Source organism: Stenotrophomonas sp. SMYL8, from assembly GCF_036320065.1.
Lineage (GTDB): Bacteria > Pseudomonadota > Gammaproteobacteria > Xanthomonadales > Xanthomonadaceae > Stenotrophomonas > Stenotrophomonas maltophilia_A.
The window spans coordinates 109,325-162,310 of the sequence record NZ_JAWIRR010000006.1; the positions used below are offsets into that span (position 1 = coordinate 109,325).

Consider the following 52,986-nt stretch of genomic DNA (forward strand, 5'->3'; position numbering starts at 1 on the left):
GGCGGCGCGCGCGGCGGGCCCGCCGCGGCCCCCGCGCGGCCCCGGCGCGGGGCCCCCCCCCCCCCCGGCACTACCCTTGGCGCTCAGGGCGTATCCGCCACCAGCGCCAGCCAGCGCTCGATCGCGCGGCGGTCGCGTGCGGCCAGCAGCTTCGGTGCGCGCGCGCGCAGCGCGGCCAGGTCGGCCTCGCGGATCGCGCGGCGCACCTCCAGCAGTGTGCCGGGGTGCAGGCTGAATTCGCTCAGGCCCAGCGCCAGCAGCAGCGGAGTCATCCGTGCATCACCGGCCATCTCACCGCAGACCGCCACCGGAATGCGATGCCGCGCACCGGTCTCGATCACCATCTGCAGCAACCGCAGCACGGCCGGATGCAGCGGCGAATACAGCTCGCCCAGTGCCTCGTTGTTGCGATCGGCGGCCAGCAGGTACTGCACCAGGTCGTTGGTGCCGATCGACAGGAAGTCGACCAGGTCGATGAAGCTCTCCAGCGCCAACGCCGCAGCGGGCACCTCGATCATCGCCCCAAGCGGCACATGGTCGGACACCATGTGGCCTTCGCTGCGCAGCTGTTCGGTCAGCTTGAGCATGCGCCGGCGCACCGCCAGCAGTTCCTCGCGGGTGCTGACCATCGGCACCAGCACGCGCAGCTTGCCGTAGGCCGAGGCGCGCAGGATCGCGCGCAGCTGGGTGTCGGCCACCTTGGGCCGTGCCAGCGACAGGCGTACGCCGCGCAGTCCCAGGGCCGGGTTTTCTTCGTTGCTCAGGGTCAGGCCGGTGCGGTCGGCCTTGTCCGCGCCCAGATCGAGCGTGCGGATGGTGACCGGTCGCCCGCTCATGCCCAACGCGGCATCGCGGTAGGTCTGGAACTGTTCTTCTTCGTCCGGCAGCTCGTTGCGCTGCAGGAACAGGAATTCGGTGCGGTACAGGCCCAGCCCCTGCGCGCCCAGCGCATGCGCCTGGGTGACGTCCTCCAGCGATTCGGCATTGGCCAGCAGGGCGATGTCGACCTGGTCGCGGGTACGGCTGGGTTTGCTGCGCAGGCGGCCGAGCTCGCGCTGCTCGCGCGCATGTTCTTTCAGGCGCGCGCGGTAGTCGCGCAGGTTGTCGGCCTGCGGGTTGGCGGTGATGCTGCCGTCGGCGCCATCGATGATCAGCACGTCGCCATCGGCGATGCGGCTGAGCAGCTGCGGCACGTTGACGATCAGTGGCAGGTGCAGGCTGCGTGCCAGGATCGCGCTGTGCGACAGCGCGCTGCCGGCGGCGGTGACGATGCCGACCACGCCCTGCGCCTGCAACTGGGCAAGCTCGGAGGGCGCGATGTTGTCGCAGACCAGGATTTCACCGGCGAGGCCTTTCACCGCTGGCGGCCGCTCGGGTTGCAGGAATGCATGGATGCGGCCGATCACATGGTCCAGGTCGTCCATGCGGCTCTTCAGATAGGCGTCGTCCATGCCATCGAAGACCTTGGCCAGGCGGTCACGCTGCAGGCGCAACGCATAGCCGGCGCTGTAGGGGCCGCTGCGGATCAGTTCGTCCAGCCCGAACAACAGCTCGGGATCGTCCAGCAGCAAGGCATGCAGGTCGAGGAACTCGCCCACTTCCTGGTTCAGGGCGCCATGCAGGCGCTGCCGCAGTTCGTGCATTTCCGTGCGCGCGGCATCCACCGCGCGGTGCAGGCGGGCCAGCTCGGCCTCGACCTGATGGGCGGCGACGCGCTGCTCGGCCACTTCCAGCGCATGTGGCAGGCGCACCCGCGCCCGGCCCATGGCTGCGCCACGGGCAGCACCGTGCCCGGCCAGCAGCTGTACCGGCCGCTGGCCGGAAGGGACCTGGCCGGCGCGCGCGCGTGGCACGCTCAGCTGTCCTCGTCGAAGCGGCGTTCGAACAGGCCGACCACCGCCTCCATCGCGGCGGCTTCGTCCTCGCCGTTGATCCGCACCGTGACCGGAGTGCCCTGGCCAGCGGCCAGCAGCATTACGCCCATGATGCTCTTGGCGTTGATCTCACGGCCCTTGGCGGCCATGGTCACGTTGCAGCGGAACGGCGCCAGGGTCTGCACCAGCTTGGCGGTGGCCCGGGCGTGCAGGCCCAGGCGGTTGCTGACGGTGAGTTCTCGTTCAAGCATCGTCGACTATCGCTCCATTACGGGTACCCGCCGCGGCTGTGGCGGGCAGTTGATCCAGTCCCTGTTCCGGATAATTCATCACCCGCAGCAACATCGGCAGGCTCAGCGCCGACACCCGGCGAACCGGGGTCCCCAGCCGGGCCAGCTGCCCGGCAAGGTTGGCGGGGCTGGCGCCGTACAGGTCGGTCAGGATCAGCACGCCTTCCCCCCCATCGACCCGCCGCAGGGCGGCCGAGGCGAGCGGGAGCAGGGCGTCCAGGTCTGCGTCGAACGGTACTTCGAAAGCTTCGGTTTTCAGCGGCAATTGCCGCAGGAGCCGGGTCGCCACGTCTAGCAGGGCGGTCCCGACCCCGGGATGTGTTACGAGGAGAATGCCACAGGTCATTACTGCACGTTAACAGGTCAAGGTGAATTGGCGATAGCAGCAGATGAGGGGCACTGTGTCCCGTATTCAGTGTTGCTCGGGCCGGAGCCCATTTCCGTTGGAAAAGGATCCGACCCCATCCGTTTTTCGGTGCCTGACCGGGATTCATCCACGCATGGCGTGGATCTATTGTGTCGACCAAGGTCGACACCTACCAACAGCACACCGCCCCGCCATCCCACGTAATCCCGCTCTTGCCGTTGACGTGGCCTCTGCGGGTGCCGGGCGCAGCCCGGCCGACCCCCTCAATCCTGTTCGCGGTGGTAGGTCGCCACGTCTTCCCAGCCCATCTCGCGGGCATGCCGGGCCAGGCGCTCGGCCAGGAACACCGAACGGTGCTTGCCGCCGGTGCAGCCGAAGGCCACGGTCACATAGCTGCGGGTGCCATCCCCCAGCTTCGGCAGCCAGGTATCGAGGAAATCCATCAGCTGGGTCAGGTAGCGCTGCACGTCCGGCTGCGCTTCCAGGTAGTCGCGCACGCCCGGTTCGCGGCCACTCAGCGCACGCAGATCCGGGTCCCAGTGTGGATTGGGCAGCACCCGCGCATCGAACACGAAGTCAGCCTCGGCCGGCACGCCGCGCTTGTAGGCGAACGATTCGAACAGCAGCGACAGGCCGGTGGCATGGTCCATCGTGAACTCGGTGATGATCCGCCGCCGCAGCTGATGCACGTTGAGATTGCTGGTATCGATCACCGCATCGGCCTCGCGGCGCAGCGGTGCGGTCAATTCACGCTCACGCGCGATCGCTTCGGGCAGCGACAGGCCCAGCTGGCTCAGTGGATGGCGGCGGCGGGTGTCGGCGTAGCGTTTGAGCACAGCCTCGTCGCTGGCCTCGAAGAACAGCACCTTCACTTCCACGCCGGCATCGGTGGCCAGCTGCCGCCAGTCGCCCAGCTGGCTCAGGTCGGCCTGGCCGCGCACGTCGATGCCCACTGCCAGGCGGCGTGGTGCGCTGCCGTCGTGGTTGGCCAGCAGGCTGCGCACGAAGTCGGGCAGCAGATTGATCGGCAGGTTGTCCGAGCAGTAGTAGTCCTGGTCCTCGAAGGTCTTCAGGGCGACGGATTTACCCGAGCCGGACAGGCCGCTGACGATGATCAGGGTCGGGGCGGAGGGGGTGACGGTGCTCATGGACAGGCTCTTCGAAGGACAGGGGAATCAGGGTGTTCGCCGTTCCAGCAGGTTGCTGTGGCGGGCGATGAACATGGCCGCCGGGTCGATGCCCTTGGTGCGCAGGATGTGCAGGCGGGTCGCGGCCTCGGTCAGCACGGCCAGGTTGCGGCCGGGCATCACCGGCAGGGTGATCAGCGGTACATCCAGGTCCAGCACATGGCGGGTGCCCGAGTCGCCGGTCAGGCGCTCGTAGCCATGCGGGGTGGGTTCGGTCATCGGCTTGGTCAGGTGGACGATCAGCCGAAGGTACTTGTTCTTCTTTACAGCCGTATCGCCGAACATCTCGCGCACGTTCAGCACGCCCAGGCCGCGCACTTCCAGCAGGTCCTGCAGCAGTTCGGGGCAGGTGCCATCGAGCACGTCGGGCGCGATCTGGGTGAATTCGGGCGCATCATCGGCGACCAGGCGGTGGCCGCGGCTGAGCAGTTCCAGCGCCAGCTCGCTCTTGCCCGATCCGGCCTCTCCGGTGATCAGCACGCCGATGGAGTAGATCTCCATGAACACGCCATGCAGGATCACCCGCGGCGCCAGCGTGCGGGCCAAGTGGTAGGACAGGTGGTTGAGCAGTTCGTGGCCGCGCTTGGGCGACAGCCACAGCGGCGTGCCGGATTCATCAGCGGCGGCACGCAGGTCTTCCGGGCAAGCCTGGTTGCGGGTCAGCACCAGCGCCAGCGGGTGCGACTGCATGATCTTTTCGATGGTCTCCCAACGCTGGCGCGGTTCCAGCGCATCCAGCCAGGACAGTTCCTCGGTACCCAGGATCTGCACCTTGTTGGGGTAGATCGCATTGAGGTAGCCGGCCAGCGACGGACGCCGCGAGACCGTGTTGCCGGCCTCCAGCTCGCGCTTCTCGCCGGACTTGCCGGCAGCCCAGCGCAGCCCCAGCCGCTCGCGCTGCTGTTCGAACAGTTCACGGGCGGTGATGCTGGTATTCATGCGGCACTCGCAGGTGGGGTCATGTCCAGCGCCTCGCGCAGCGCCCGGGCATCGCCCGCTTCGCGCAGGGCCTGGCGGATGTCGGGCGCCGAAAACAGCTCGGCCAGCTCGGACAGCAGCATCAGGTGCTGGTGGGTGTAGTGGGCGGGGACGGCCATGGCGAACACCAGGTCCACCAGCTCGTCGCCACCGAAGTCGACCGGGGTGGCCAACCGCAGCAGGGCGCCGCGGGGGCGGTCCAGGGTTGGCGCGCGGCCGTGGGGAATGGCGATGCCGTGACCGATTGCGGTGCTGCCCAGCGCTTCGCGCTGGCACAGGTTCAGATAGATCTGTTCGGCGTTGGCCTGGCGGCAGGCCAGCAACCCGGCGGCGGCCTGCAGGACGCTGTCGCGGTCGGTGGCCGTGCAGAGCTGGGTCTGCACGGCCGCCAGGAGGTCAGTCAGGGGCATGTCTGCGGGGAACGGTGGCGATCAGCCACCATTGTCGCCCACCGGCAGCGGTGCGTGCTGCTGTTTTTTCTCCTTGTGCTTGATCACCAGACGGTCAAGCTTGTCCGCAAGCAGGTCGATCGCGGCATACATGGTCTGGGCATTGGCCTCGGCGTGCAGGGTCTGGCCGGGAATGTTGAGGCTGGCGTCGACGTGGTGTTCGGTCTTCTGCAGCTTGAGGGTCACCCGCGCTTCGCAGTGCTGGTCGAAGTGTTTGCCGATCCGGGCCAGCTTCTCCTCTACATAGGACTGCAGGGCCGGGGTGACTTCGACATCTTTGCCAAACGTTTCGATGCGCATCGGGTTTCTCCTGTGTTCGGATGTGCCAATGAACCTCTCCGCCGGGCGCGGCGGCGCGTCAAGCGATTCTGACCCTTTCGTGCGAGGCGGAAATGTTCATGGCTTCACGATACTTCGCCACGGTGCGTCGCGCTACTGGAATTCCCGACGATTTGAGCAGGTCAGCCAGCTTGGCGTCAGAAAGCGGCTTGCGCGGGTTCTCGTCGTCGATCAGGCGCCGGATCATCGCCTGGATGGCCGTGCTGGACGCCTCGCCACCGCCCTCGGTATCGATGCCCGAGGCGAAGAAGGCGCGCAGCGGCAGGGTGCCGCGCGGGGTACGCACGTGCTTGCGGGCGATCGCGCGCGAGACCGTGGATTCGTGCAGGCCGAGCTCGGTGGCGATCTCGCGCAGGGTCAGTGGACGCAGCGCCTGCTCGCCGAATTCGAGGAAGCCGGCCTGCTGCAGGATCAGGCTGCGTACCACCCGCAGCAGGGTTTCGCCACGCTGCTGCAGCCCTTTCAGCAGCCAGCGCGCTTCCTGCAGCTGGGCACGCAGGTAGCCGGCATCGGCGTCGCCACAACGTCGGATCAGCTGTTCGTAGCCGCGGTGGATCACCACCTTCGGCCCGGCATGCGCGGCCAGCGCTGCGCGCCATACGCCGTTCTGCCGCCACACCACCACATCCGGCACCACGTAGGTGTCCTGCGCCAGCGGTGCGATCTGCGTGCCCGGGCGCGGGTCCAGCGAGCGCAGCAGGGTGACTGCCGTCTCGACCTCGTCCAGGGGCTGTTTCAGTTCATGGGCCAGCCCGGCGACGCCGCTGCGCGGCAGCCGTTCCAGCGGGCCTGCGGCAATCTGTCGCGCCAGCACCAGGCCGGGCGTGTCACCGGCCAGCACATCCAGCTGCAGCAGCAGGCATTCGCCCAGCGTGCGTGCAGCCACACCGACCGGATCGAAACGCTGGATGCGATGCAGCACGGCGAGGATCTCGTCCTCGTCGGCGTGGATCGCCGGCAACAGGGTTTCGGCGATGGTGGCCAGCGGCTCGCGCAGGTAACCGTCGTCGTCCAGCGCATCGATCAGTGCGGCACCGATACTGCGATCACGCGAGGACAGGTGCGACAGATGCAGCTGCCACAGCAGATGGTCGGCCAGTGTTTCGGTTTCGGCTACGCGCTCGGCGGCGCTGCCGGTGTCGTCGTCATCGTCGAAGCTGCCGCCGCTGCCGGCCGCGCTCCAGTCCAGTTCGGCCGGTGCCCAGTCGTCACCGGCATCGGTACGTTCTGCCGGGGCGTCACCGTCGTTGCCATCGCTGCCTTCGTTGCTGGCGCTGCTGCTGTCACTGCTGTCGGCCCAGTCCAGCAGCGGATTGCTTTCCACCGCCTGGGCGATCTCCAGCTCCAGCTCGGTGGTGGACATCTGCAGCAGCTTGATCGCCTGCTGCAACTGGGGCGTGAGCACCAGTTGCTGTCCCAACGATGTCTGCAGCCGAGTCTTCATGCCTGTGCCGAAAGGAAGGAGAGGAACCCGGCGACTGCTTCACAGCTTGAAGGAATCCCCGAGGTAGACGCGACGTACATCGGCGTTGTCCAGGATCGCTTCCGGCGAGCCCTGGGCCAGCACGCTGCCCTCGGCGAGAATATACGCGCGGTCGCAGATACCCAAGGTCTCGCGCACGTTGTGGTCGGTGATCAGCACGCCGATGCCACGCTGCTTGAGATGGGTGACGATGCGCTGGATCTCGCCGACGGAAATCGGGTCGACGCCGGCGAACGGTTCGTCGAGCAGGATCAGGCGCGGCTGCGCGGCCAAGGCACGGGCGATCTCGCAGCGGCGACGTTCGCCACCGGACAGGCTGGCGCCGAGCTGGTCGGCGACGTGGCCCAGCTGCAGTTCGTCGAGCAGGCTGTTCAATTCACGCTCGCGGCCAGCCGAATCCAGGTCTTCGCGCAGCTCCAGTACCAGGCGGAGGTTGTCGGCCACGGTCAGCTTGCGGAACACCGACGGCTCCTGCGGCAGGTAACCCACGCCCTGCTTGGCCCGGGTATACATCGGGTCGCCGGTGATGTCCTTGCCGTCGAGCACGATGCTGCCAGCATCGGCGGCAACCAGGCCGACGATCATGTAGAAGCAGGTGGTCTTGCCGGCGCCGTTGGGGCCGAGCAGGCCGACCACTTCACCGGCGTCGAGGGTCAGCCCGAAGTCCTTGACGACTTCGCGTTGCTTGTACTTCTTGCGCAGGCCCTTGGCGACGAGCATTACTTCCTGCTCCCGGCCGGCTGTGCCGGCGTGGTGGCCTTGGGCTGTGCCGCAGGTGCGGCCGGGGTCTTGTTCTTCGGCGGGATGACGGTGCGCACGCGGCTTCCGTCGCCACCGGAGTTCATTTCGCCGGTGCGGGTGTTGTAGACCATGCGCTGGCCGGCATTGGTGCCGCGCGCGCTGGTGACCTTGTAGTTGCCGGTCAGGGTGATGATCTCGGTCTTGATGTCGTAGTCGATGCGATCGGCCAGCGCGTCCATCCAGGTGCCATCATCGAGCTGCTGCTTCATCTTGGCCTGCTTGCCGGTGAACACCGCACGTACGGGCTCGCCGTCCTTGAGGTAGATCTCGGCCTCGGACGAGCGCAGGTCCAGCGTGCCCTGGGTGATGATCACGCCCTGCGACAGCACGGTCTTGCCGTCGCCGGTGAGCGTGCCCGACTGGGCGCCGGAATCGATGTGCATGTCTTCGTTGCGGTCGGTGGACTTGGCGAAGGCGGCGCTGGGGACAAGAAGACCAAGCGCGAGTACGGCGGCAAAGGGAATCTTCATCGGGGTCCGTTCTACCGGTGGGGGCCTCCCGGGTGGACCGGGGGCGGGCGGGTGGGGCTGCCGGCCTTGCGCCTGTCCGGAGACGTCGCAGGCTGGCGGCGGAATCAGCGTTTGGGCGTGTAGCGGCCCTTGGACTGGCTGAGGAAATGATACGTGTTGTTCTTCGAATCCACTTCGAAGCCGACACCGGACTGTTCCATGCCCGGGCGGGTCATGGTCACCAGGGCGTCGGTGCGGGCGCGGTTTTCCTTCGGGAAAACGTCCAGATGGTCGGTGCGGAAGGTGGTCGGCACCGTGCCCGGGCCGACCGGGCTGTCGCCGGCGACATTGCCGCGCAGCTTCATCTCGTCGCCCTTGGCGCTGAGCCAGCCGGTCTCGGCACGCAGGGTCCAGTGCCTGCCATCCTTGTCCGGCATCTCGAACAACGGCGTGGCGATGTTGATGGTCTGGTCACCGCGCTGGCGTTCCAGCAGCGGCGCACGCAGCGTGGTCGATTCCTTGCCGTGCTCATCCAGGGCGACGATCTGGAAGTCGTGCAGGATGTAATCCACGCCCACTTCCTGGCCGCCACTGGCTGGCCCCTTGTCGCGGTTGCGCAGCGCCGCCCAGCTGCTCAGCAGGGCCGCCAGCAGCAGGCCAATGCCGAGCAGGGTGCGCCAGTTCACGGTCGGCAGGTTCATGCGCCGAACCTCGCCAGCACCGCATCCACATGCCCCTGCGCGGCCAGCAGGATGTCGCACAGCTCGCGCGCGGCGCCACGCCCGCCATCGGCACGGGTCTGCCAGTGCACGCGCTCGGCGATCCACGGATGGGCGTTGGCCGGCGCCACGGCCAGGCCGACCGCGCCCAGCGGCGCCAGGTCCGGCAGGTCATCGCCCATGAAGGCCACCTGTTCCAGGCCGATGCCATGCTGCGCGCACAGCGCCTGCACGCTGGCCAGCTTGTCGCCTACGGCGATCTGGGTGTCGATGCCGAGGTCGGCGCCGCGCTTGAGCGCGGACTGGCTGTTGCGCGCGGTGATCAGCACGGGATGGATGCCGTGCTGCTGCAGCAGTTTCAGGCCCAGGCCATCCTGCACGAAGTACGCCTTGCTCTCGTTGCCGTCCTTGTCGTAGTACAGCCGACCGTCGGTGAGGGTGCCGTCCACGTCGAAGCAGGCCAGGCGGATACGGGCCGCGGCGGCATGCAGGTGGGCAGGGAAGGCGGGCAAGGGGGACCAGGGCATCAGGGCGGCAGGCTCGGTGGGTTCGGATGGGGCAGTACAGACTGAATGGGGTCTACGGACTGTCGGTTAAACCACCCGGGCCCGCAACAGGTCATGAATGTTCAGGGCGCCGACCGCACGCCCCTGGCCATCGACCACGATCAGGCCGGTGATCTTGTGGGTCTCCATCAGCCGGGCCGCCTCCACCGCCAGCTGGTCGGCGCCGATGGTGCGTGGGTTGCGCGTCATCACATCGGCGATCTTGGCGGTGCGCACGTCCAGCGCACTGTCCAGCGCGCGGCGCAGGTCGCCGTCGGTGAACAGGCCGATCAGCACGCCGCCGGCATCGACCACGGCGGTCATGCCCAGCCGTTTGCGGCTCATCTCCATCAGCGCTTCACTGAGGCTGGCGTCCGCGCCCACGCTGGGCAGGTCGTCGCCGGTGTGCATCACGTCGGTGATGTGCAGCAGCAGGCGGCGGCCGAGGCTGCCGGCCGGGTGCGAGCGGGCGAAGTCATCGGCGGTGAAGCCGCGCGCATCGAGCAGGGCCACCGCCAGCGCATCGCCCATCGCCAGCGAGGCGGTGGTGCTGGAGGTCGGCGCCAGCGCCAGCGGACAGGCCTCGGCCGGCACGCTCACGTCCAGGTGGATGTCGGCGGCGGTGGCCAGGCTGGACTGTGGGCGCCCGGTCATGGAAATCAGCACGTTGCCCTGGCGCTTGAGCACCGGCAGCAGCATCAGCACCTCGTCTGACTCGCCCGAATAGGACAGGGCCAGCACCACGTCGTCCTCGGTGATCATGCCCAGATCGCCGTGGCCGGCTTCACCCGGGTGCACGTAGAACGCCGGCGTACCGGTGGACGCCAGGGTGGCGGCGATCTTGCGGGCGATATGCCCGGACTTGCCCATGCCGGTGGCGACCACCCGGCCGCGGCTGGCCAGGATCGCCTGGCAGGCCTGCTGGAACGCCTCGCCAAGGCGGTCGGCCACGGCGTCCAGCGCCTGCCGCTCGATCTCGAAGACGCGGCGGCCGCTGGCGACCAGGCCGGCAGGGTCGACGGAACGGGGGGGCAACAGGGATTCGGCCATGCGGACGCCACGCAGCGGAAGTAGAATGGAGGCACATTTTATTAGGAAAGCCCGTTGGACGCCGACACCATCCGCAATCTGATCGAAACCGGCCTGCCCGGCGCCCGCGCCGACGTGCAGGGCGACGATGGCGTGCATTTCGAAGCGACCGTGGTCTGCGAGGCCTTCGCCGGCAAGATGCCGCTGGCCCGCCACCGCATGGTGTATGCCACGCTGGGCGACCTGATGGGCGGCGCGATCCACGCGCTGGCGCTGAAAACCGTGACCCCGGCCGAAGCCGGCTGAACCGCAGAAGATCCCGAATACATGGCCAAGATCGTTGTGACCGGCGGCGCTGCGCTGCACGGTGAAGTGAGCATCTCCGGCGCCAAGAACGCCGTCCTCCCCATTCTCTGCGCGACCCTGCTGGCCGATGCGCCGGTGGAGATCACCAACGTGCCGCACCTGCACGACGTGGTCACCACGGTGAAGCTGCTGGGCGAGCTGGGCGCCAAGGTCACCATCGACCAGGGCACGCTGTCGCGCGGCAGTGCGATCGTGGTCGACCCGCGTTCGGTCAACCAGCACGTGGCACCGTACGAGCTGGTCAAGACCATGCGCGCCTCGATCCTGGTGCTGGGCCCGCTGCTGGCCCGCTTCGGTGCGGCCGAAGTATCGCTGCCGGGCGGCTGCGCGATCGGTTCGCGTCCGGTCGACCAGCACATCAAGGGCCTGCAGGCGCTGGGTGCCGAGATCGTGGTCGAGAACGGCTTCATCAAGGCCACCGCCAAGCGGCTGAAGGGGGGGCACTTCACCTTCGACATGGTTAGCGTCACCGGCACCGAGAACGTGCTGATGGGCGCGGTGCTGGCCGAAGGCACCACCATCCTCGACAACTGCGCGATGGAACCGGAAGTGACCGATCTGGCGCACTGCCTGATCGCGCTGGGCGCGAAGATCGAAGGCCTGGGCACTGCCCGCCTGGTGATCGAAGGCGTCGAGCGCCTGTCCGGCGGCCGCCATGAAGTGCTGCCCGACCGCATCGAGACCGGCACCTTCCTGGTGGCCGCAGCGATGACCGGTGGCAAGGTCACGGTCAACCGTGCGCGCCCGAACACCATGGACGCGGTGCTGTCCAAGCTGGTCGAAGCCGGTGCGAAGATCGAGACCACCGACGACAGCATCACCCTGGACATGCAGGGCAAGCGGCCGAAGGCGGTCAACCTGACCACCGCGCCGTACCCGGCATTCCCGACCGACATGCAGGCGCAGTTCATGGCGCTCAACTGCGTGGCCGACGGCGTGGGCGTGATCAACGAAACGATCTTCGAGAACCGTTTCATGCACGTCAACGAACTGCTGCGCCTGGGCGCGGACATCCAGGTTGAAGGCCACACCGCCATCGTGCGTGGCAGTGAACACCTGAGCGGTGCGCCGGTAATGGCCACCGACCTGCGTGCCTCGGCCTCGCTGATCCTGGCCGGCCTGATGGCCAGCGGCGAGACCACCATCGACCGCATCTACCACCTTGATCGTGGCTACGAGAACATCGAAGAGAAGCTGTCTTCGCTCGGCGCCACCATCCGGCGCGTGCCATGATCCTGCGCGGCAAGTTCAGCCCGCGTCGCAAGGCGCTGCTGGCGCTGGTGCTGATCGTGCTGGCGTGGCTGGGCTATGCCTGGTACGCCAACATCGCCATCACCCAGGGCATCGAGCAGAAGGACATGGACTGGAACGGCGATGGCACGGTCTCGCGTGATGAAATCATCGAGTCGTTCTATGCGGTCGCAGTGAACGACAGCCAGGACGGCAACCGTCATTGCCGCACCTTCGTCTGGCGCAGCACCGGTGAGCAGATCCGCGTGGACTGCCGGACCGAGTTCAAGCCGGCCGAGGAACAGAAACCGGCTGAAGCGAAGAAATAGGAAAACGCCCGCGAAAGCGGGCGTTTTCTTTTCGGTAGTGCCGGCCGCTGGCCGGCAACCCCATCAACCTCGTGGAGCATCGCGAGAATGCCGGGCAGCGGCCGGCACTACCGGTTCGCGCGTCAGTTCATCGCCTTGATGGTCAGGTCCAGCGCATCGCGGCCGCTCTCACGCTGCAGCATGCGCGCCGGCACCGGGAATTCCGGCACGATCCAGGCGATCAGCTCCTTGTTGCCGTCGGCGCGCGAGACCTTGGTGGCCTCGTAGCTCTTGCCGCCCACGGTGATCGATTCCTTGCCGATCACACGGTACGTCATGTTCTTGATGCGGCCTTCGTCGACCATGCGATAGGTCAGCGGCTTGCCCGCCGCCAGGTCACGGGCGATCGCCAGGTTGATCAGCAGCGCGTCCATGTCACCGGCTTTCAGCGCAATCGGGCCAGCGCGATCCGGCTTGATGTCACCGGTCCAGGTGGCCTGGTTGCTGGTCCAGTTGTAGTTGGCCTGCACGTTGCGCTTCTTCACCAGCAGCGCCGAACGGTCCTGGCTGCTGAGCGGGCGCAGCTGGCCACGCACTTCCTCGAACACCGTGCTCTGGCTGAGGTCGGCCAGCTGGTTCTTCACCTGCAGGCTGTAGCGCCACTTGTTGCTGCCTTCGCTGGCCAGGGTCATGGTGCCGTTGGCCTGCATGCCCATGTAGCTGGCCAGGTAATCGGCCTTGAACGGTTCCAGCGCCATGGCCGGCAGGCTGGCCACGGTCAGGGCAGCGGCTGCGATCCAGGTGAGGGGGCGGGTCAGGGTATTCATGCTCAGACTCCTTGGTATTCGATCAGGCGCAGATCGACGCGGTCTTCGCCGTCTTCGCGTTGCAGGATGCGCACCGGGGTGGGGACACCGTTGGCGATCCAGAGAATGGTTTCGTTTCTGCCACCGTTGGTCCGGTAGACCCGCAGTGCGTTGTAGGACAGGTCGCCGACCTCGACGTTCTCGGTCTGCGGCGCGGCCTGGTAGTCGTGTTCGCGGACCTTGCCCATGTCCACGTAGCGGTAATGCATGGAGGCGCCTGGACGCGCATCGCGCATGATCGCCAGGTTGATCAGCAGCGCGCTCTGGTCGCCTGCCTGCAGCGGGATCGGTTGCGCGCGTTCCTTCTTGACGTCACCGGTCCATTGCGCGGTGCCGGCCTGCCAGTTGTAGGTGCCGACCGCCTTCTTGCCCAGGAACAGGCCCTTGCGCACCGTGCTCTGGCTGAGCGGCGCATACACGCCGCTGCGCTCCTCGAACACTGTGCTCTGTTCGATGTTCAGGCCCAGCACGCTGGCAAAGCCGCGGCGGCCGACCACCTGCATGTCCACCCGCCACTGGCTGCCGCCGGTGTGGGTGACCTGCATGCTGGCATCGCCCGCTTCCTTGCCCTTGTAGAAGGCCTGGTAGGTGGCGCTGAACGGTTGCAGCGGCGGTGGCTCCCAGGCCAGTGCCGGTGGCATCGGTACGGCCGGCGCATCGGCTGGCGGCTGCGCTGCGGGCACCGGTGCCGGCGGGGGGGCGGGCGCCTGTGCCTGGCCCCAGCCCACGCCGGGGAACACGGCAAGCGACAACAGCAATGGAGTGGACAGCAGGGTCGTGGTCTTCATGGAGGACAGGGACCGCAGGAGGGGGCAGGATGCCAGCCCCGCAGTCAGCGGGGCGTGTGCATGGGGACTACCGGTTCAGGTTCCCGGCGGAATCTAGGGCCAACGGGCTAAACAGGGGGTGACCGTCCAGTTGCGGCTGGCCCTCCCGTTCAGCCAGGCGGCCGGCGCACACCAGCTGCAGGGTGGCGATCAGCAGCGGATGCTCCACCGCCAGCACGCGCGCGGCCAGGCTGTCGGCGTCATCGCCGGGCAGCACCGGCACCCGCACCTGCGCCAGCACGGCGCCCGCATCCAGCTCGGGCACGACCAGATGCACGCTGGCACCGTGCTCGGCGTCGCCCGCCTGCAGCGCCCGTGCGTGGGTGTCCAGGCCCTTGTGCAGCGGCAGCAGCGATGGATGGATGTTGACCAGCCGGCCATTGAAGCGCTGTACGAAGGCCGCGCCGAGGATGCGCATGTAGCCGGCGCAGACGATCCAGTCCGGTTGTACTGCGGCCAGCGCATCGCCGAGCGCCTGCTCGTAGCTGGCGCGGTCGCTGAAGGACTTCGGTGCATGCGCCCAGCGCAGGTTCGGTGCGACGCGCTGCAGGGCCTCTGCGGCGGGGCGGTCGGAAAACACGCCGACCACCTCGGCGGGCAGTCGGCCGTCGGCAATGGCATCGAGGATGGCCTGCAGGTTGCTGCCGCGGCCGGAGGCGAGCACGGCAATGCGGGTGGTCGCGGTCACTGCTGGGCGCTCCGGCGGATCAGCGGCCAGATCAGCAGGCTGCCGAGGGTGGCCATCAGCATGTCGGCGTGCGCGTCCCACATGTCGCCCTGCTGCCCGTTGTAGGCCTCGGCAGCATCCGGTGACAGCGCCAGTGCGATGGCCCACTCGAACCATTCGTAGACCAGGCTGGCACACATCACTGTCATCACCGCCAGGGTGAAGGCCTGGCCCAGGCGCAGCGCCGGCCACGCATGACGGGCAAGCTGCAGCAGCGCAGGAGTGAAGCAGACGCCGAACAGGAAGTGGATGAGGCGATCGAAATGGTTGCGCTGCCAGCCGAAGGCCGCATTCGGCGACCAGCCGCTCAGCGTCTGCGCCCAGGCGTCGTAGGGCACGTTGGAATACAGCCAGCGCGCGGCCACGCAGTGCAGGGCGATGAAGCCGCAGATCGCGATGAAGGCACCATTGCCCAGCCAGCCGCCGCGACGGTCGACCCACAGCAGCGCGGCCAGCCCGATCACGGTCAGGGTGCTGTGCAGGGCCTGTTCGGTAGGCCACAGCGGGTGGACCCAGCTGATTGCGAACACCGCCAGCACGGCGGCAAAGGCCAGCTTCTTGGGGCCCGAGAAACGGTGGGTGGTGGGCGAAGCAGACGTCGGGAGGGCAGGCGCGGACATGGGAAATCGATCAGGAAAGGACGGGGCGTCTGCCGGCAGGTTCAGACACTGAGGTGGTCGCCACGGTCGAACAGCGCGGCCATGTCAGGTTTGGACAGGAACACCCAGGCATAGGCGGCCAAGGCCATGCCCAGCGGGCCGGCCAGTACGCCCAGCCACGCCGCGCGCCGGCACCAGGCCAGCCCGGTGCGATGTGACAGCTGGCGCGCGGTATACAACTGCACGAACCCCAGCACGGCCGCCAGCACGGCGATGGACGCATAGACCGTGGTCAGCATCCAGGCATCGTCCAGTCCGCGCGAGTGGGCCACCCATCCGCTGAGGCCAAGGAACGCCACTGTGGCGAACCAATGGAAGCCGGCCAACGCGTAGAACAGCACTTTCAGCGTCTGCAGATGGCTGGTCAGCTGCAGCTGCGCCAGGGTCTGATGCGGCAGCGGCGGCGGATTGCCGGAGGCGGTCATGCGGGCGTGGCGGGAAGGTCGAAGGCGGCCTTCACCTGCGGGCGCAGCAGGGTGATCAGGCCGAACACCCCCAGCACCGTGCCGACGGGGGTGAACAGGCAGGCCAGGCCGGCCGCGATCAGGCACAGCAGGTAGCGGCGTCTCTGGGCCAGGCAGCGGCCGGCATAGGTGACGAACGCGCCCAGGGTGACGCCACCGAATACGGCGACGCAACCGATGAGGGTGAACATCCAGCCGAACAGGCGCTGTTCGGCCGGCGACGACGGCTGGCCGCCGGAATTCATCGGCAGGTTGCCGGTGAGCGCGGTGATGCCCAGCACGATGTGGATGATGAAGATCAGCGAGAACAGCACGATCAGGCCACCGACCACGTAGTGCGCGATGGCCAGCATGCGCAGGTGGTCGGCATCCTGCGCGTTGAACACCGGTACCGTCGCCAGCGGTGGCGGCACGGGGGCGGGCGACAAGGGGGGCGTTGCGTCCATGCGGGCTCCTGGGTTGTCGGGATCAGGCGATGTGGACGCGCTCGGCGCCTTCGGCGGTGACCACCTGGCCGATGGTCCAGTGCTCCAGGCCCTGCGCCTTGACCGCATCGGATACCGCGGCCACCTGGTCCGGCGCCACGATCAGCACGAAGCCGATACCGCAGTTGAAGGTGCGCCACATCTCGCTGTCGGCGACCGCGCCTTCCTTCTGCAGCCACTGGAACACCGGCGGCAGGGTCCAGGACGAGGCCTGGATGTCCAGGCCGAGGCCGTCGGGCACCACGCGGATGATGTTCTCGGTCAGGCCGCCACCGGTGATGTGGGCCATGCCGTGGATGGCCGCGCCGTGCGACTTCAGCAGCGACAGGATCGGCTTCACGTACAGGCGGGTCGGCGCCATCAGCGCATCGACCAGCTTCACGCCGCCTTCCAGCTCCAGCTCGGCCGGGCGGCCGGCTCGGTCGTAGATGCGGCGCACCAGCGAGTAGCCATTGGAATGCGGGCCGGACGAGGCAATGCCGATCAGCACGTCGCCGGCAGCCACGCTGGCGCCGTCCTTCAGCTCGCTCTTCTCGACCGCAGCGACCGTGAAGCCGGCCAGGTCGTACTCGCCCGGGGCATACATGTCGGGCATTTCAGCGGTTTCGCCGCCGATCAGCGCACAGCCGGCCTCGGTGCAGCCGTTGGCGATGCCGCCCACGACCGCCGCGGCGGTGTCGATGTCCAGCTTGCCGGTGGCGAAGTAGTCCAGGAAGAACAGCGGTTCGGCACCCTGCACCAGCACGTCGTTCACGCACATGGCGACCAGGTCGATGCCGATCGTATCGTGGCGGTTCAGCTGGTGGGCCAGCTTCAGCTTGGTGCCCACGCCGTCGGTGCCCGACACCAGCACCGGCTCGCGGTACTTGTTGGACAGGTCGAACAGGGCGCCGAAGCCGCCCAGGCCGCCCATCACTTCCGGGCGGAAGCTGCGCTTGACCAGGGGCTTGATCCGCTCGACCAGTTCGTTGCCGGCGTCGATGTCGACACCCGCGTCACGGTAGGTGAGGGGGGAGGGGGCGGAAGACGGGGTGTTGGTCACGGGCGTCGGCGCTGGCAGGGGTTGAACGGGCGATTTTAACAGGCCGCATTGGCGCAAAGGCCGTATTCGGGCAACAATTCCCCCGGATACGTCGAGCCAATGGATGTCCTGATGCGCCGCAGCCTGATTCTGACCCTGCTCCTTGCGCTGAGCCTGCCGGTGGCCACGATGGCCCAGAGCGGCCTGCGCACCGAGGGTGATGTTGCCACCGCCACTGGCGCGTACGAGGCCGAAGTGCCCGTCAACAGCCAGGCCGAAGCCGACCGCAACGGTGCGCTGGCCCGCGCCTTGAGCGTTGTACTGGGCAAGTTGTCCGGCGATCGCAGCGTGATGTCGCGCCCTGGCGTGGCGCAGGCGCTGCGCAATGCCAAGGATTACGTGGCCAGCTACGACTACAAGCAGGACCAGAGCGTGAGCGCCAGTGGCGCCCCCAGCTTCCGCACCCTGCTGGTGGCCCGCTTCCGCGAGGACGATGTCGATTCGCTGGTGTCGGCGCTGGGCCTGCCGCTGTGGCCGCAGCCGCGGCCGAAGCCGGTGCTGTGGCTGGCCGTCGATGACGGCAGCGGTCCGCGCCTGGTGAGCGTGCAGCAGGCCAACGCCGCCCGCCCGTTGCTGAACCGCGCCATCGAGCGCGGCTACAAGCTGGGCCTGCCCAGCGGTGGTGCCGCCGAACAGGCGCTGGCCGGTGCCATCTGGCGCCAGGACAGTGCCGCCGTGGCCCGTGCCTCTTCGCGCTACTCGCCGCCGATGCAGCTGATCGGCAAGCTGTACCGCGCCAATGGCGGCTGGCAGGCGGACTGGGTGTTCGTCGACAACGGCCGTGAGCTGAACAAGTGGACCAGCAAGGACGCCAACGCCATGCGCGCGATGGCCGCCGGTGCCGACGGCGCCGCCGATGCGCTGGTCAAGCGCTATGCCAAGGCCGGCGCGGCCGTCGGCCAGGCCGGCACCTATCGGGTGGTGGTCACCGGCATCAACAGTGCCGACGACTACCTGCGCCTGGCTGCCGGCCTGCGTGAGGTGCCGGTGGTGCGCAACGTCACCCCGCTGCACGCTTCGGCCGGCCAGCTGGAGCTGAGCCTGGAGATGACCACCGGCCTGGCCGGCTTCAACCGCATGCTGGGCGACAACGGCGTGCTGGTGCCGAGCGCACCGCTGCCGGCCCTGCCGACGCCGATCGACGACACCACCGGTGCCCCGGTCGCTGCGCCGGTCAGCAACGAGTACCGCCTGCGATGAACCTGACCCCGGAAGCGGAAATCGCGCAGTTCCTGCGCCGCCTGAAGTACATCCTGTTCGCCGGCCTGATCGGCTGGGTGGTGTGGTTGCTGGCGCCGATCCTGACCCCGTTCGTGCTGGCGCTGGCGCTGGCCTGGCTGGGCGATCCGCTGGTGGACCGCATCGAGGCCACCGGCCGTTCGCGCATGACCGGCGTGGTGCTGGTATTCGCGGCGATGGTGCTGGTGATCGTGGCGCTGCTGCTGGTGCTGGTGCCGATGATCGAGCGCCAGATCACCACCCTGATTGCGGTCGCGCCGCAGGCACAGGCGTGGCTGATGGAAAAGGGCATTCCCTGGTTCGAGCAGAAGACCGGCCTGGAAGTGATGCAGTGGCTGGACCCGGACCGCCTGATCGAATGGGTGCGCAGCCACTGGCAGCAGGCCGGCGGCTTCGCCACCACGTTCATGGGCTACGTCTCGCGTTCGGGCTTTGCGATGGTGACCTGGGTGGTCAACATCCTGCTGCTGCCGATCCTGGCGTTCTACTTCCTGCGTGACTGGGACAAGCTGGTCGAGCGCGTGGCGTCGGTGATTCCGCGCAACCAGATCGGCACCATCAGCGCATTGGCGCGTGAGTCCAACGAGGTGCTGGGCGCCTTCATCCGCGGTCAGTTCCTGGTGATGCTGGCGCTGGGCGTGATCTATGCCGGCGGCCTGTCGCTGGTCGGCCTCAAGCTGGGTCTGCTGATCGGCCTGATTGCCGGCCTGATCAGCTTCATTCCCTATCTGGGCGCGACCACCGGCATCCTGATGGCGGTGGTCGCCGCACTGGTGCAGGCACAGGGCTTCGACCTGAAGCTGCTGATCCTGGTCGGCGTGGTGTTCACCGTGGGCCAGCTGCTGGAAAGCTACGTGCTGACCCCGCGGATTGTCGGCGACAAGATCGGCCTGCACCCGGTGGCAGTGATCTTCGCGGTGATGGCCGGCGGCCAGTTGTTCGGCTTCCTCGGCATGCTGCTGGCGCTGCCGGTGGCAGCGGTGACCAACGTGCTGCTGCGCTACGCGCACCAGCGTTATCGCCAGAGCGAGCTGTACGTGGGTGAGAAGCCGGCGATCGTGCTTGATGGCGTGGTCGATGCCCCCCATATCATCATTCCGAACGACAAGGGCCCCGACCTGAAGTGATGGGTGTGCCGCAACTGCCGCTGGCCCTGCATTACCCGCGGGACCAGCGCCTGGAGACCTTCATCGGCGCGCCGGACGGCGCGCTGGCGCAGCTGCGCGCGATCGCGGTGGGTGCCAGCCACGATTGGGTCTATCTGGAAGGTGCGGCGGGCACGGGCAAGACCCACCAGGCACTGGCGATGTGCTCCAGCGCCGAGCAGGCCGGGCGACTGCCGACCTACGTACCGCTGGCCAGCGCCGCCGGCCGCGTACGCGCGGCGCTGGATGGGCTGGAGGCGCGCGAGCTGGTGGCGCTGGACGGCCTGGACCAGGTGGCCGGCAACCGCGAGGACGAGATCGCGCTGTTCGATTTCCACAACCGCGCGCGCGCTGCGGGCGTGACCGTGCTGTACACGGCGCAGAAGGCGCCGGAAGAACTGGGCCTGGTACTGCCCGATCTGCGTTCGCGGCTGGGCCAGTGCGTGCGTGTGCTGCTGCAGCCGCTGGATGAGGAAGGACGGGCAGCGGTGCTGCGTGAGCGCGCGCTGCGGCGTGGGCTGGCGATCGACGAGGCCTCGATCGAGTGGCTGCTGTCGCACACCGGTCGCGAGCTGGGTGGGTTGATCACCCTGCTGGACTGGCTGGATCGTGAGTCGCTGGCGGCGAAGCGGCGGATCACCGTGCCGTTCCTGCGCCAGGTGCTGGAAGAAGGCCGGCCCCGTTACTGAGGTTGGGGTGTTTCTTTGCAGGGCTGCTGCCCTGCACCCGCTGCAAGCCAGAGCAACGTCAAAATCAAGTGCTGGCTTCCTGGGGGAGGCGGGGTGGCTCAGGTTGCGGGGGACGGCGCAAGTACGTCCATGTAGCCTCGGTCGCGCCATCCATGGCGCTCACGCCCCCGCAACCTGAGCCACCCCGCCTTCGACAGTTGGCCGGTGGCCTTGGGATTGACCTTGGATCAGATGTGCTCCGTGCTTGGTAGGTGTCGACCTTGGTCGACACAGACGAGCGAGCGCAGCGAAGCGGTCCGCTTCTGCTTTTCTTTTTCTTTTCCGTGGCTGGACGCACACGGAAACTGTCAGAGGCCGGGCGGGGTGGGTTCGCGGGGGTGTCCGCGGCATGGATGCCGCGGCCAAGCCCCCATGGATGGGTTCACGGCGTCCCCCGCGAACCCACCCCCCCCCCCCCCCCCCCCCCCCCCCCCCCCCGGCCAAGCACGGCTTTTGATTTGAGCGACCCGCCACGAGGGGCTCAGCCGTTCGCCGCCAACTCCGCATCCAGCGCGCGCAGGCGATCCACCGTCCCGACGTCGGTCCAGCGCCCACGGTGATGCTGTCCGGTCATCAACCCCTGCGCCATGAAGTGCTTCTGCAGCGGGACCACCGAGAACTTCGGCGGCAGCCGCTCGCTGCCCGGTGCATCACCGATCACCGTGCGCCAGTCGGCCACGATGGAAGGGCGATACACGCCGATACCGGCATAGGTCAGGCACGGGCCTTCGCGGTCGTGATGCAACACGCCCTGCGCGTCTAGCCGGTAGTCACCGTGCGGGTGCTGCGCCGGATTGTCGACCAGAACCAGATGCGCCTGGCCCTGCGGCTCGCGCGGCAGCGTGGCGAAATCGAAATCGGTCCAGATGTCGCCGTTCACCACCAGGAACGGGGCGTCGCCCAGCACCGGCAGTGCATTGAGGATGCCGCCGCCGGTTTCCAGCGGGGTCTGCCCTTCGTACATGAAATGCAGGCGCAGGCCCCATTGGCTGCCATCGCCCAGCGTCGCTGGAAACTGTTCGGCCAGCCATGCGGTGTTGACCACCACCTCGCGCACGCCGAGTGCGGCCAGGCGTTCCAGGTGCCAGACGATCAGCGGTTTGCCGGCCACTTCCAGCAGCGGCTTGGGCGTGTGCAGGGTCAGCGGGCGCATGCGCTCGCCGAGGCCGGCAGCAAAGACCAGCGCCTTCATCGGGCCACGCGCATCGGTGCGGCCAGGTCGGCCAGCGCCGGCTTGATGCGGTGTTCCAGCAGCTGCTGCAGCGGTGCCAGCTCGCGGTAGCGCGGCAGCACTTCATCCAGATAGGTGATGAAGCGCGGCGCGTCGTCGAGGTAATGGCCCTTGTTGTCGCGATAGCGCAGGCGGCAGAACAGGCCGAGGATCTTCACGTGGCGCTGGATGCCCATCCAGTCGGCATCGCGCAGGAAGGTGGCGCGGTCGGGCACCGGCAGGCCGGCGTTGCGGGCGCGCTCGTGATACTGCGCCAGCCACTCGTCCACACGCTGCAGCGGCCAGCTCAGGAACGCGTCCTTGAACAAGCTCATCGCATCGTAGGCGATCGGGCCGCGCACCAGGTCCTGGAAATCCAGCACTGCCGGACCATTCTCGACCGGCATCAGATTGCGCGGCATGTAGTCGCGATGGGTCATCAGCTGGGCCTGGCCCAGCGCGTTGTCCATCAAGCGGCGGTGCACCAGCTGCAGCCCTTCAATCTCGCCGCAGTCCAGTTCCAGGTTCAGGTGGCGCTGCAGGAACCATTCGTCGAACAGGCCGGCATCGCGCTGCAGCAGTGCTTCGCCGAACTGGCCGAAGTCGGCCGGCACCGGGATCGCCTGCAGGCGCAGCAGCTGTTCGATCGAACTGCCGAACCATTCATCGGCGTTGCGCTCGTCGAGGATCTTCGCCAGGGTCGGGCCGCCGAGATCTTCCAGCAGCAGGAAGCCGGCATCCAGATCCTGTGCCAGCAGCGCGGGCACACGCAGGCCGTTGTCATCCAGCAGGCCGCGCATGCGCAGCCACGGGCGCGGATCTTCCAGCCCCGGCGGGGCATCCATCACGATGTGGCTGCCGCGCGTGCCGGTGGTGCGCCAGTAGCTGCGCATGCCGGCATCGACCGAGGCGCGTTCGACTACCGCACTGGAATCATCGAGCTGGGTACGGGCCCACTGCAGGCGCTGCGCGCTGCGCTGGGGATCGGAGGCGGGTTCGGTCATGCAGGCATATCCGGGCGCGCCGGGCGCGCCTACGTCGGGAACAGGAAGGGAAGAGGGTGCGGGATCAGCGGCGACCGCTGAACAGACGCAGGACGGCAAGCACGGCCACCGCGCCCAGCACAGCACCGAGGAAGCCGGCCGGCTCACCGGGGGCGTACCAGCCCATGTACTGGCCGAACCACCCGGCCAGCAGCGCGCCGATGATGCCCAGCACGATGGTCAGCAGGCAGCCCATGCGGTTGTTGCCGGGCATGAAGAATCGCCCGAGCAGGCCGACGAAGAAGCCGACCAGGATGATGTAGAGCCAGCTGCTGCTGCCGAACAGACCATTCATGCGCGCGATTTCCACCAAGGGTGGACGCAGCCTAGCAAGGCCAGGCTGCGTCCGTCACGGTGTGCCGGATTCAGCAGCAGCCGTGGTCGCCGTGGCGGGTGCCACTGTCGGCAGCCACCGGCGAACCGCTGGTCTCGCCGCGCAGGCTGGCGGCGTAGTGCTCGCTGATCACCTTGGACACGCAGGCGGTGACCTTCTTGCCCATCGGAATGTGCAGGAACTCGTTCGGGCCGTGTGCATTGGAGTGCGGACCGAGCACGCCGGTGATCATGAACTGGGCGCCCGGGAACTTCTCACCCAGCATGCCCATGAACGGGATCGAGCCGCCTTCACCCATGTACATGGCCGGCTTGCCGAAGAAGGCCTGGCTGGCGTCGTCGATGGCCTGGGTCAGCCACGGCGCCATGGCCGGGGCGTTCCAGCCAGTGGAGGCCTTTTCCAGGTCCAGGGTGACGTGGGCGCCGTTCGGCGGATCGCGCAGCAGCGCTTCCTTCAGCAGTTCGCCGCAGGTCTTGCCGTCGGCGGTCGGCGGCAGGCGCAGCGACAGCTTCACCGAGGTCTGCGGGCGCAGCACGTTGCCCGCCGATTCCAGCGCCGGCATGCCACCCACGCCGGTGACCGACAGCGCCGGGCGCCAGGTGCGGTTGAGCACCAGTTCGGTCAGGTCCTCGTTCATCGGGCGCAGGCCGTCGACCATCGGGAACTTCTCGAAGATCTCGGTATCGACCACTTCGGCGGCACGCTTGGCCTGTTCCTGGCGCTCGGCCGGGATCTCAACGTTCATGCCGTCGATCAGGATGCGACCGGTGTCCTGGTCCTCGATGCGCGACAGCAGTTGGCGCAGCAGGCGGAAGCTGGACGGCACCACGCCGGACGCATCACCGGAGTGCACGCCTTCGTTGAGCACCTTCACGGTGAAGTTGCCGCCGGTCAGGCCGCGCAGCGAGGTGGTGCACCACAGCTGGTCGTAGTTGGCGCAGCCCGAATCCAGGCAGACCACCAGCGACGGCTTGCCGATGCGGTCGGCCAGGTGGTCGACGTAGGCCGGCAGGTCATAGCTACCCGACTCTTCACAGGCTTCGATCAGCACCACGCAGCGGGCGTGCGGCAGGCCCTGGGCCTGCAGCGCCAGTACTGCGGCCAGCGAGCCGAAGATGGCGTAGCCGTCGTCCGCACCGCCGCGGCCGTACAGCTTGTCGCCGCGCAGGACCGGGGTCCACGGGCCGAGGTCGTCATCCCAGCCGGTCATTTCCGGCTGCTTGTCGAGGTGGCCGTAGAGCAGGATGGTGTCGTCGCCGGTCTCGGCGCCGGTGGCGGGAATTTCCAGGAAGATCAGCGGGGTACGGCCTTCCAGGCGCACCACTTCAACCTTCAGGCCGGGCAGTTCCTGGGCCTTGGCCCAGTTCTCCATCAGGGTGACCGCCTGTTCCATGTAGCCGTTCTGCACCCAATTGGCGTCGAACATCGGCGACTTGTTGGGAATGCGGATGTAGTCGACCAACTGCGGGACGATTTCGCTGTCCCACTTGTCATTGACGAATTGGCCGAGCTTGGCGCTGTCCATCTGAAACTCCGGTTGCATGGGCTGATCCGCGCATTCTACGCCTGTGCCGAGGGTAGGGTTTTTCCTACATCACGTCGGGTATTTGGCTGGCTTACGGAAATCCGGGAAACCGATAGGCTGTGCACATGTGGTGACGGACACTGTTCCTGCCGACGGGATCGCCGGTCGGGGCGGCCAGAATCACAGGGAGATACACGTCGTGCCTTGGTTTGTCGTGTTGAGGGCACTGGTGCTGGTAGTGGGGATCGCTGGGGCGCATGCCGCCGAACCGATCGACATCAACCGCGCCGATGCCCAGGCGCTGCAGCAGGGATTGACGATGGTCGGAGCCACCAAGGCCGAGGCGATCGTCGAGCACCGGCGCAGACACGGCCCGTTTCATCGCGTCGAGGACCTGACGCAGGTGAAGGGGATAGGGAAAGCGATCGTCGAACGGAATCGACAGCGGATCACCGTAGGCAACAGGTTGTTGCCGGCGGATCCGGTACCCGGATCGGTACCGGTGCGAACCGTACCCAGGCGCTGACAGCAGGAATCGTCGGAACCGGCAGGAGGCTGGTTCACCGGACACGGACAGGAAGGCCGTGACCACCGACCGCCGCAGGACGCGGCACCAATCACCAGGATGGTGGCATCACAGACCTGTGGAAGGGGCTGAGATACAAACAGGACAGACGCGGCCGCGTGCAGGATGCAACGCTACCCCCACAGCGCAGGATGCGAGGGGGCGGCAGCAGGCCGACAAGGACGTAACGATTGCCCGGTACGACACATGGCTGTGTCGCCGGGCAGTTTCATTTCCGGCGCCTGGTTTTGCCGCGGCCACCACGGGTCGATGGTGTACGGTGGCCGCACCGCATGGAAAGGACCCCCGCTGGATGCTTCTGCACCGCCCCACTACCCTGATGCTCGCCCTTGCACTGGCCCTGCCGCTGCTGGCCCATGCCGCTGCGCCGACGCCGGCCGCCAAGCCTGCCGCTGCCGCAGCCAGCACCGCCGAAGTGCGCGGACCGACCGACCTCAAGCCGGGCGAATACCTGTGGCATCCGGAAATTTCACCGACCGGCCCGATCGTGCTGGTGGTCAGCCTCGATGAGCAGCGCGCGTACGTGTACCGCAACGGCATTGCCATCGGCCTGACCACGATCAGCTCGGGCAAGGCCGGGCATGAGACGCCGACCGGCGTGTTCACCATCCTGCAGAAGGACAAGGACCACAAGTCCAACCTCTACAACAGCGCGCCGATGCCCTACATGCAGCGGCTGACCTGGGACGGCATCGCCCTGCATGGCGGCAGCCTGCCCGGTCATCCGGCCTCGCATGGCTGCGTGCGCCTGCCGCAGGCCTTCGCGCAGAAGCTGTTCAGTGAAACCCAGCGTGGCGACACCGTGGTCGTGGCCGATGCCAAGAGCTCGCCGATGACCCTGGCCTATCCGTCGGTGCTGGCACCGGTCAACGCGCGCGGCCAGGCCCTTCCGGAAACCGAGGGTGGGGCCCCGGCGCAGGCCTGGTGGGATGACGCCGCGGCGCCGGCCGGGCAGGTCGGCATCCTGGTCAGTCTGCACGACCAGCGCCTGTACGTGCTGCGCGATGGCGTGATGATCGGCGAGTCGCCGCTGAAGGCCGACGCCCTGCCGGCGTTCCAGGGCACCACCCTGTTCGTGATGGGGCAGGGCTACAGCGATACGCCCAGCCCGCTGGACGCGAACCAGCGCCTGCACCAGTGGACGGCCTATCCGCTGCTGGGCCAGGACCGTGCCCAGGCCACCCCGGACCTGCTGGCCACGCCCTCGCTGCCGATGGCGTTGCCTCCCGATTTCGCCCGTCAGCTGTACCAGGTGCTGGTACCGGGCACGACCCTGCTGGTGACCTCGCTGCCGGCGGTCCGCCCAAGCCCGGCTGAATCCGGAATGCAGCCGGTCTTGGAATCCGAGCCGCCAGGGTCCACCCTCAAGGGCAACTGAGTCCCCTCGTTGTGCCCATGACTGCATCCCGCCTGTGCCGGCTGGCCGCGTTCGGCCTGCTGGCGACCTCGGCCAGCGCTCCGGCGCTGGCACAGACGCCCGCCCTTGCCACCAGCGCCGATGATCTGGCTGCCTTGCTGTCGCGTAGTGCGCCCAAGGCCGACCGCCACGTATTGCAGCTGGCGGCGCACGCCATGCGCTGCGCGCTGCAGCGGCCGGAGCTGGGCATCAATGGTGATCGCCTCAGCGTGATCGATTATTCGCGGCCGTCCACCGAGCCGCGCCTGTGGGTGTTCGACCTGGCCCACCAGCGCCTGCTGTTCGAGGAATGGGTGGCGCATGGCCGCAACAGCGGTGAGAACCGCACCGAACACTTCTCCAACCGCGATGGCAGCTTCATGTCCAGTCTTGGCGCGTTCACCGCGCAGGAGACCTACATGGGCGGCAATGGGTACTCGCTGCGCCTGGCCGGGCTGGAACCGGGCTTCAACGACCGCGCGCGCGAACGCGCCATCGTCATCCACGGCGCGCCCTATGTGAATCCGGCAACTGCGCAGCTGCAGGGGCGGCTCGGTCGCAGCCTGGGCTGCCCTGCGGTGCGCCTGTCGGTGGCCAAGCCGCTGATCGACGCATTGCGTGGCGGCACGATGGTGTTCGCCTACTACCCCGACCAGGACTGGCTGAAGCACTCGCAGCTGCTGGGCGGTGAGTGTGGTGGCCAGGGCACGCTCGCCACGCGGTGATGCATGACGGCGCGCGGCATGATGCAATGCGCCGATGAACATCGACTCCCTGTTGCACACTCCGAGCCAGGTGATCTCCCGCCTGGACTATCGCCGCGAACGCTGGCGCAACGGCCTGGGCTGGACCCGCGAGATCCTGCGACTGCCGGCGCAGGGTGATGACTGGGCGCTACGCCTGTCGGTGGCCGAGATCGAGCAGGATGCCGCGTTCTCCGCCTTCCCCGGCGTGGAGCGCGAGCTGGTGCTGCTGCAGGGCAATGGCGTGCGCCTGCGTTTCGAGGATGGCCGTGTGGCCGAGGTCCTGCCGCCGCACGGACGCGTGCGTTTTGCCGGTGAGGAAGCGCTGCACGGCGAACTGGTCGATGGCACCACCCACGACTTCAACCTGATGTGGAAGCGCGAGCTGCTGCAGGCCGAACTGCTGCACCGGCCGCTGGTGGGCACGATGTTCTTCTTCTGCGAACCGGGCGTGGCCTGGGCGCTGTATCTGCTGGCCGGTCAGGCGGAGTTCGGTGCAGATAGCGGCCTGCCGGCGTTGCAGGCGGGAGACACTGCGTGGTTGGCGGCCGGTGAACGGCAGCGTCATGCGGTGCAGGGCGGTGGCGAATTGCTGGCGATACGGGTCAGTGCAGCGGCGGGATGATTCCTGGGCGCCGGTGGGCGCTATCCACGCATGGCGTGGATCTACTGCAAATGCGGTTGCCACCATGTCTGGACACACCGTTCAGTAGATCCACGCCATGCGTGGATGCGGCCGCCGATACCGCGTCATGGTGCGAACCAAGGTTCGCACCCACCAGGAATCGGTTCGCACCCACCAGAAGGCGATTCGCATCCGCCGAAGTGGAGCAGTACATCCACGCCATGCGTGGATGCGGCGGCCTCAATACACATCGCGCCGGTAACGACCGGCCAGCAACAGCGCTTCCTTGCCCGCGGTACCCAGCACCTGCTCGATCACTGCATCGACCGCCGGGGCCATGCCCTGCAGGCTGCCGCAGACCAGGATCGTGGCGCCTTCATCCACCCATTGGCGCAGCGTTGCCGCTTCGGCCAGCAGCCGGTCCTGCACATAGCGGTGCGCACCGCCATCGCGGCTGAACACTGCATCCAACCGCACCAGCGTGCCGTCGGCCAGCATCGCCTGCAGTTCTTCACCGAAGTGGAAGTCATGCGCGGCGGTGCGCTCACCGAACAGCAGCCAGGTGCGGCATGCGCCACTGCGTACGCGTTCGTGCAGATGCGCGCGCAGGCCGGCGATGCCGGTGCCGTTGCCGATCAGCAGCAGCGGCACGTCGGCGGCCAAGCCGTGGAAATTGTCGTTGCGGCGCAGACGCAGCTGTATCGGTTCGCCGATGGCAGCGTGGTCGCACAGCCAGCCGCTGCCGATGCCGGGTGTACCGTCAGCGCGCAGCTGGCGGCGCAGCAGCAGCTCAACCGCACCGTCGGCCATGACCGAGGCGATGGAATACTCGCGATGCGGCAGCGGTTGCAGGGTCGCCAGCAAGGCAGGCAGATCACCCGGGGGAACCAATGAGGGCAGGTGCGAGCGCGCGACACGGGCCAGCAACGTCTGCCCATCATCCAGCACGGTGTCCGCGTCGAAGCGTTGTGCATCCAGCCAGGCACGCACGGTGTGCGATGCGTGCTGCGGGCCGATCTCGGCGATGTCACCGGCCTGCCACTGCGCAACTGCATCGGCCGGGGGCTGCAGGCGCAACCAGTACACCGGACCACCGGGGCTGCCCGGGTTCAAATGCTCGCGTTGCAGCAGCGTCCACGGCTGGTACTCGGCCGGACTCCAGTCGGGCAGTTCGCTGGCGTTACCGCCGAGTTGTCCCAGCAACTGTTGCCAATGACGCAGTGCTGCCGGATCGGCGTTGTCGACCTCGATCGCATCGAACAGCGGATGCGCGCCGTGTTGGCGCAGCCAAGTGTCCAGCTGGTGGCCGAATCCGCAGAAGTGGCCATAGCTGCGGTCGCCCAGCGCGAGCACCCCGTAGTGCAGGTGCTGTAGCGGGGGCGGGGTGGCCATCACCCCGCGCAGGAACGGCAGGGCGTGGTCGGGTGGATCGCCTTCGCCGGTGGTGCTGGTAATGAACAGCGCGCGTTGGCTGGAAGCCAGCAGTGCTGCATCCACCTCATGCAGCCCGCGCACGCGCACTGGCACGCTGGCACCGCGCAGGGCCTCGGCGCTGCGTTCGGCCAGTTCGCGGGCGAAGCCGGTCTGGCTGGACCAGACCAGCAGGATGGGCGCGGTGTCTCCGGTTGCGGCGTCGTCGCGCGGGCGCCCACGCCACCACAGTGCCGCGCAGGCCAGCGCATACAGCACCGTGGCGAGCACCGCGATCTGCGACTGCCGCGCCGGTGGTGCGCCCCGCCACCACGCTTCGCCGAGATGCAGGCGAAGCAGTGCCCAGCCGATCGCTGCCAGCAGGAGCAGAACCAGTGCGTTGCCGAGCCAGGCGCGCGATGGATGTGCGCTCATGCGTCCTGCTCGTCGAGCAGGCGCTGGAAGGCGCTGCTGAGAAATTCCTGTGGGCCGTCTGCCGCACGCTGCAGGTAGCGCGCAGCCAGTCCTTCGCGCTCGGCCAGTGCCATGCCCTGTTCGCGACCGAGTACGGTCAGTGCGGTGGCCCAGGCATCGGCGTGCATGGCGTCGTCGGCCACCACGGTTACTGCCGCGGCAACCTGCCGCACCGGTCTGCCGGAGCGCGGGTCCAGGCTGTGACTGTAGGCCTCGCCATCGGCCTGATACTGGTGCCAGCGATCGCCGGAGGTGGCCACCGCCTTGCCGTCCAGCGCCAGTACCCGTGGCGGGGTATCGGTGTGCGCGTCTTCTTCCGGTGCGGATTCCACCAGTACGCGCCACGGCTGGCCGTCCGGTTTGCGGCCGTAGCCGGCCAGTTCGCCGCCGACTTCGATCAGCGCGGCAGTGATGCCTTGTCCACGCAACCAGGCGGCCACGTGATCGACGCCGAAGCCCTTGGCGATCGCAGAGAGATCCAGTTCCAATCCACCCGGTTGCAGCAGCGCATCGTCCTGCAACTGCAGGCGCTGCCAACCGCAGCGATCACGCGTGGCCTGCAGGGTAGCGTCGTCGGGCTGGCGGCGTTCACCGGCATGTGCCCCGAAGCCCCACAGTGCAACCAGCGGACCGATGGTGGGATCGAAGGCGCCGCCACTGGCGGAAGCGATGGCCTGTGCGCAGACCAGAACGTGACGGGTTTCGGCCGGCAGCACGCACCATTGGCCGGCGTCGGCGCGGTTGTAGCGGCTCAGATCCGAACCACGCTCCCAGGTGCTCATCTGCGCGACCACCTCGTCCAGCCGCGCCTGGATGCCAGCATGCAGCGGGTGCAGGTCGCGCTGGCGCGACGCGACCAGCGACACGCTCCAGGTGGTGCCCATGGTGGTGCCACCGAGGCGGGCGATGTCGAGCAGGGGATCGGTCATGGTGGTGTGCTGCAGGCGCGATGCCGGGGCGTGCCCGGCATCGCGGTCCACGTCATTACTGCGGCAGCACTTCCAGCGTGGCGACGTAGCTCAGGCGGCGCTTGGCGGCCTGCTTCACCGAGGTCTTGTTGTCTTCGGTGCCGGTCTCCAGCCAGTACATGCCGGCTTCCGGCCAGGTCACCTTGATCTCACCCTTGGCATCGCTGGTGACCTTCAGCTCGTCCTGCGCGTTGCGGTAGCGGGTGGCGCCACGCACGATCTCGAACTCCAGGCCGGCGGTCGGCTTGCCGTCGATCAGCACGCGGAAGGTGGCTTCCTCGCCGGCGAACAGATCGTTCGGGTGGCCGACGGCGACCAGCTCGATGCCACGGTTGGTCGGCTTCAGCGCGGTGTCGTTCGGGGCGCCGTTGGTGACGAAGGTCTCCACGCGGCCGACCGACTGGCTCACTTCCAGCTTCTTCGCATCCTTGGGCAGTTCGCCGAAGGTAGCCACGCTGCCGCGCCAGCGCTTGCGCTCGCCGTTCTGCTCGTAGGTGGCGAACAGGCCGTCATTGACCGACGCGATGCGGTAGGTGCCCGGCTGCTTCAGCTCGACATCGAACACGCTGCGGTACTTGCCGGTGGACGCGTTCTGCGGCTGCACGGTGCTGCCGTCCGGCGCGGTGATCACCAGCGACTCCAGGCGCAGCGGCACGTGGTTGAAATAGAACAGGTCGTTGGAGACCGCACCGTCGACGGTGATCCACGGCGCGTTGCCGGCGATCACGGTCTGCGAGGGCAGCAGCCAGGCCTTGTGGGCCAGGGCGGAGAAGGGAAGGGCAGCGGCCAGAGCGGCGGCGAGGACGAGCGTGCGCTTCATGCGGAAGACTCCAGGTGGATGCAGGGTGGTGCGGCGAGGGGAGGGGAATTACGACTTAATCCCCTCCGTCCCCTTTTCAGGGTTTGACGGCGAGGGTGACCTGGCCCAGTTCGGTGGCGCCCTGCGCCTTGCCGTTCTGTGCGGCGGTGGCCGGCCAGGTGAAGGGGATCTTCAGCAGCTCGCGGCCGCCGACTTCGCGCACCGCTTCCACCACCAGGGTGTAGTTGCCCGGGGCCAGCTGCTTCAGCGCCGGCTGCTTGTCGTTGAACGACAGCGCGTGCTTGCCGGCCGGGCGGGTCGGGCCGGTCACGCCGTCCACCGGCACCTGCAGGGTGCGGCCGCTCTTGCGCCACCACTGGCGCAGGTCCGGCAGCCACTTGGTGCCGTGGCCTTCGCTGTTGCTGGTCTGCTGGTACCAGACCGACAGGTTGGCCGCGACCTTCTGGTCGGCGCCTTCCAGCCACACCGCCACGTACGGGCGGTGGTACTCGGCCACGTTGAGCTTGGGCACTTCGACGTTGATGTCGAGGGTGGTGGCATAGGCCGGCGAGGTGGCCAGCAGGCCGCTGAGGGCGATGGTCAGGGTGACGCGCATGGGGCGGCTCCGGAAACGAAGGAAAGTCAGTGGATCAGCAGCAGGGCGATCAGCAGCGGGATCATCAGGCCGAGGCCGACCAGCGGCCAGGTCATGCGCCGCTGACGTGCATGCAGGTGAAGCAGGAACAGGCCGGTGATGCAGAACACCAGGCAGGCCACGGCGAACAGGTCCAGGAACCAGCCCCACGCTGGGCCCGCGTTGCGGCCCTTGTGCAGGTCGTTGAGGTAGGACACCGCGCCGCGCGAGGTTGATTCGTACTCCACCGCGCCGGTCGCGCGATCGATGCTCAGCCAGGCGTCGCCACCCGGGCGTGGCAGTGACAGGTAGATCTCTTCAGCCGACCACTCGGCCGGGCGCCCGCCGATGGCGATGCCCAGCTGCGTGTCCAGCCATTGCCGGGCCGGGCGCGGAATCGGCGCGTTGCCGTTCTCGCGCGTGCCCAGCTGGCCCAGCAGCGCGGCCGGCAGTTCCAGATGCTGGTTCTGCACCTCGGGCTTGGCCTCGATCTTCGCGGCATGGTTGAGGGTCAGGCCGGTCACCGCGAACAGCAGCATGCCGATCAGGCAGACCGCCGAGCTGATCCAGTGCCACTGGTGCAGCGTCCGCAGCCAGAAGCCACGGTTCTGTTGCTGCTGCACGGTGGAAGAGGCAGGACGGCTCACGGCACGGTTCGAGGCGGACGGGGACTGCCCATTACATCATTGATGAGAATAGCTCGCAATTGCGTGTCGTTCTGTATCCCTGGGGGGAATTGCCGGCCAGCGGCCGGCACTACCGACTGGCCGGCAATCCCGCGGATCAGTAGATCCACGCCATGCGTGGATGGAGCGGTGCCGACCAAGGTCGGCACCCGCCAGGGCAGGGCGCAGAGATCAGAACTTCGCGTTCAACGAAATCCAGTAGCTGCGGCGCTGGTCCTTGGTCGCGTAGTCGTCCACGCAGCTGAACTCGCTGGGATTGAGCAGCAGGCACGACTGCGAAACGAAGTCCTTGTCGAACAGGTTGTTGACCCGCGCGTTGACCGTCAGCCACGGCGTGGCCTTCCAGCTGCCACCGAGATGGAAGATCGTGTAGTCCTCGTAATAGCGCACGTGGCGGGCGCCGGCACTGTCGATGAGGGTGTCGCGATAGCGGTCGTAGCGGCCTTCGCCGATCAGCGACAGGCTGATCGCTTCGTTGATCTGCCAGTTGAGGCTGGCGTTGGCCATGTGCTTTGCCGGCGTGGTGCCAGAGATCGGGCGCCCCTTGTCGGGGCCGCTGGTCTGTTCGCTCTTGGTCCAGGTGTAGTTGCCGCGCAGCTGCAGGGTGTCGAGCAGGTCGACGTGGCCGGCCAGTTCCGCACCGCGGGTCTCGGCCTTGTCGATGTTCACGCTCTGGGTGAAGGTGCTGTAGCCCAGTGCTGCCCAGCCTGGGCCGATGTCCACGCAGTAACCGCTGCCGGCGCGGGCCACTTCGCAGTTCGGGAACGTGCCGCCGCTGGCGATCTTGTCTTCGAACTTGTTGAAGAAGCCGGTGACATTGAAGCCCCAGCGCTGGCCTTCGTAGTACGCGGCCAGCTCGTAGTTGGTGCTGGTTTCAGGCTTCAGGTTCGGCGAACCCACCAGCGGCAGCACGCCCTGGCCACCGAAGCCGGTGATGCCCGGGAACAGCTGATCCGGTCGCGGGGTCTTGTAGCCGGTGCTGACGCCACCCTTGAAGGTCCAGGCGTCAGTTGCGTTCCACACCAGGTAGCCGCGCGGGCTGACATGGCTGCCGAACACGTTGTGATCGTCGTAGCGCAGCCCGAAGGTGGCGGTGAGGGTGTCGGTCAGCGACCAGTTGTCCTCGGCGAACAGCGCCCACATGCGGTGCTTCTGCTTGGTGTTGCTGCGGTAGCCGGCGCCATCCATGCCGAACACGCCGTCGATCATGTCGGTGTCGTTGTACTGGCCGCCGACGGTCAGCTTGTGCGCGCCGAAGTCGAGGTCGAGCATGGTGTCGAGCACGTAGCCTTCCAGCTCCATGGTGCGCAGCGGACGCGGCAGGAATGCCTGCAGGCGTGCCATTTCACTTGGGTTGAGGGCGGCCAGTGCATTGCCGCGGCCGGCCGCGCAGTTGTTGGCGCCGCCGGTGCGGCGGCAGACGTCGTTCCACAGTGTCTGCAGGTTGGCGCGTTCGTCCAGGGTCAGCGGCAGCGAGCGGCCCAGGTTGCTGCTCTTGCTGTGGGTCAGCGAGGTCTGCCAGGTACCGAAGCTGTAACGTCCCTGGTGGGTCAGCGACAACTGGTCGCGCTCGTAGCGCTGGTAGGCGGTGTAGCCCACGCGCGGCTGCACCACGCGGCGGGTGACGGTGCCGCTGCCGTTCGGGTTGGGGATGACCGCGTTACCGACGCGCCACAGGCTGGCCAGGCTGTCGAGGGTGCCGGTCTGGCCCTCGCTGTTGTCGTACTTCTGTCGCGACACGTCGTAGTCCAGCCACAGTTCGTGGTCATCGTTGACGTGGAAGTTCAGCCGCACACCGGTGTTCCAGTTGGTGTTGGCCACCGACTTGCCGCCGCCACCGAAGCCGATGCTGCGCTCCCACAGGCTGCCGTCCGGCAGGGTCAGTGCATCCCACTCCGGATTGGAGGCCTTGGCGTCGTAGTAGCTGCCGCGTACTGCCAGGCCGAGACGGTCCTTGACCAGCGGGCCGCTGAGGTAGACGTCGGTGGTGCGTGCATCGCCGAACTGATCGTCCTGCTGCACGGTGAAGCCCTGGGTGAGCGCGCCGTGCCAGCTGTCCTGGTTGCGACGGGTGATGATGTTGATCACGCCGCCCATTGCATCCGAGCCGTACAACGTGGACATCGGGCCGCGCACCACTTCAATGCGCTCGATGGCATCCAGCGGCGGCAGGTAGGCGAACTGGCCACCGCCGAAGTTGTTCGGATACAGCTGGCCGACATTGCTCTGGCGGCGGCCGTCGATCAGCACCAGGGTGTACTCGGAGGGCAGGCCGCGCATCGAGATGGTGGCACGGCCGTTCTTGTCGCTGGCTTCCAGACCGACGTCGATGCCTTCAACGTCGCGCAGCGCGTCGACCAGATTGGTGTACGGGCGCTTGCTGAGTTCTTCGCGGCTGACCACGCTGATGCTGGCGGGTGCATCGACCACCTTCTGCTCAAAGCCGGAGGCGGTGACCACCACCTTGTCCAGCGTCTGTGGCGCGCCGGAAGCGTCACCGTGGGCGAAGGCAGGGGCGGTCATGGCTGCCAGCACGGCGCTGGTCAGCAGGGTACGGGACAGGGACGAACGGACACGATGGCGCTGGGCCATGGCAGTAACCTCGAAGGATGCAGGGTGGTGCAATGCCAGGCGCGAACGGCGCGGCATGCACGGGGAGGCCCGGTCAGGGGCGGCAGGGATGAAGCAGGCAGCGGCGTGCGGGCACGACCGCGCAGGCGGTCACGCGGGGCCGTGAATCAGGCGAGCGGCGGCGCCTGGCCGCGTTGCTGGCGGCGCCCGGGCGCGTCGGCCCAGGGCGTGTCCGGAGCGGCCAGCGGCCAGTCCGGGCGCACGCCGGGCATGGCCGGCGTGGCGGGTACGAGTTCAAGCTCGGTGCGCAGCCATTGGCTGGCCAGCAGCAGCGGCGGGCGCGCCTTCTCGGCCGATTTCACCGGGGCGGCAGCACAGCGGCGCAGTTTGGCCGGTGCTTCTTCCTGCGGGGACGCTTCGCCACCGCGCTCTTCCAGCGGCATCTGCACGGCCATTCCGGCCTGGCCGTGTGGCAGCAGCGGCAGGGTGCCCAGCAGCAAAGCCAGCATCGCCACCCACGCCAGCAGACTGGCCAGCGCAGGACGCTGGCCGCGCATGGCGGTGCCCATCTTGCGATGGATGAGTGGGCGAGGGCGAAGCGGGCGCAGCAAGCAGGGGTCCCCAGGGGTCTGCCGGCAGCGGCCGGCATCAACGGGGCGTGATTGTAATGAGAGCTGTTAGCTGTTGCAAATGAGAATGATTGCCAAATTGTCGAGGGTCGGCCGGATGGGGCTCAGACTTCGCTCCAGCGTCGCAGCAGGTTGTGGTACACGCCGGTCAGCTGCAGCACCGCCTCGGCGTCACCGCCGGTCTGCCGCAGTCGCTCGATCGAGCCATCCATTTCCCACAGCAGGCGGCGCTGCACATCGTCGCGGATCATGCTCTGTACCCAGAAGAACGAGGCCACGCGCGCACCGCGGGTGACCGGGTTGACCTTGTGCAGGCTGCTGGACGGATACACGATCAGGTCGCCCGCCGGCAGCTTTACCTCGTGCTCTCCGTAGGTGTCGCTGATGATCAGCTCGCCGCCCTCGTACTCCTCGGGCGCGGACAGGAACAGGGTGCAGGAAATGTCCGAACGCAGCTGTTCGCCGTTGGCCAGGTTCATCACTGCGCCATCGACATGGAAGCCATAGGTGCCGCCGCCGCTGTAGCGGTTGAAGCGCGGCGGCAGGTATTTCAGTGGCAGCGCGGCGCTGAAGAACAGCGGGTGCCGGGCCAGCGCGACGAGGATGATCTCGCCCAGTTCGCGGCGCAGCGACGAGGCCTCGGGCAGCTGCTGGTTGTGCTTGGCCTGCGCGCCCAGATGGCCGACCGTCTCGCGGCCATCGGTCCAGTCGGCGGCATCCAGTCGGCGGCGAAATTCGGCCACCTGGTCGGCGCTGAGAATGTCGGGGATGTGCAGCAGCATGCGGGGCTCCTCAGAGGGACGGCGGTGCGACCAGGGCGCGCACCTGCGGATGCGGCGACGCGGCCAGTTCCGGCACGATGTGCGCCATGAACGCCGGGCTGCCGTGTGCCAGAGCGAGCCGCAGCCAATGCACGGCCTGCTCGACCTGGCCAGCCTGCAGCAGGACGGAGGCGTAGTTGGCCTGGCCGCGGAAATCACCGGCTTCAGCCGCGCGCCGGTACCAGGCGAGCGCCGCCTGCGGATCGGGCGCGGTGTCCAGCCCGTCTTCGAGGTGGCGGGCCAGCAGGTTCATCGATTTGGCGTGGCCCTGGTGCGCGGCGCGGGTGTACAGGGCCAGTGCCTGCGTGCGGTCCTGGGTCACGCCGCGGCCGGTGGCCAGCAGGTTGGCCAGGTTGTACAGGCCCCAGTCCAGGCCGGTGTCGGCTGCGCGCCGGTACCACACCGCGGCGAGTGTCGGGTCGGGGGCGGTGCCCTGGCCCAGTTCATGGCAGCGGCCAAGCATGTTCATCGCCATCGGCGCGCCGTTGTTGGCGGCGGTTTCATACCAGAGCAGTGCCGCCGAGGCGTCCTGTGCGGTGCCTTTGCCTTCCATGTGCATCTGCGCGAGCAGCAGTTGTGCCTCGACCTGTCCGGCCTGCGCAGCGTCGCGCACGCGTGCGAACGCGGCCTGCGGATCGTGCTGCAGCAGCTCGGCCAGGGCGTCGCTGTCGATGGGAGTGCGGGTAACCATGGGGTGAGTATCGCCGGAAACAAAAACGGCGGCAGGAGACCCTGCCGCCGTGGTGGAGCGAAGTTACATCAGAACTTCACGTTCAGTGCCAGGGTGGCCGAGCGACCTGGCGCGATGCTCGCGTAGTGCGAGGCATAGGCCTTGGTGAAGTAGGTCTTGTCGGTCAGGTTCTGCACGTTGAGCTGCAGGCTGATGTTGTCCTGGATCGCGTAGCTGGCCATCGCGTCGAAGCGGGTGTAGCTGGCAATCCACTTGGTGTTGGCGACGTCACCGTACTGTTTGTCCGAGTAGAACGCACCGGCGCCGATGGTCAGGCCGATCGGGAAGCGGTAGGTGGTCCACAGGTTGGCGCTGTGCTTGGCGGTGTTCGGGAACACGTTGCCGTTGTTCGGCGACGGCACGTAGACGTTGGACGGGCAGGTGCGGCCGGACACGGCGCAGACGAAGCCGTTGTCCTTCAGTTCCGAATCCAGGTAGGTGTAGCCGCCGTACAGGCTCCAGGCATCGGTCAACTGGCCATTGAAGCCCAGCTCGAAGCCATTGATCTCCTTCTTGCCGGCGTTCTGGCTGGTGCCGTTGTCGATGGTCACACGCGCGTTGTTCATCACGGTGTGGAAGATCGCGGCGGTCAGGTTCAGGCGCTTGTCGAACAGGTCCCACTTGGTGCCCAGTTCGAGGTTCTTGGTGTCCTGCGGCTTGAGGTCGGCCACGGCAGCACTCAGGCCGTCCGAACCGTCACCGCCGTCCATGCCCGGCGGGGTCGAGGAGGTGCCCCACGACAGGTAGATGCTGCCGTTCTCCAGCGGCTTGAAGACGACACCAGCCTGGTAGTTCAGGAAGTCATTGTCATTGCGCACGCGGGTCGGTGCCTTGCCAGCCACCGGGGTGGTCAGAGTGGTGCTGTAGTCGTCGTAGCGCAGGCCGACATTGAAGCTCCACTGTGCGTTGAGCTCGATGGTATCGAACAGGTAGGCCGACTTGGTCTTGGTGCGCTGCTCGACGTCCAGCGCCTTGTCGCTGCGGTACACCGAGTGGGTAGCCGCCCACGGATCGTTCGGGTTCGGGTTGGCGAAGCTGGTGCAGTTGTAGCCGGTGGCCGCGCCGGTGGTCGGGCACTTGCTGTTGCCGGTCAGCGGGTTGCTGGTGCCCGGGGTCATCAGATAGCTGCCACGGGTCATCTTCTCGTCGCTGTACTCGACGCCGGCGCTGTAGCTGTGCTTGAGCGCACCGGTCTGGAAGGCGCCGGTCAGGCCCAGCTGGTCGGCGAAGCTCTTGACGTCGACGGCGCGGCTGTTGGTACGGCGCCACAAGGTGCCGTAGTTGTTCGGGTTGCCCTGGCTGTCGTCCGGTTGGGTCCACAGGTAGTCGTTGCTGGTGTTGCCCAGGCGCGCAATGTTGCGCAGTTTGTGGCCGCCGAAATCGTAGCTGGCGTCCAGGGTGCTGATGTCGGCGCGGGTGCGCTGGAAATCACGATCGACCAGACCGTAGTAGTTGTTGCGATCCGGTACCATCGGGCGGCCGTCGACCCACTTCGAGGCCGGCGCACCGTTCGGGTTGCCGTACGGGAAACCACCCGCATCCGGCAGGTCATCGCTCTGCATGTGGTAGTGGCTGGCGATCAGCTGCGCCGGGCCGTTCAGGCCGAACGCGATCGACGGTGCGATGCCCCAGCGGCTGACATTGGCAGCGTCACGGCCGGCGATGTCCGACTCGTGCTTCATCAGGTTCAGGCGGGCGGCGGTACCATCGCCCAGCACGTAGTTGGCGTCCACGGTGCCGCGCGCGTAGCTGTCGGTACCGATGCCCATGCTGGCGCTGGTCTCGTTCTTCAGCTTCGGCGTCTTGCTCACCAGGTTCAGGCTGCCACCACCGGAATCACGGCCACCGTAGGCCGAACTCGGGCCCTTGACCACTTCCACCTGCTCCAGGTCGAAGATTTCGCGGGTCTGCGAGCCGACGTCGCGCAGGCCATCGACGAAGATGTTGCTCTGCGAATCAAAGCCACGGATGAAGGGGCGGTCGCCGGTCGGATTGCCGCCTTCGCCGGCACCGAAGGTGATGCCCGGGACCATGCGCAGCGCATCCTGCAGGTTGGTTGCACCCGTTTCGGCGATCAGTTTCTCCGACACGATCGACACCGACTTCGGGGTGTCCAGCAGCTCGGCGGTGAACTTCGGCGAAGACGGATTGAACCAGCTGCCGCGCACCTGCACCTTGTCCAGGTCGGTGGCCTTGCGGGAGGCCGCGTCGGCACTGTCGGCGGCGTGTGCGGCCAGCGGTGCGAAGCCGGCGGCCAGGGTGGCGGTAGCGAGCAGGGAAACGCGCGGGGCGTGCTTGCGGGACGTGATGTGGGTCATGGTCTGGGTGGCGGTGGCTTGGATCAGGAAAGGGCGAGGGCCGAAGCGTAGACAGCGCGACGGCACGTAGAAAGCTGTTTCTGTAGCGCTGAGCCGATGGCCGGCTACGCGGTGAACGACCTCAGGCGCACGGCAACGGCCGCAGGGCGCCTCAGCTGGCGTGCGGTGCGGGCGGCGCGTGGCCGGGGTTCAACCGCAATGCGGGATCGTACAGCTGCCAGCGCAGGGCGTCGGAATGCCACAGCGGAACATGCGCGACCAGAGCGGCGCGCGGGGGAGCCAGTCCGGTACAGGGCGTGGTGCCCTCGTCATCCAGCGGCGGCTCCGGTGCTGGCGCCGCATGGTGCGGGCACTCGTCCGCCGGCGGGGCCGGCATCGGCATGACCTGCTGCAGATCTTCAGCGTGTGCCTGCCAGCCGTGGGCAGCAGGTCCGTTGCCGCGTCCTTCGTGCAGTGCCGACCAGCCCAGCAACAGCGCCAGCAGCGCGGCCACGAGCAGCGGCCACCCTTGACGGGCGAGCTGGCGCAGCGTGGCAGTAGGCGCGGGCGAAGCCATGGCGCGGAGGGCGATTCGTTACGAAGATGTTACGTAGAATAACATCAACGATAATGATTCGCATATGCGGGGCGTGGCCGGCCCTCGAGGCGGCCCGGAGACGCCCTGGGAAGGCTCTCATGGCCTTCCGGTAGATCCACCCCATGGGTGGATGCTCTCGCGGGGGCGCCCCTTGGGAGATCTCTCCGGGCCGCGCACCGCCTCAATCCCGGTCGTCGCGGGTCCACACGGCGTCGTGCTCGCGCTTTACCGGGAACTTGGGCACCGGGCTGTAGGCCGGTGCGCACAGGGCACGGCCATCGCGCACATCGAAGCGCGCCCCGTGCAGCACGCACTCCACGCTGCCTTCGCTGGTGTTGAACTCACCCGAGGACAGCTCGAACTCTTCATGCGTGCACTGGTCTTCCAGCGCGTACAGCTCACCGTCGAGGTTGAACACCACGATCGGCGTACCGGTCACTTCGTCGAACACGCTCTTCATTTCACCCGGCAGCAGCTCGGTGCCGGCACAGACAAAGGTCCAGGTATCGCTCACGCGGCGGCTCCGGCCAGCGGCTTTTCCAGGATCTCGAAGCGCAGGTCGTCGCGCTTGGGGATGCCGAAGCGTTCGTCGCCGTACGGAAACGGCTTCTTGATGCCGGTGCGCTGGTAGCCGCGGCGCTCGTAGAAGGCGATCAGCTCGTCGCGCACGTCGATCACCGTCATCTGCATCACCGGCACCTTCCATTCGCGTGCGGCGTGCGCTTCGGCGGCGTCCATCAGCTGCTTGCCGACACCGCCACCCTGCTGCGCCGGGTCGACCGAGAACATGCCGAAGTAGCCCTTGCCATCGACATCGGCGACGTGGGCGCAGGCCACCAGCCGGCCCTCGCGCTCGGCCAGCAGGATGGTGGAGCGCGGGCGGTCGAGGTCGGCCTGGATGCCTTCGGCATCGATGCGGGCGCCGTCCAGCAGGTCGGCTTCGGTGGTCCAGCCAACGCGGCTGGCGTCACCACGGTACGCCGAGGTGACCAGGGCGATCAGGGCGGGGATGTCGGCCGGCGTGGCGGCCCGGTAGGTCAGGGTGCTCATGGACACATTCTAGGTGGGGTGGGGGCGGGCGCAAATGGGGCGCCCTGGCAGTTCCGGCAACGGTATGCTCGCGCTTCATCAATTGTCATACGGGGCCGTCGCGTGGACGTGTCGAGGGGAATCGCGCTGGCGTTGACCGCGGGGATGATGATGGCCCTCGTACGTCTGCCGGCGCATGTGGACGGCGGCGGCATTGCGCCCAACGGCCTGGGGTGCCCGGGTTTCAGTCCGTCCCGTGCGTTGCCGGTCACGTTGGAGGCGCTGCGGGCTGATCCCATGCGCTATCACGGGAGATTGGTACGCGTGCGGGGTGCCTACGTGGATGGTTTTGAAATGTCTGCGCTGCATCCCGGGCCGCCGGTACAGGACCCATGGGCGGCTGAGGGCGTGTGGGTGAATAGCATTTCCATTCTGGTGCTGCCGCCGGAGCAGGCGGTTGAACTCACCGGAATCGTAGCGGCGGGCCGGCCCGATTTCCCTTTCGGCAAGGGGCATTGGGCAATGGCCTGCGGAGCTCTGTGTGTCTTCGATCCTGCCATTCGCGCCGCCATGAAAAACGCCGCAGTTTCCTGCGGCGTTCTTGTACTTTCCTGGTTCTGGCGAATCCTCAGCCCAGCAGCTTCCGTACCTTGGTCAGCGCGGTCATGAACCGTTCGATCTCAGCGTGCGTGTTGTAGAACGCCAGCGACGCACGGCAGGTAGCCGCGACGCCGAAGTACTGCAGCAGCGGGTGTGCGCAGTGCTGGCCCGAGCGCACGGCCACGCCTTCCAGGTCGAGCAGTGTCGCCAGGTCATGGGCATGCGCGCCATCGATCAGGAACGAGACCACGGCGGCCTTCTCCGGCGCTTCGCCGATGATGCGCAGGCCGTCGACGCGGCGCAGCTCTTCGGTGAAGTGCGCCAGCAGTTCGGCTTCGCGCGCTTCTACGTTCTCCTGGCCGAGCTGCTGCAGGTAGTCGGCAGCCACGCCCAGGCCGATGAAACCGGCGATGTTCGGGGTGCCGGCTTCGAACTTGTGCGGGGCATCGTTGAACACGGTGCCGTCGAAGCTGACTTCCTTGATCATTTCGCCGCCACCGAGGAACGGTGGCATCGCGTCCAGGTGCTCGCGGCGCGCCCACAGCGCACCGGTGCCGGTCGGGCCGCACATCTTGTGGCCGGTGATGGCGTAGAAGTCGCAGCCGATCGCGGCCACGTCGACCTTGCGATGCGGCACCGCCTGCGAGCCATCGACCACGGTGATGATGCCGCGCTTGCGCGCTTCACGGCAGATCTCGCGCACCGGGTTGACCGTGCCCAGCACGTTCGAGACATGAGTGACCGCCAGCAGCTTGACCTCCGGGGTCATCGCCGCGCGCAGCGCATCCAGGTCCAGCGCGCCATCGGGGGTGATCTCGGCCACGCGGATGGTGGCGCCGGTACGCTGAGCGACCAGCTGCCACGGCACGATGTTGGCGTGGTGCTCCATGCGCGACACCAGGATCACGTCGCCGGCCTTCAACCGCGGCAGCGCCCACGAGTACGCCACCAGGTTGATGGCGAAGGTGGTGCCACTGCACAGCACCAGGTCGCTGGCGCGCACGTTGAGGAAGCGCGCCAGCGTGTTGCGCGCGCCTTCGTAGGCATCGGTGGCTTCGCTGCCCAGTGCATGCACCGCGCGGCTGACGTTGGCGTTGTAGCGGCGGTAGAACTCGTCCACCGCGCCGATCACCTGCACCGGCTTCTGGCCGGTGTTGGCATTGTCGAAATAGACCAGCGGCTTGCCGTGCACTTCGCGCATCAGCAGCGGGAAGTCGAGGCGGACGCGGTCCCAGTCGGGGGCGCCGGTGCGTTCTTCGATCGGGCGCGGCGTGGACAGGTTCATGCTACACCCGCCTCGGCCAGGGCTTTGTCCAGGCGACGTGCCAGCTGCGCACGCAGCGCATCGGGCAGGATCTTCAGCGGTTCATGGCAGAACGCGGCGCTCAGCAGTGCCTGCGCTTGGGCCTGCGGCAGGCCGCGCGAGCGCAGGTAGAACAGCGCGTTGGCATCGAGCTGGCCGACGGTCGCGCCGTGCGCGGCCTTCACTTCATCGGCGTCGATCACCAGCGTCGGCTGGGTGTCGATCTCGGCATCGGCCGACAGCAGCAGGTTCTTGTTGGACAGGTTCGCGTCGGTGCCATCGGCGCCTTCGCGGATCTGGATGCCACCATGGAACACCACGCGGCTGCGGTTGGCGGCGACGCCGCGCCACAGCAGTTCGCAGCTGGTATCGCGTGCGATGTGGTCGATGCCCAGGCGGGTTTCGACGTGGCGACGGCCATTGCCGAGCAGCACGCCGTTGGCGGTCAGCTGGGCGTTGTCGCCTTCCAGGCGCACGTTCAGTTCATGGCGGCTGAGCGCGGCGCCCAGTTCCAGGTCCACGCGGTGGTACTGCGCGTCGCGGGCCAGCACTGCGTCGGTGCGCAGGAAGCTGGTCTGGCGCGCGCTGCCGGCCTGCACGCGCGCGTGCTTGAGCACCGCATCGCGGGCCACATGGGCATGCAGCACCGTGTTGTCCAGGTGGGCGGAATCGCCGACGCTGAAGCGGTGCTCGACCACGCCGAGGCTGGCGCCGGCACGCAGTTCGATCAGGTGCCGGTGATGCCAGGCCAGATCGGTGTCGCCAGCGACGCTGGCGAACACCAGCTGCAGCGGCACGTCGACCTGTACGCCTTCATCCACGCGCAGCACTACGCCTTCATCGGCCAGCGCGGCATTGAGGCGAGCGAAGATCTCCTCGCTGCGCTCGTAGCGGCGGCCAAGGAAACGCACGGCGTCTTCGCCGGAGGCCAGTGCGGCCGACAGCGGCTGCAGCTGCACGCCGGCCGGCAGGGCCTGCACGTCGCTCAGCGCGGCGTCCAGACGGCCGTTGACGAACACCAGGCGCGGCGCCGGGATGTCCTCCAGCAGTGCCGCATCCAGGGCCGGCGGGGGCAGTGGTGCTGCCGCAAACGCACGGCGTTCCAGCTGGCGCAGCGAGGTGTACTTCCAGGCTTCGTTGCGGGCGGCCGGCAGGCCGTCGCGCAGGGCTGCATCCAGCACTTCGCGGCGCGCATCGCTGCCGCAGAAGGCCTGGGCCATCGAATCAAGCAGGGCGCTCATCAGACCGCCGCCTCGGGCACGACCCGGTCCTTCAGGAAATCATAGCCGTGTGCTTCCAGTTCCAGTGCCAGCTCCGGGCCGCCACTCTTGACGATGCGGCCATCGGCCAGCACGTGCACCACGTCCGGCTTGATGTAGTCCAGCAGGCGCTGGTAGTGGGTGATGACCAGGAACGAACGGTCGGCGGCGCGCAGTGCGTTGACACCATCGGCCACGCTCTTCAGCGCATCGATGTCCAGGCCCGAGTCGGTCTCGTCCAGGATCGCCAGCTTCGGTTCCAGCACGGCCAGCTGGAAGATCTCGTTGCGCTTCTTTTCGCCACCGGAGAAGCCTTCATTGACGCCACGGTGCAGCAGTTCGTCCTTCAGGTGCAGCACGGCCAGCTTCTGGCGCACCAGCTTGAGGAACTGCATGGAATCGAGTTCATCCTCACCGCGCGCCTTGCGCTGGGCGTTCAGTGCCGCGCGCAGGAAGTAGGTGTTGTTCACGCCCGGGATCTCCACCGGGTACTGGAACGCCAGGAACAGGCCGGCGGCGGCACGCGCTTCCGGGTCCTGCTCCAGCAGGTCGACGCCGTCGAACTGCACGCTGCCTTCGGTCACTTCGTAGCCGTCGCGGCCGGCCAGGACATTGCCCAGGGTGGACTTGCCGGCGCCGTTCGGGCCCATGATGGCGTGCACCTGGCCGGGCTGGACGTCCAGCGACAGGCCCTTGAGGATTTCCTTGTCGCCGATGCGGGCGTGGAGGTTTTCGATCTTCAGCATGGTGGGGGTTTCCGTGGGGCGGGCCGCGGCCCGCCGGTAAAGAGAATGCGTTTGCGAGGGGCAGGGGCGGGCGGTCAGCCCACCGAACCTTCCAGCGAGACTTCCAGCAGCTTCTTGGCTTCCACCGCGAACTCCATCGGCAGTTCGCGGAACACCTGCTTGCAGAAGCCGTCGACGATCATCGACACCGCGTCTTCCTGGCTGATGCCACGGGCGCGGCAGTAGAACAGCTGGTCGTCGGAAATCTTGGAGGTGGTGGCCTCGTGCTCGACGGTGGCGCCCGGGTTCTTCACCTCGATGTAGGGGAAGGTGTGCGCGCCGCACTGCTTGCCGATCAGCAGGGAATCACACTGGGTGTAGTTGCGCGCGCCATCGGCATTGCGGTCCACACGCACCAGGCCGCGGTAGGTGTTCTGGCCGCGGCCGGCGCTGATGCCCTTGCTGACGATCTTGCTCTTGGTGCGCTTGCCGACGTGGATCATCTTGGTGCCGGTGTCGGCCTGCTGGCGGTGATGGGTCAGCGCCACGGAGTGGAACTCACCGACCGAGTCGTCGCCCAGCAGCACGCAGGACGGGTATTTCCAGGTGATCGCCGAGCCGGTCTCGACCTGGGTCCAGGTGACCTTGCTGCGCGCACCACGGCATTCGGCACGCTTGGTGACGAAGTTGTAGATGCCGCCGACGCCGTTCTCGTCGCCCGGGTACCAGTTCTGCACGGTGGAGTACTTGATCTCCGCGTCTTCCAGCGCGACCAGCTCGACCACCGCAGCGTGCAGCTGGTTCTCGTCGCGCATCGGCGCGGTGCAGCCTTCCAGGTAGGACACGTAGGCCTTGTCCTCGCACACGATCAGGGTGCGCTCGAACTGGCCGGTGTGGCCGGCATTGATGCGGAAGTAGGTGCTCAGTTCCATCGGGCAGCGAACGCCTTTGGGAATGAACACGAAGCTGCCATCGGAGAACACCGCCGAGTTGAGCGCGGCGAAGTAGTTGTCGCCCACCGGCACCACGGTGCCCAGGTACTGGCGGACCAGTTCCGGGTGTTCCTTGATGGCCTCGGACATCGAGCAGAAGATGATGCCCTTCTCGGCCAGTTCCTTGCGGAACGTGGTGCCGACGGACACCGAGTCGAACACCGCGTCCACCGCCACGCCGGCCAGCTTGGCACGCTCGTGCAGCGGCACGCCCAGCTTGTCGTAGGTGTCCAGCAGCTCCTTGGGCACGTCATCCAGCGAGGCGTACTTCGGGCCCTTCGGCGCAGAGTAGTAGCTGAGCGCCTGCAGATCGATCGGCGCGATCTCCAGCTTGGCCCAGTCCGGCATCGGCATGGTCAGGAAGTGACGGTAGGCGTCCAGGCGCCACTGCGTCATCCACTCCGGCTCTTCCTTCTTGGCCGACAGGGCACGGATGGTGTCCTCGTCCAGGCCCGGCGGCAGGGAGTCCGATTCGATCTCGGTGATGAAGCCGGCCGAATACTTGCGGCCGAGCTGCTCGTGGATCTCGCGGTTGGGGGTGTCGTCGTGGGCGACGTTTTCGATGGTTTCGGTGGCCATGGGGGGCTGCCTACGGATCAGGAGACGACGTCGACAGCGATGGTGCGGCGCTGTTCGTCATCGGCAAGGGGGAGAGGGGGCAGGATCTGGGCGAGGGTGACATCGCGCAGGGCCTCGGAAACCACGTCGTTGATCAGCCGCCAGCTGCTGCGCGCGCCACACTTGGGCGCCATGCCGCACTGGTGGTGGTCGTGGCTGCATTCGGTCAGGGCCAGCGGCCCTTCCATCGCTTCGACCACTTCGAACAGCGAGATCTCGATGGCCGGGCGGGTCAGACGGTAGCCGCCACGGACGCCGCGCAGGCCTTCAACCAGGCCGGCCTGGGCCAGCGGCTTGAGCACCTTGCTGACGGTGGGCGGCTCCAGACCGGTGAATTCGGCCAGCTCGGTGGCACTGAGTACCTCGCCCGGACGGGCGGCGAGCACGGTCAGTACGACGGTGGCGTAATCGGTGAGTTTGGTGACGCGCAACATGGGAATGCGAGTGGTTCTTAAAGCGGACTGAAATTGTACGCTTTTATTCGCCGCCATCCAACCCGGGCATTCAGCCGGCGCTGGGGCCGGGCCGGGAGGACACACCGGGGCCTTTGCCAAGGCGCAATGCTGCGCCAACGGGGTGATTTTCGCAATCACCCGGAATGGGCGAGAATCAACGTTCCTTTCGCTGCAGACCTCCCTTGCCGATGCCCAAGAAGATCCAAGCCCGCAAGTCCGCCATCCACGGCAACGGTGTTTTTGCCGTGGCCCCGATCAAGCAGGGCGAGCGCGTGATCCAGTACAAGGGCCTGCTGCGCAGCCACGGCGACGTTGATGCCGATGACAGCGGCGACGTCGAAAGTGGCCATACCTTCCTGTTCACCCTCAACGACGACTGGGTGATCGATGCCAACTACAAGGGCAATGACGCGCGCTGGATCAACCACAGCTGCGACCCGAACTGCGAGGCGGTGATCGAGGAAGACGAGGACGGCGACAGCCGTGGCGACAAGGTGTTCATCGAGGCACTGCGTGACATCAAGGCCGGCGAAGAGCTGACCTACAACTACGGCATCACCCTGGCCGAGCGCCACACCGCCAAGCTGAAGAAGATCTGGGAGTGCCGCTGCGGATCGCCCAAGTGCACCGGCACCATGCTGCAGCCCAAGCGCTGACCCGCGGAGGGTAGTGCCGGTCGCTGGCCGGCACACATGTGAAAAGCGTGCCGGCCAGCGGCCGGCACTACCTTATTTGCCCAGTACGCCTGCCGGCACCAGGTTGCCCAGGTTCTGGTTGAAGGTGACCACCAGCTTGCCGTTCTTCACCTGCGCCGACTGCACCTGCAGCGCGCCGAGTACCCCGGCCACGGCCGGGTCCAGCTTGTAGATCGGTTCGCGCTGGGCGTAGTCGCTCAGCCAGGCATTGAGCAGGCCGCGGGTGCGCGAATCGAGGCGACCGCCCTGGTTGGCCGGGGTGAAGTCATCCACGCTGGGCTGCTGCAGGTGGAAGCCCTGGGTCTGCGCGTCATAGCGCAGGCCGCTGCTGAGCTTCACCGTACCCAGTTTGGCAGGGTTGCCGCCGGCGGTGGCCAGTGCCACATCCATGCCCAGGTTCAACCGTTCGCCGGCCGGAAGACTCAGTTGCGGGTGACTCATGGTCAGGGCGATCAGGCCGCCGAGGGCGTCCTGGGTGCGCGGGAAGCTGCCATCGAGGTACTGCTGCACGTCGCTGGCGCCGACCGACAGTTCGCGGCCGGAAATGGAAGGGGCGGCCTGGGCGCCGATCGCAGCGGCGATCAGTACGGTGGAGGCGGCGAGGCGGGTCATCAGGGAACGCAGGCGCATGGCGGTGACCGGTGGATATGAATGGACGAATCAAAGAGTAGCCGTGCCGGCTGAATCGCGCGTGCATGCCGCTGCAACGGTTCAGTCCAGCGTTGGCCGCAGTTGCGCCGACTGGATCTGCCAGGCGCGGCCATCGGCACGGGGTTGCACCCGGTACCAGCCGCCGAAGCGGAAGGTGCCCTCAGGGGTCACTGCGCGGATCTGCACCGGAACCTCCAGCAGCTGCGGCGGCTGGTGACCGTCGCGCGCGATCGGTAGTTCGCTGGTCAGGCGCAGGCTGCGCACGTCCGTGAGCTGGCGCAATGCGGCATCGTCGGCGCGTCGTGCATCGCTGGGCGGGAATGTCCATGCGGCGTCGGCGGCCTTGCGATCGCGATTGAGCAGGGCCATGACATAGGCATTGAGCATTCCCGCCGGCAGCTCGGCCTCGGCCGCGACGGCGGCAAACAGGGGATCGACATCGATGGCCTGCACCGCCGGTGCATCGCCTTCTGCGGCGGTCTGTGACTTCGTGCGGGCAGCCGCCTCGGCCGTGGCCGACGGTGTGGCATCCGCTGGATGAGGTTGCGATGGCGGCCGGGAACAGGCCAGCAGCACCAGCGGTGCGAGCAGTATCAGGAACCTGCGCATGTCTGCCTCCTCCCCGAGGCGAACGGAAGGAGGCAGTGTATCGGCTGTGCCGCGATCAGCGGGAGGAGGGCAGCTGTTCCAGTGCATCCAGCGCCGGCAGCACCTGCGCGGCGATGGCGGCCAGGGCATGCCCTTCGGTGTCGGCGTGGCGCTGCACGATGTCGCGCAGCAGCTGGGTGGCGATCACCAGGGTCGCGCGCTCGTCGCCGCTGATACCAGCGGTGCGCGGCGCCGCTTCCAGCAGGCGCATCAGGTCGCGGCTTGCGCGATGTTCCAGTTCGATGGTGCAGCGCCCGGTGCACTGCAACCCGTCCTTTTCGATGGGGGTCACCGAGATCCGGTAGCGGGTGGAGGGGCTGGCCATGAGGGTGTGCTCGCCGTAGCTGTGGAGGATGTGCCCACCTTAGGCAAGGCCGTGCCCGGCGGCGATGGCCGGGGCTGCACGCAGTGTTCCACCCGGTACGTTCCGGGGCCGCAACGGACCACGCCCAGCCAATGGCGACGGGCCTGTACGCGCATTCCCGGGGATGCGGCAACGCTGTGTTGCGGGCTGTGGTTGGGACAAAAAAAACGGGACGGCCAGAGCCGTCCCGTCGGAATCCGCGTTGGGGCGCGCGCTTACAGCGCGGCGTCCTTCAGCTTCTTCAGCGGACGCACCTTCAGCTTGGTGGTGGCCGGCTTGGCAGCGAACCACTGCTCTTCCTTGGTGAACGGGTTGATGCCCTTGCGCTTCGGCTTGGCCGGCACATTGACGGTGGTGATCTTCAGCAGGCCCGGCAGGGTGAAGGAGCCAGCGCCCTTCTTGTGCACCGAGGAGGCGACGGCGCTTTCAAGCGAGGCCAGCACAGCGCGGACGTCCTTGGCGATGACGCCGGAGGCTTCAGCGATGTGTGCAACCAGGCCGGACTTGGTCAGCACTTCCTTGATCGGCTTCGGAGCGGCCGGCTTGGCGGCTGCCTTCGTCGCGACTTTCTTCACTGCCTTCTTCGGGGCAGCCTTCTTAGCGGTCTTTGCCATGGTTTCCTGTTCCGTGAACGGTTGGTTGTTTGGTCGGCGCCGAACCCCGTCGGCAAGCGCAATGTAGGGCAACTCTCGGGCGCCGCCAATAGCCCGAAGCGCGGAAAGTGCATGTTTTTTCATATCCAGGCCGATTCAGTACATGGCCGGCAGTGGGGGAAGGGGGTGTGGCAGCGCGCGCGATGGCCCGCGCCCGCCCATCGGAGGAATGCGCGAAACCACTGAAAATAAGGGAAAAATGCGCGCCGGCCTGGCGAAGAAGTGACCAGTTGTCCGGTTTCCGGCGGACCTGTGGCGTGCGGCGGAGCGACGCAGGGCTAACGCCTCCCGTGCGAGGGTGACCGTTCATCACCGTCACGCAGGAGCAGCACATGGGAATCTCGCGACACGCCACCGCGCACTGGGAAGGCGATCTGAAGTCGGGCAAGGGGCAGTTGAGCACGCCGCAAAGTGGGCTGCTGGACAAGACCCGCTACGGCTTCAACAGCCGCTTCGGCGACGAAAAGGGCACCAATCCGGAAGAGCTGATCGCTGCCGCGCACGCCGGCTGTTTCACCATGGCGCTGTCGGCCAAGCTCGGCGAAGCCGGCTTCACCCCGACTTCGCTGGATACCGAAGCCAAGGTCGATCTGTCGCTGGAAGGCGGCCCGCAGCTGTCGCAGATCCGGCTGAAGGTGAAGGCGGTGGTGCCGGGCATCGACGCGACGCAGTTCCGTGCGATTGCCGATGACGCCAAGCAGAACTGCCCGGTATCCAAGGCGCTGAGCGCAGTGCCGATCAGCCTGGAAGCCGAGCTGGGCTGAGCGGCCGCTACCTGTAGAGCCGAGCCCGCGCTCGGCTCTACCGCTTGCGGATCACCAATCGATGGTGCCGCTGATCACCGTCTGCACCTGGCCGCCCGACCAGACCTCGCCGTCCTCGTCGACCAGCAGCGTCAGGCGTGCATCGTGGCCGACTTCGCGGCCCTGGCTGACTTCGAACGGTGCACGACCACGGGGCAGGGCATCGCGCAGGTCCAGCCACGCGGCCAGCACGGCGTTGGCGGCACCGGACGCGGCGTCCTCGAAGCGGCGTCCATTGCCGACGAAGGCACGTACCGCCAGATCGAAGCCCTCACCGCCATCGCTGAAGGCATAGGCGAACACGCCCATGCTGTCGGTGGACTCGGCCAGTGCGGCCACCGCATCCCAGTCCGGCTGCAGCGCGCGCAATGCGGCCTCATCGGCCACCTGCACCACCCACCAGCTGCGTCCGCCCTGCATCCGCGCCGGCGGCAGCGTGCCCAGCGGCCAGTCCTTCAGTGCGGCCTGCAGGCGTGGATCGGTCGCCTCGGCAGTCTCGGCCAGCTGCGCGCGCGGCGTGCGGATGGCGATGCGCTGCTGCACACCCTCACCGCTGACGCGTAGCGGCAGGGCACCGGCAATGCCGTCCTGCACCAGCACACCATCGACCGCTGCGGCCAGGCCGGCCTGCAGCACCGCATGCGCGGTGCCGACGCTGGGATGGCCGGCAAACGGAACTTCCTTCTGCGGGCTGAACATGCGCAGGCGGTAGCTGGCACCGGCGACCTGCGGCGGGAACACGAAGGTGGTTTCGGGCAGGCGCGTCCAGCGCGCGATGGCCTGCATGCTGGCGTCGTCCAGGCCCTCGGCATCGAGCACCACGGCCAGCGGATTGCCGGCGCCGGCGCGCGGGGAGAACACATCCAGCTGCAGGAAACGGCGGGTGGACATCAGGCGGCACTCCAGTAAACAGGCCGCATAGCGTAGCGCGGGGCACCCAAAAGGGGACGTAGGGAATTAAGTCGCTTTTGCCCCATGTGCCATAAGCGACTTAATTCCCTACGTCCCTTTTTTCCGTGGGCTACCAGCGAATGTGGCCGTCGATGACCGCCTGCACCTGGCCGCCGATCCAGACAGTGCCCTGCGCATCGACCTGCACCTGCACGCGGCCATCGCGGCCGACTTCGCGGCCCTGGCTGGCCACGTAGTGGCCCTCGCGGCCGGGCAGAGCGTTGCGCTGCCGCAGCCAGGCACCGATCAGGGCATTGGCGCTGCCGGTCACCGGGTCCTCGGGTACGGCGGCCGCATCAGCGGGGCAGAAGGCGCGCACCACCCGGGTGTGGTCGGTGCCAGCTTCGTCGGCGAACACGGCCAGGCCGGTGGCATCAGTGGTGAGGCTCCAGTCGGCCAGTGCGGCCATGTCCGGCACCAGGTTGCGTACGGCGGAGGCGTCGCGCAGCGGCAGCAGCCACCAGCGAGCGCCGTTGTCCCACAGTTCGGGTACGTGCCCGCTGGCAGCCAGCGCCAGCAGCGCTTC

61 protein-coding genes (1 of these 61 running past the window's edge) are annotated in these 52,986 nt (G+C 67.4%); 13 read left to right on the forward strand and 48 right to left on the reverse strand.

Annotation, left to right across the window (positions count from 1 at the left end):
• Positions 1-83: 83 nt before the first annotated feature.
• The 13 genes from ptsP to V3B25_RS07695 form a co-directional block, all read right to left on the reverse strand.
• A complete protein-coding gene (ptsP, locus tag V3B25_RS07635) occupies positions 84-1,853 on the reverse strand; it encodes a phosphoenolpyruvate--protein phosphotransferase (RefSeq protein WP_329810413.1) in 1,770 nt (589 codons plus the stop codon).
• A gap of 2 nt (positions 1,854-1,855) precedes the next feature.
• Complete coding sequence (locus tag V3B25_RS07640) at positions 1,856-2,125, reverse strand: HPr family phosphocarrier protein (protein ID WP_005408385.1); 270 nt, start codon at positions 2,123-2,125, stop codon at positions 1,856-1,858.
• Complete coding sequence (locus V3B25_RS07645; RefSeq protein WP_010483657.1) at positions 2,118-2,510, reverse strand: PTS fructose subfamily transporter subunit IIA; 393 nt, start codon at positions 2,508-2,510, stop codon at positions 2,118-2,120. Before V3B25_RS07645 ends, V3B25_RS07640 begins: the two co-directional genes overlap by 8 nt.
• 284 nt (positions 2,511-2,794) lie before the next feature.
• Complete coding sequence (gene rapZ, locus V3B25_RS07650) at positions 2,795-3,679, reverse strand: RNase adapter RapZ (protein WP_032130190.1); 885 nt, start codon at positions 3,677-3,679, stop codon at positions 2,795-2,797.
• A 27-nt stretch (positions 3,680-3,706) separates the two neighbouring features.
• Positions 3,707-4,657 (reverse strand): HPr(Ser) kinase/phosphatase, encoded by a 951-nt coding sequence (gene hprK, locus V3B25_RS07655; RefSeq protein WP_005408388.1) that lies wholly within the window; start codon positions 4,655-4,657, stop codon positions 3,707-3,709.
• The gene (locus V3B25_RS07660; RefSeq protein ID WP_329810414.1) at positions 4,654-5,106 is read right to left on the reverse strand and encodes a PTS sugar transporter subunit IIA; all 453 of its coding nucleotides are present in this window, start codon (positions 5,104-5,106) and stop codon (positions 4,654-4,656) included. The genes hprK and V3B25_RS07660 overlap by 4 nt, the downstream gene beginning before the upstream one ends.
• 21 nt (positions 5,107-5,127) lie before the next feature.
• A complete protein-coding gene (gene raiA / locus V3B25_RS07665) occupies positions 5,128-5,445 on the reverse strand; it encodes a ribosome-associated translation inhibitor RaiA (RefSeq protein ID WP_004147311.1) in 318 nt (105 codons plus the stop codon).
• Positions 5,446-5,503: 58 nt separating this feature from the next.
• Positions 5,504-6,928: an RNA polymerase factor sigma-54 gene (locus tag V3B25_RS07670; RefSeq protein ID WP_329810415.1), complete on the reverse strand. Its 1,425-nt coding sequence runs from the start codon at positions 6,926-6,928 to the stop codon at positions 5,504-5,506.
• A 39-nt stretch (positions 6,929-6,967) separates the two neighbouring features.
• Entirely contained in the window at positions 6,968-7,687 is a 720-nt protein-coding gene (lptB, locus tag V3B25_RS07675) for an LPS export ABC transporter ATP-binding protein (RefSeq protein ID WP_032130193.1), read from the reverse strand.
• Positions 7,687-8,238, reverse strand: coding sequence for a lipopolysaccharide transport periplasmic protein LptA (lptA, locus tag V3B25_RS07680; protein WP_032130194.1), 552 nt, complete (start codon positions 8,236-8,238; stop codon positions 7,687-7,689). The genes lptB and lptA overlap by 1 nt, the downstream gene beginning before the upstream one ends.
• A 104-nt stretch (positions 8,239-8,342) precedes the next feature.
• On the reverse strand, positions 8,343-8,918 hold the full coding sequence (lptC, locus tag V3B25_RS07685; protein WP_049462883.1) for an LPS export ABC transporter periplasmic protein LptC: 576 nt from the start codon (positions 8,916-8,918) through the stop codon (positions 8,343-8,345).
• Positions 8,915-9,463, reverse strand: a complete 549-nt coding sequence (locus V3B25_RS07690; RefSeq protein WP_049398160.1) for an HAD hydrolase family protein — start codon at positions 9,461-9,463, stop codon at positions 8,915-8,917. Before V3B25_RS07690 ends, lptC begins: the two co-directional genes overlap by 4 nt.
• Before the next feature lie 66 nt (positions 9,464-9,529).
• Positions 9,530-10,531, reverse strand: a complete 1,002-nt coding sequence (locus V3B25_RS07695) for a KpsF/GutQ family sugar-phosphate isomerase (protein ID WP_049421533.1) — start codon at positions 10,529-10,531, stop codon at positions 9,530-9,532.
• A 54-nt stretch (positions 10,532-10,585) separates the two neighbouring features.
• Here V3B25_RS07695 and V3B25_RS07700 point away from each other — a divergent pair, with 54 nt between their 5' ends.
• Genes V3B25_RS07700 through V3B25_RS07710 form a run of 3 tightly spaced genes read left to right on the forward strand, consistent with a single transcriptional unit; the run spans position 10,586 to position 12,435 of the window.
• Complete coding sequence (locus V3B25_RS07700) at positions 10,586-10,816, forward strand: BolA family protein (RefSeq protein ID WP_005408396.1); 231 nt, start codon at positions 10,586-10,588, stop codon at positions 10,814-10,816.
• Positions 10,817-10,837: 21 nt separating this feature from the next.
• Positions 10,838-12,109 (forward strand): UDP-N-acetylglucosamine 1-carboxyvinyltransferase, encoded by a 1,272-nt coding sequence (murA, locus tag V3B25_RS07705; protein WP_049398162.1) that lies wholly within the window; start codon positions 10,838-10,840, stop codon positions 12,107-12,109.
• Complete coding sequence (locus V3B25_RS07710) at positions 12,106-12,435, forward strand: hypothetical protein (RefSeq protein WP_032130368.1); 330 nt, start codon at positions 12,106-12,108, stop codon at positions 12,433-12,435. The genes murA and V3B25_RS07710 overlap by 4 nt, the downstream gene beginning before the upstream one ends.
• A 122-nt stretch (positions 12,436-12,557) precedes the next feature.
• Here the strand turns inward: V3B25_RS07710 and V3B25_RS07715 are convergent, their stop codons facing one another.
• The 7 genes from V3B25_RS07715 to purM form a co-directional block, all read right to left on the reverse strand.
• Positions 12,558-13,241 (reverse strand): DUF3108 domain-containing protein, encoded by a 684-nt coding sequence (locus V3B25_RS07715; protein WP_010483632.1) that lies wholly within the window; start codon positions 13,239-13,241, stop codon positions 12,558-12,560.
• Positions 13,242-13,243: 2 nt separating this feature from the next.
• Entirely contained in the window at positions 13,244-14,068 is an 825-nt protein-coding gene (locus V3B25_RS07720) for a DUF3108 domain-containing protein (RefSeq protein WP_049398164.1), read from the reverse strand.
• Positions 14,069-14,135: 67 nt separating this feature from the next.
• Positions 14,136-14,795, reverse strand: a complete 660-nt coding sequence (purN, locus tag V3B25_RS07725) for a phosphoribosylglycinamide formyltransferase (RefSeq protein ID WP_049421532.1) — start codon at positions 14,793-14,795, stop codon at positions 14,136-14,138.
• Complete coding sequence (locus V3B25_RS07730; RefSeq protein WP_049398166.1) at positions 14,792-15,454, reverse strand: DUF2238 domain-containing protein; 663 nt, start codon at positions 15,452-15,454, stop codon at positions 14,792-14,794. Before V3B25_RS07730 ends, purN begins: the two co-directional genes overlap by 4 nt.
• 41 nt (positions 15,455-15,495) lie before the next feature.
• The gene (locus V3B25_RS07735) at positions 15,496-15,918 is read right to left on the reverse strand and encodes a hypothetical protein (protein ID WP_032130364.1); all 423 of its coding nucleotides are present in this window, start codon (positions 15,916-15,918) and stop codon (positions 15,496-15,498) included.
• On the reverse strand, positions 15,915-16,403 hold the full coding sequence (locus V3B25_RS07740; RefSeq protein WP_049421531.1) for a hypothetical protein: 489 nt from the start codon (positions 16,401-16,403) through the stop codon (positions 15,915-15,917). The genes V3B25_RS07735 and V3B25_RS07740 overlap by 4 nt, the downstream gene beginning before the upstream one ends.
• A gap of 22 nt (positions 16,404-16,425) precedes the next feature.
• Positions 16,426-17,484 carry a phosphoribosylformylglycinamidine cyclo-ligase gene (gene purM, locus V3B25_RS07745; protein ID WP_049421530.1) on the reverse strand — a complete coding sequence of 353 codons (1,059 nt, stop codon included), beginning with the start codon at positions 17,482-17,484 and terminating at the stop codon, positions 16,426-16,428.
• A gap of 99 nt (positions 17,485-17,583) precedes the next feature.
• Here purM and V3B25_RS07750 point away from each other — a divergent pair, with 99 nt between their 5' ends.
• From V3B25_RS07750 to hda, 3 genes are read left to right on the forward strand one after another with little or no spacing between them, the layout of a single operon-like run.
• Positions 17,584-18,723: a DUF2066 domain-containing protein gene (locus tag V3B25_RS07750; RefSeq protein ID WP_032130361.1), complete on the forward strand. Its 1,140-nt coding sequence runs from the start codon at positions 17,584-17,586 to the stop codon at positions 18,721-18,723.
• Positions 18,720-19,889: an AI-2E family transporter gene (locus V3B25_RS07755; protein WP_032130360.1), complete on the forward strand. Its 1,170-nt coding sequence runs from the start codon at positions 18,720-18,722 to the stop codon at positions 19,887-19,889. Before V3B25_RS07750 ends, V3B25_RS07755 begins: the two co-directional genes overlap by 4 nt.
• Positions 19,889-20,596, forward strand: coding sequence for a DnaA regulatory inactivator Hda (gene hda / locus V3B25_RS07760; protein WP_049421529.1), 708 nt, complete (start codon positions 19,889-19,891; stop codon positions 20,594-20,596). The genes V3B25_RS07755 and hda overlap by 1 nt, the downstream gene beginning before the upstream one ends.
• A gap of 520 nt (positions 20,597-21,116) precedes the next feature.
• Here hda and murU read toward each other — a convergent pair.
• The 4 genes from murU to V3B25_RS07780 form a co-directional block, all read right to left on the reverse strand.
• The gene (gene murU / locus V3B25_RS07765) at positions 21,117-21,827 is read right to left on the reverse strand and encodes an N-acetylmuramate alpha-1-phosphate uridylyltransferase MurU (protein ID WP_049422698.1); all 711 of its coding nucleotides are present in this window, start codon (positions 21,825-21,827) and stop codon (positions 21,117-21,119) included.
• Complete coding sequence (locus V3B25_RS07770; protein WP_049422699.1) at positions 21,824-22,849, reverse strand: phosphotransferase; 1,026 nt, start codon at positions 22,847-22,849, stop codon at positions 21,824-21,826. Before V3B25_RS07770 ends, murU begins: the two co-directional genes overlap by 4 nt.
• Positions 22,850-22,913: 64 nt before the next feature.
• On the reverse strand, positions 22,914-23,183 hold the full coding sequence (locus V3B25_RS07775) for a GlsB/YeaQ/YmgE family stress response membrane protein (protein ID WP_049398791.1): 270 nt from the start codon (positions 23,181-23,183) through the stop codon (positions 22,914-22,916).
• A 70-nt stretch (positions 23,184-23,253) separates the two neighbouring features.
• Positions 23,254-24,747: a M20 family metallopeptidase gene (locus V3B25_RS07780; protein WP_049422700.1), complete on the reverse strand. Its 1,494-nt coding sequence runs from the start codon at positions 24,745-24,747 to the stop codon at positions 23,254-23,256.
• A gap of 199 nt (positions 24,748-24,946) precedes the next feature.
• Here V3B25_RS07780 and V3B25_RS07785 point away from each other — a divergent pair, with 199 nt between their 5' ends.
• The 4 genes from V3B25_RS07785 (at position 24,947) to V3B25_RS07800 (ending at position 28,097) form a co-directional block, all read left to right on the forward strand.
• Complete coding sequence (locus tag V3B25_RS07785) at positions 24,947-25,273, forward strand: helix-hairpin-helix domain-containing protein (RefSeq protein WP_049422785.1); 327 nt, start codon at positions 24,947-24,949, stop codon at positions 25,271-25,273.
• A gap of 352 nt (positions 25,274-25,625) precedes the next feature.
• A complete protein-coding gene (locus V3B25_RS07790; protein WP_049422701.1) occupies positions 25,626-26,711 on the forward strand; it encodes a L,D-transpeptidase in 1,086 nt (361 codons plus the stop codon).
• Between the two features lie 17 nt (positions 26,712-26,728).
• Positions 26,729-27,454, forward strand: coding sequence for a murein L,D-transpeptidase catalytic domain family protein (locus V3B25_RS07795; protein WP_004147404.1), 726 nt, complete (start codon positions 26,729-26,731; stop codon positions 27,452-27,454).
• A gap of 34 nt (positions 27,455-27,488) precedes the next feature.
• Positions 27,489-28,097, forward strand: a complete 609-nt coding sequence (locus V3B25_RS07800) for a HutD family protein (protein WP_329810416.1) — start codon at positions 27,489-27,491, stop codon at positions 28,095-28,097.
• Positions 28,098-28,337: 240 nt separating this feature from the next.
• Here V3B25_RS07800 and V3B25_RS07805 read toward each other — a convergent pair whose 3' ends face one another.
• The 13 genes from V3B25_RS07805 to V3B25_RS07865 form a co-directional block, all read right to left on the reverse strand.
• Complete coding sequence (locus tag V3B25_RS07805; protein ID WP_329810417.1) at positions 28,338-29,942, reverse strand: sulfite reductase subunit alpha; 1,605 nt, start codon at positions 29,940-29,942, stop codon at positions 28,338-28,340.
• Positions 29,939-30,910 (reverse strand): FAD:protein FMN transferase, encoded by a 972-nt coding sequence (locus V3B25_RS07810; RefSeq protein ID WP_049422786.1) that lies wholly within the window; start codon positions 30,908-30,910, stop codon positions 29,939-29,941. Before V3B25_RS07810 ends, V3B25_RS07805 begins: the two co-directional genes overlap by 4 nt.
• Before the next feature lie 55 nt (positions 30,911-30,965).
• Complete coding sequence (locus tag V3B25_RS07815; protein WP_049422705.1) at positions 30,966-31,769, reverse strand: DUF4198 domain-containing protein; 804 nt, start codon at positions 31,767-31,769, stop codon at positions 30,966-30,968.
• Between the two features lie 76 nt (positions 31,770-31,845).
• Positions 31,846-32,364, reverse strand: coding sequence for a DUF2271 domain-containing protein (locus V3B25_RS07820; RefSeq protein WP_004147429.1), 519 nt, complete (start codon positions 32,362-32,364; stop codon positions 31,846-31,848).
• Between the two features lie 26 nt (positions 32,365-32,390).
• Positions 32,391-33,029, reverse strand: a complete 639-nt coding sequence (locus V3B25_RS07825; RefSeq protein WP_049422706.1) for a PepSY-associated TM helix domain-containing protein — start codon at positions 33,027-33,029, stop codon at positions 32,391-32,393.
• 210 nt (positions 33,030-33,239) lie between these two features.
• Entirely contained in the window at positions 33,240-35,660 is a 2,421-nt protein-coding gene (locus V3B25_RS07830; RefSeq protein WP_329810418.1) for a TonB-dependent receptor, read from the reverse strand.
• A 146-nt stretch (positions 35,661-35,806) separates the two neighbouring features.
• Positions 35,807-36,208: a hypothetical protein gene (locus V3B25_RS07835; protein ID WP_049463139.1), complete on the reverse strand. Its 402-nt coding sequence runs from the start codon at positions 36,206-36,208 to the stop codon at positions 35,807-35,809.
• A gap of 164 nt (positions 36,209-36,372) precedes the next feature.
• The gene (locus V3B25_RS07840) at positions 36,373-37,050 is read right to left on the reverse strand and encodes a Fe2+-dependent dioxygenase (RefSeq protein WP_049422709.1); all 678 of its coding nucleotides are present in this window, start codon (positions 37,048-37,050) and stop codon (positions 36,373-36,375) included.
• Between the two features lie 10 nt (positions 37,051-37,060).
• Positions 37,061-37,780, reverse strand: coding sequence for a tetratricopeptide repeat protein (locus tag V3B25_RS07845; RefSeq protein ID WP_049422710.1), 720 nt, complete (start codon positions 37,778-37,780; stop codon positions 37,061-37,063).
• Between the two features lie 68 nt (positions 37,781-37,848).
• Positions 37,849-40,137 carry a TonB-dependent siderophore receptor gene (locus tag V3B25_RS07850; RefSeq protein ID WP_049422711.1) on the reverse strand — a complete coding sequence of 763 codons (2,289 nt, stop codon included), beginning with the start codon at positions 40,135-40,137 and terminating at the stop codon, positions 37,849-37,851.
• A gap of 151 nt (positions 40,138-40,288) precedes the next feature.
• A complete protein-coding gene (locus V3B25_RS07855) occupies positions 40,289-40,693 on the reverse strand; it encodes a hypothetical protein (protein WP_049422712.1) in 405 nt (134 codons plus the stop codon).
• 202 nt (positions 40,694-40,895) lie between these two features.
• Positions 40,896-41,228, reverse strand: a complete 333-nt coding sequence (locus V3B25_RS07860) for a non-heme iron oxygenase ferredoxin subunit (protein ID WP_049422713.1) — start codon at positions 41,226-41,228, stop codon at positions 40,896-40,898.
• Positions 41,225-41,764 (reverse strand): GNAT family N-acetyltransferase, encoded by a 540-nt coding sequence (locus V3B25_RS07865; protein ID WP_049422714.1) that lies wholly within the window; start codon positions 41,762-41,764, stop codon positions 41,225-41,227. The genes V3B25_RS07860 and V3B25_RS07865 overlap by 4 nt, the downstream gene beginning before the upstream one ends.
• 144 nt (positions 41,765-41,908) lie before the next feature.
• On the opposite strand from V3B25_RS07865, the gene V3B25_RS07870 reads away from it, so the two are divergent.
• Positions 41,909-42,412: a hypothetical protein gene (locus V3B25_RS07870; protein ID WP_329810419.1), complete on the forward strand. Its 504-nt coding sequence runs from the start codon at positions 41,909-41,911 to the stop codon at positions 42,410-42,412.
• On the opposite strand, the gene V3B25_RS07875 is transcribed toward V3B25_RS07870, so the two are convergent.
• The 5 genes from V3B25_RS07875 to V3B25_RS07895 all read right to left on the reverse strand — a co-directional run bounded on the left by V3B25_RS07875 (position 42,372) and on the right by V3B25_RS07895 (position 47,674).
• Positions 42,372-43,628 (reverse strand): cysteine desulfurase, encoded by a 1,257-nt coding sequence (locus V3B25_RS07875; protein WP_049422715.1) that lies wholly within the window; start codon positions 43,626-43,628, stop codon positions 42,372-42,374. The two genes, V3B25_RS07870 and V3B25_RS07875, sit on opposite strands and share 41 nt — an antisense overlap.
• Complete coding sequence (gene sufD / locus V3B25_RS07880) at positions 43,625-44,887, reverse strand: Fe-S cluster assembly protein SufD (protein ID WP_049422716.1); 1,263 nt, start codon at positions 44,885-44,887, stop codon at positions 43,625-43,627. Before sufD ends, V3B25_RS07875 begins: the two co-directional genes overlap by 4 nt.
• Positions 44,887-45,651 (reverse strand): Fe-S cluster assembly ATPase SufC, encoded by a 765-nt coding sequence (gene sufC / locus V3B25_RS07885; protein WP_049422717.1) that lies wholly within the window; start codon positions 45,649-45,651, stop codon positions 44,887-44,889. The genes sufD and sufC overlap by 1 nt, the downstream gene beginning before the upstream one ends.
• 74 nt (positions 45,652-45,725) lie before the next feature.
• The gene (gene sufB / locus V3B25_RS07890; protein WP_043396952.1) at positions 45,726-47,201 is read right to left on the reverse strand and encodes a Fe-S cluster assembly protein SufB; all 1,476 of its coding nucleotides are present in this window, start codon (positions 47,199-47,201) and stop codon (positions 45,726-45,728) included.
• Between the two features lie 17 nt (positions 47,202-47,218).
• Positions 47,219-47,674, reverse strand: coding sequence for an SUF system Fe-S cluster assembly regulator (locus tag V3B25_RS07895; protein WP_005408436.1), 456 nt, complete (start codon positions 47,672-47,674; stop codon positions 47,219-47,221).
• Positions 47,675-47,883: 209 nt separating this feature from the next.
• On the opposite strand from V3B25_RS07895, the gene V3B25_RS07900 reads away from it, so the two are divergent.
• On the forward strand, positions 47,884-48,351 hold the full coding sequence (locus V3B25_RS07900) for an SET domain-containing protein-lysine N-methyltransferase (protein ID WP_012479369.1): 468 nt from the start codon (positions 47,884-47,886) through the stop codon (positions 48,349-48,351).
• A gap of 72 nt (positions 48,352-48,423) precedes the next feature.
• On the opposite strand, the gene V3B25_RS07905 is transcribed toward V3B25_RS07900, so the two are convergent.
• From V3B25_RS07905 to V3B25_RS07920, 4 genes are all read right to left on the reverse strand, one after another.
• Positions 48,424-49,020 (reverse strand): DUF1439 domain-containing protein, encoded by a 597-nt coding sequence (locus V3B25_RS07905; RefSeq protein WP_005408439.1) that lies wholly within the window; start codon positions 49,018-49,020, stop codon positions 48,424-48,426.
• An 81-nt stretch (positions 49,021-49,101) separates the two neighbouring features.
• Positions 49,102-49,650, reverse strand: coding sequence for a hypothetical protein (locus tag V3B25_RS07910; protein ID WP_049422718.1), 549 nt, complete (start codon positions 49,648-49,650; stop codon positions 49,102-49,104).
• A gap of 55 nt (positions 49,651-49,705) precedes the next feature.
• Positions 49,706-50,014 (reverse strand): DUF3861 family protein, encoded by a 309-nt coding sequence (locus tag V3B25_RS07915; RefSeq protein WP_049398822.1) that lies wholly within the window; start codon positions 50,012-50,014, stop codon positions 49,706-49,708.
• A 254-nt stretch (positions 50,015-50,268) separates the two neighbouring features.
• Positions 50,269-50,667 carry an HU family DNA-binding protein gene (locus V3B25_RS07920; protein ID WP_010483539.1) on the reverse strand — a complete coding sequence of 133 codons (399 nt, stop codon included), beginning with the start codon at positions 50,665-50,667 and terminating at the stop codon, positions 50,269-50,271.
• A gap of 371 nt (positions 50,668-51,038) precedes the next feature.
• Between V3B25_RS07920 and V3B25_RS07925 the strand changes: the two genes are divergently transcribed.
• Entirely contained in the window at positions 51,039-51,470 is a 432-nt protein-coding gene (locus V3B25_RS07925) for an OsmC family protein (RefSeq protein WP_005408443.1), read from the forward strand.
• Positions 51,471-51,521: 51 nt separating this feature from the next.
• On the opposite strand, the gene V3B25_RS07930 is transcribed toward V3B25_RS07925, so the two are convergent.
• Together V3B25_RS07930 and V3B25_RS07935 are read right to left on the reverse strand one after the other, a co-directional pair.
• Positions 51,522-52,400 (reverse strand): PhzF family phenazine biosynthesis protein, encoded by an 879-nt coding sequence (locus V3B25_RS07930; protein WP_049422719.1) that lies wholly within the window; start codon positions 52,398-52,400, stop codon positions 51,522-51,524.
• Positions 52,401-52,530: 130 nt separating this feature from the next.
• A protein-coding gene (locus V3B25_RS07935) for a PhzF family phenazine biosynthesis protein (protein ID WP_049422720.1) crosses the window boundary here: on the reverse strand, positions 52,531-52,986 show its 3' portion. Its footprint extends 417 nt past the window's final position; the window shows 456 of its 873 coding nt (coding positions 418-873); the start codon falls outside the window, past its right edge; the stop codon is at positions 52,531-52,533.

What these genes read in the sequence shown, in the direction of transcription:
- lptB (WP_032130193.1), bottom strand. Translation starts at nt 7,687, where the DNA reads ATGCTCGTCGCCAAGGGCCTGCGCAAGAAGTACAAGCAACGCGAAGTC.
- V3B25_RS07775 (WP_049398791.1), bottom strand. Translation starts at nt 23,183, where the DNA reads ATGAATGGTCTGTTCGGCAGCAGCAGCTGGCTCTACATCATCCTGGTC.
- V3B25_RS07790 (WP_049422701.1), top strand. Translation starts at nt 25,626, where the DNA reads ATGCTTCTGCACCGCCCCACTACCCTGATGCTCGCCCTTGCACTGGCC.
- lptA (WP_032130194.1), bottom strand. Translation starts at nt 8,238, where the DNA reads ATGAAGATTCCCTTTGCCGCCGTACTCGCGCTTGGTCTTCTTGTCCCC.
- V3B25_RS07850 (WP_049422711.1), bottom strand. Translation starts at nt 40,137, where the DNA reads ATGACCCACATCACGTCCCGCAAGCACGCCCCGCGCGTTTCCCTGCTC.
- V3B25_RS07780 (WP_049422700.1), bottom strand. Translation starts at nt 24,747, where the DNA reads ATGGACAGCGCCAAGCTCGGCCAATTCGTCAATGACAAGTGGGACAGC.
- murU (WP_049422698.1), bottom strand. Translation starts at nt 21,827, where the DNA reads ATGAAGGCGCTGGTCTTTGCTGCCGGCCTCGGCGAGCGCATGCGCCCG.
- V3B25_RS07660 (WP_329810414.1), bottom strand. Translation starts at nt 5,106, where the DNA reads ATGCCCCTGACTGACCTCCTGGCGGCCGTGCAGACCCAGCTCTGCACG.
- V3B25_RS07870 (WP_329810419.1), top strand. Translation starts at nt 41,909, where the DNA reads ATGATGATGGCCCTCGTACGTCTGCCGGCGCATGTGGACGGCGGCGGC.
- V3B25_RS07690 (WP_049398160.1), bottom strand. Translation starts at nt 9,463, where the DNA reads ATGCCCTGGTCCCCCTTGCCCGCCTTCCCTGCCCACCTGCATGCCGCC.
- hda (WP_049421529.1), top strand. Translation starts at nt 19,889, where the DNA reads ATGGGTGTGCCGCAACTGCCGCTGGCCCTGCATTACCCGCGGGACCAG.
- V3B25_RS07735 (WP_032130364.1), bottom strand. Translation starts at nt 15,918, where the DNA reads ATGACCGCCTCCGGCAATCCGCCGCCGCTGCCGCATCAGACCCTGGCG.
- V3B25_RS07835 (WP_049463139.1), bottom strand. Translation starts at nt 36,208, where the DNA reads ATGGGCACCGCCATGCGCGGCCAGCGTCCTGCGCTGGCCAGTCTGCTG.
- V3B25_RS07845 (WP_049422710.1), bottom strand. Translation starts at nt 37,780, where the DNA reads ATGGTTACCCGCACTCCCATCGACAGCGACGCCCTGGCCGAGCTGCTG.
- lptC (WP_049462883.1), bottom strand. Translation starts at nt 8,918, where the DNA reads ATGAACCTGCCGACCGTGAACTGGCGCACCCTGCTCGGCATTGGCCTG.
- V3B25_RS07815 (WP_049422705.1), bottom strand. Translation starts at nt 31,769, where the DNA reads ATGAAGCGCACGCTCGTCCTCGCCGCCGCTCTGGCCGCTGCCCTTCCC.
- raiA (WP_004147311.1), bottom strand. Translation starts at nt 5,445, where the DNA reads ATGCGCATCGAAACGTTTGGCAAAGATGTCGAAGTCACCCCGGCCCTG.
- V3B25_RS07715 (WP_010483632.1), bottom strand. Translation starts at nt 13,241, where the DNA reads ATGAATACCCTGACCCGCCCCCTCACCTGGATCGCAGCCGCTGCCCTG.
- V3B25_RS07670 (WP_329810415.1), bottom strand. Translation starts at nt 6,928, where the DNA reads ATGAAGACTCGGCTGCAGACATCGTTGGGACAGCAACTGGTGCTCACG.
- V3B25_RS07640 (WP_005408385.1), bottom strand. Translation starts at nt 2,125, where the DNA reads ATGCTTGAACGAGAACTCACCGTCAGCAACCGCCTGGGCCTGCACGCC.
- V3B25_RS07830 (WP_329810418.1), bottom strand. Translation starts at nt 35,660, where the DNA reads ATGGCCCAGCGCCATCGTGTCCGTTCGTCCCTGTCCCGTACCCTGCTG.
- V3B25_RS07875 (WP_049422715.1), bottom strand. Translation starts at nt 43,628, where the DNA reads ATGAACCTGTCCACGCCGCGCCCGATCGAAGAACGCACCGGCGCCCCC.
- V3B25_RS07740 (WP_049421531.1), bottom strand. Translation starts at nt 16,403, where the DNA reads ATGGACGCAACGCCCCCCTTGTCGCCCGCCCCCGTGCCGCCACCGCTG.
- V3B25_RS07695 (WP_049421533.1), bottom strand. Translation starts at nt 10,531, where the DNA reads ATGGCCGAATCCCTGTTGCCCCCCCGTTCCGTCGACCCTGCCGGCCTG.
- V3B25_RS07855 (WP_049422712.1), bottom strand. Translation starts at nt 40,693, where the DNA reads ATGGCTTCGCCCGCGCCTACTGCCACGCTGCGCCAGCTCGCCCGTCAA.
- sufC (WP_049422717.1), bottom strand. Translation starts at nt 45,651, where the DNA reads ATGCTGAAGATCGAAAACCTCCACGCCCGCATCGGCGACAAGGAAATC.
- V3B25_RS07905 (WP_005408439.1), bottom strand. Translation starts at nt 49,020, where the DNA reads ATGCGCCTGCGTTCCCTGATGACCCGCCTCGCCGCCTCCACCGTACTG.
- V3B25_RS07895 (WP_005408436.1), bottom strand. Translation starts at nt 47,674, where the DNA reads ATGTTGCGCGTCACCAAACTCACCGATTACGCCACCGTCGTACTGACC.
- V3B25_RS07720 (WP_049398164.1), bottom strand. Translation starts at nt 14,068, where the DNA reads ATGAAGACCACGACCCTGCTGTCCACTCCATTGCTGTTGTCGCTTGCC.
- V3B25_RS07840 (WP_049422709.1), bottom strand. Translation starts at nt 37,050, where the DNA reads ATGCTGCTGCACATCCCCGACATTCTCAGCGCCGACCAGGTGGCCGAA.
- V3B25_RS07800 (WP_329810416.1), top strand. Translation starts at nt 27,489, where the DNA reads ATGAACATCGACTCCCTGTTGCACACTCCGAGCCAGGTGATCTCCCGC.
- V3B25_RS07645 (WP_010483657.1), bottom strand. Translation starts at nt 2,510, where the DNA reads ATGACCTGTGGCATTCTCCTCGTAACACATCCCGGGGTCGGGACCGCC.
- V3B25_RS07920 (WP_010483539.1), bottom strand. Translation starts at nt 50,667, where the DNA reads ATGGCAAAGACCGCTAAGAAGGCTGCCCCGAAGAAGGCAGTGAAGAAA.
- V3B25_RS07925 (WP_005408443.1), top strand. Translation starts at nt 51,039, where the DNA reads ATGGGAATCTCGCGACACGCCACCGCGCACTGGGAAGGCGATCTGAAG.
- V3B25_RS07865 (WP_049422714.1), bottom strand. Translation starts at nt 41,764, where the DNA reads ATGAGCACCCTGACCTACCGGGCCGCCACGCCGGCCGACATCCCCGCC.
- V3B25_RS07915 (WP_049398822.1), bottom strand. Translation starts at nt 50,014, where the DNA reads ATGGCCAGCCCCTCCACCCGCTACCGGATCTCGGTGACCCCCATCGAA.
- V3B25_RS07795 (WP_004147404.1), top strand. Translation starts at nt 26,729, where the DNA reads ATGACTGCATCCCGCCTGTGCCGGCTGGCCGCGTTCGGCCTGCTGGCG.
- murA (WP_049398162.1), top strand. Translation starts at nt 10,838, where the DNA reads ATGGCCAAGATCGTTGTGACCGGCGGCGCTGCGCTGCACGGTGAAGTG.
- V3B25_RS07750 (WP_032130361.1), top strand. Translation starts at nt 17,584, where the DNA reads ATGGATGTCCTGATGCGCCGCAGCCTGATTCTGACCCTGCTCCTTGCG.
- V3B25_RS07910 (WP_049422718.1), bottom strand. Translation starts at nt 49,650, where the DNA reads ATGCGCAGGTTCCTGATACTGCTCGCACCGCTGGTGCTGCTGGCCTGT.
- V3B25_RS07730 (WP_049398166.1), bottom strand. Translation starts at nt 15,454, where the DNA reads ATGTCCGCGCCTGCCCTCCCGACGTCTGCTTCGCCCACCACCCACCGT.
- hprK (WP_005408388.1), bottom strand. Translation starts at nt 4,657, where the DNA reads ATGAATACCAGCATCACCGCCCGTGAACTGTTCGAACAGCAGCGCGAG.
- V3B25_RS07710 (WP_032130368.1), top strand. Translation starts at nt 12,106, where the DNA reads ATGATCCTGCGCGGCAAGTTCAGCCCGCGTCGCAAGGCGCTGCTGGCG.
- V3B25_RS07805 (WP_329810417.1), bottom strand. Translation starts at nt 29,942, where the DNA reads ATGAGCGCACATCCATCGCGCGCCTGGCTCGGCAACGCACTGGTTCTG.
- V3B25_RS07900 (WP_012479369.1), top strand. Translation starts at nt 47,884, where the DNA reads ATGCCCAAGAAGATCCAAGCCCGCAAGTCCGCCATCCACGGCAACGGT.
- sufB (WP_043396952.1), bottom strand. Translation starts at nt 47,201, where the DNA reads ATGGCCACCGAAACCATCGAAAACGTCGCCCACGACGACACCCCCAAC.
- sufD (WP_049422716.1), bottom strand. Translation starts at nt 44,887, where the DNA reads ATGAGCGCCCTGCTTGATTCGATGGCCCAGGCCTTCTGCGGCAGCGAT.
- V3B25_RS07930 (WP_049422719.1), bottom strand. Translation starts at nt 52,400, where the DNA reads ATGTCCACCCGCCGTTTCCTGCAGCTGGATGTGTTCTCCCCGCGCGCC.
- V3B25_RS07755 (WP_032130360.1), top strand. Translation starts at nt 18,720, where the DNA reads ATGAACCTGACCCCGGAAGCGGAAATCGCGCAGTTCCTGCGCCGCCTG.
- rapZ (WP_032130190.1), bottom strand. Translation starts at nt 3,679, where the DNA reads ATGAGCACCGTCACCCCCTCCGCCCCGACCCTGATCATCGTCAGCGGC.
- V3B25_RS07770 (WP_049422699.1), bottom strand. Translation starts at nt 22,849, where the DNA reads ATGACCGAACCCGCCTCCGATCCCCAGCGCAGCGCGCAGCGCCTGCAG.
- V3B25_RS07810 (WP_049422786.1), bottom strand. Translation starts at nt 30,910, where the DNA reads ATGACCGATCCCCTGCTCGACATCGCCCGCCTCGGTGGCACCACCATG.
- V3B25_RS07820 (WP_004147429.1), bottom strand. Translation starts at nt 32,364, where the DNA reads ATGCGCGTCACCCTGACCATCGCCCTCAGCGGCCTGCTGGCCACCTCG.